Source organism: Streptomyces sp. NPDC058092 (assembly GCF_042884935.1).
GTDB lineage: Bacteria > Actinomycetota > Actinomycetes > Streptomycetales > Streptomycetaceae > Streptomyces.
This window is the reverse complement of record NZ_JBHVSY010000006.1, coordinates 228208-285878: the sequence shown is the minus strand read 5'-3', so window position 1 is coordinate 285878 and position 57671 is coordinate 228208. Positions and strand designations below refer to the sequence as shown.

The following is a 57671-nucleotide window of genomic DNA, read 5'->3' as shown; positions in this document are numbered from 1 at the left end:
AGCCCGGCGCCGATCAGCGGATCGGTGTCGAACAGGTCCAGCTCGCGGCCGAGCTTGCGGTGGTCGTGCATGGCGGTCTCCTCGCGGTCGTCGGGCGGGTGACCGCAAGGCGAAGCCCCGGGGCACTCGCCCCGGGGCTTCGGACTGAACAGCTGTCAGCGCGCCGGGACACTCTCCGGCGTCGTCGTCATGGCAGCGCGCTTCATGCGGGGGACGTTAGCAGCGACGTACCGATGTCCGCGCGGGATTTTTCGCCGGCGTCGCCCGGCCCCTCGGTTCGGCACCGGCCCCGGTTCGGCACCGGCCTCCGGTTCAGCGTCCGGCGCCGCCGATGCGTCCCTCCAGCTGCACCAGCAACTCGCTGAGCTGGGCGCTGAGTCGGCTACGGGTCTGCTCGTCGAGACCGGACAGCACCGTGCGTTCGTACGCCAGCTGGCGCGGCAGCAGCCGATCGACCAGCTCGCGTCCCTCCTCGGTGAGGCGGACATGGGCGACGCGCCGGTCGCGGGCGTCGCCGCGGCGCTCGACGAGGCCCCGTTCCTGAAGGACCCGCAGGCGCTTGGTGACGGCGGCGCCGGAGGAGAACGTCTCCCTGGCCAGCTCGCCGGGGGTGAGTTCGCGGTCGTTACGGCGTACCGCACCGAGCAGGTCGAACTCGGCGCGGGTCAGGCCGGCGGCGCGCAGCGGGGCGTCCTCCGCCTGCTGGAGCAGGGCCGCGCAGCGGTTGATGCGGCCGATGAGTTCCATCGGTCCGGTGTCCAGCTCCGGGTTGACGGCCTGCCACTGCCGTACCACCGAGGCGACGATGTCGTCGGTCACACCGCTCCGTTCTCCTGGGCGGGGGCGATCAGCCCCCGCCGCGTTGCTGTCGCCGCGAGCGTACGGTGTCCGGCCTGCTCGGCCGCGAGGACCTGCTCATGGGGCAGGGCGCGCTGCCACCATTCGCCCGCCGCGGTGTCATCGGCTTCGCGCAGCTCGACGAGCGAACCGGTCAGCCTGCGACGGGCGGCGTCGAGGGCGGCGGGCGTGGGCTGCGGGGCGGCGAGCGCGTGCACGGCGTGGGCGCGCGCCTGATCGGTGGCGGCGAGGGCCTTCTCCAGACGCCCGGTGGCCCGGCGGTTCGTCACCAGCATGGCGGCGAGCAGGCCCACCGCGGCGCCGATCACGGTGTCCAGGGCCCGGTCACCGATGAGTTCACCGGCCGGATGGGTGCCGCCGAATTCCAGGACCAGCAGGGCCATCGGGGTGACGGCGATGGAGCCGAGCCAGTAGTTGCGGGTGATCAGGGCCTCGGCCGCGAAGCCGAAGAACAGACAGAAGCCGATGAGGGCCAGGGGGCCGGTGCGGCTGACCGGGAGGACGGCGGCGAAGACGAGGACGCCGAGCAGATTGCCGAGGGTCCGTTGGAGGGCCCGGTTCCAGGTCAGGGTCACATTGGCCTGGTAGAGGGAGGCCGCGGTGACGATCGCCCAGTAGGGGTGGCCGACGCCGGCCGCCTGGGAGACGTATCCGGCGAGGGCGCAGCCGATGAGCGCGCGGGCGCCGATGGGCAGCAGCGGGGAGCCCGGGGAGAGGCTCCGCAGCAGTGCGCGGCGGGTGTCGCGGCGGCTTCCGGTGCGCCGGGCGACCCGCTCGGCGTCGATGCCGAACAGTTCCTCCGCCGTACCCGGAGCGGGCGGCGCGGTGGGAACGGGTCCGCGGGCACGGGTCTGCCTGGCCCAGGCGCGGAGCCGGTCCGGATCGGATGCCGAGGCGGGGGCGGCGGCCGAGAGGGGGTCGGCCGGGAAGTCACCGAGGGCGCCTCCGGCGACGACGGCTTCGGCGTGGACGACGAGGCGTTCGAGCGCCCGGCGTACGGGGGTGGGGCGTCCGGCGGCGAGCAGTGTCTGCCAGGCCGCGTGCACGGCGGCGACCGCGGCGTGCCGGGTGCGGTGGCCCGGTGCCGTGGCGTATGCCGCGGCCGCGTCGAGTGCGCGGGCGGTCGCCCGGCGCTCCGGGCCCTCCCTGCGGATCGCCGCGGGGCCGACCGCGACCAGCCAGGAGACCGCGCCCGCGGCCAGGGTCAGGACGAGGTGACCCGGCACCTGGCCGAGGTGCTGCGGGGCGAAGAGTGCGGCCGAGGTGATGAACGTGAAGATCAACGGTCCGGGCGGGCCGATGCGGGTGGCGTCGCAGAGCATCTTCTGTCCGGCCGCGAGAAGCGCGCCCACCGCGATCAGCACGGCGGTCGACCCGGTGAGCGAGGCCGCGACCAGGGAAATCGCCAGGCCGATGACCATGGAGACGACGACTCCGGCGACGGCGCGGGACCGTCGGGCATACGGCAGGTTGTGGCCGTACAGCGCACAGAGCGAACCGGCCATCGTGTACATCACGAGGTCGAGCCGGTCCATGGCGAACAGCACCAGATCCGGTACGGCGGTGGCGACGACCACGCTCAGCGCCGGTTTGAACCACATGTCCGAGGGCTGGGCGAGGCGCAGAGGGGCCGCCAGCGGGAGTCTGCGGACGGAGGGCTGACGGGACCGGATGGTTGTATCACTCACCCAAATACTTTAGCAGGTATTACACCTGTAAAACATCTCTCTCGTCCCGGTGCTCTGCCGCACGACACCGATGGCTGACCTCTCCGCGAAGCAATAGCGTTCAGGCACAAGGGCAGAGGGTCACGCATCGGTACGTCCACGTATCCGCCCGTCCACGTATCCGCCCGTCCACGGAGGAAACCGAATGAAGCTCACCGCACCGGTGCCCGGCGGTCCCTGCTGGGTCGAGCTGAGTACCCCCGACATCCCTGCCGCCAAGTCGTTCTACGCGGCACTGTTCGGGTGGCGCCCCGAGACCGACCCGCGCGAGGAGGCGGGCGGCTACACCATGGCGCACCTCGGAGACGCGCGCGTGGCCGCGCTCAGTCCGATCTATCAGCCGGGACAGCCACCCGCCTGGACGGTCTCGTTCGCGACCGAGGACACCGACGCCACGGTCGAGAAGGTGAGGTCGGCGGGCGGCTCGCTGCTGATCGGCCCGATGGACGTGTTCGACCAGGGCAGGTTCGCGGTGGTCGCGGATCCGTCCGGCGCGGTGTTCTCGCTGTGGCAGGGGCGTGCCTTCGCCGGTGCCGAGCTGCTGAACGCTCCGGGCGCACTCGGCTGGGTCGAACTCGTCACCCGTCAGGCCGACCGGGCGCTCGCTTTCTATCCCGCGGTCTTCGGGTGGACGGTGAACGCCGCTTCCGGGAGCTATCCGCAGTGGGGCGTGGCCGGCGAGGACTTCGGCGGCCTGCTGGTCATGGACGACAGGTTCCCGCCGGAGGCGCCGCCGAACTGGCTGCCGTACTTCGCCGTGCCGGACGTCGACGCGGCGGCGGCCACCGCGCAGGGGGCGGGCGGCGAGCTGCTGATGCCGCCGACGGACGTTCCGGACGGTCCGCGGATCGCGGTGGTACGGGACCCGCAGGGCGCGGCGTTCGGCATCCACAGGGCGGGTGACGAAGGCTAGTGCCCCACTGATCGCGACACGCACGGACCCCCGTATCCATCGGTTCGACATCCGCCTGCCGGCGGGAACGGCGAACGGTCTTCCTGGAGTTCAGCTGATGTACGAGAGCGATGCCGGACTGCTCGCCCCCGGGCGGGCCGGCTCCCCCGCCGAGGCGGCCACCGGCGACGGCGCCTTTCTGCAGGCGATGCTCGACGCCGAGGCCGCGCTCACCCGCGCCCAGTCCGACTGCGGGCTCGCGCCCGCCGAGGCCGGGCGGGCGGTGACCGCGGCGGCCGACGCAGGCCGGTTCGAGGTACGGAGTCTGGCGCTGCGCGCCCGTACGGACGGCAATCCGGTCATCCCGCTGGTCGTCGACCTGGCCGCCGCGGTGGAACCCGGCGTCCGGCCGTACGTGCACCGGGGCGCCACCAGCCAGGACATCCTCGACACGGCCGCCATGCTGGTCGCCGCCCGGACCCTGGCCCCGGTGCTCGACGATCTGGTGCGAGCCGCGGACGCGGTGGCACGGCTGGCCGTCGCCCACCGCAACACCCCGATGGCCGGCCGTACGCTCACCCAGCACGCCGTGCCGATCACCTTCGGACTGAAGGCGGCGGGGTGGCGTGCGCTGATCCTCGACGCACGGGACCGCCTCTCTGCCGTACGGGAGTCGCTTCCCGCACAACTCGGCGGTGCGGCAGGCACGTTGGCCGTCTTCGACGCCTTCACACCCGTCGACGCAGCCGATGCCGGCGTTTCCGGCACCGATGCGTCCGGCACCGTCGCCACCGAGGACGACGGCCCGGGGCTGCCCCTGCTCCAGGCATTCGCGAACGAACTCGGTCTGGCCGAACCGCTGTTGCCGTGGCACAGCCTGCGGACCCCGATCGCGGACCTGGCGGGCGCGCTCGCCTTCACGGCAGGTGCGCTCGGCAAGTTGGCGGCCGACGTACTCACCCTGTCCCGTACCGAGATCGGCGAGGTGACCGAGGGGCAGGGCGGCGGTTCGTCCACCATGCCGCAGAAGGCCAACCCGGTGCGCGCCACGCTGATCGTGGCGGCCGCCCGTCGCGCTCCGGGCCTGGCGGCGACGCTGTACGGCTCGCTCGTCGCCGAGGACGAACGGCCGGCCGGGGCGTGGCACGCGGAATGGGAGCCGCTGCGCGAGCTGCTGCGGCTCGTCGGCGGGGCCTCGTACGCGGCAGCCGAACTCACCGACGGGCTGCGGGTCGTCCCGTACGCCATGCGGGAGAATCTCCAGCTCACCGACGGGCTGATCGTCGCGGAGCGGCTGGCCGCCGTGTTCGCCGAACGGATCGGCCGCAAGCGTGCCAAGGAGGTCCTGGTGAACGCCGCCGCCCGGGCCCGCGCGGAGACCACGGATCTGGCCGACGTCCTCGCCGACGTGCTGGACGAGGAGCCCGAACTCGCCGGTCTCGATCTGTCCGAACTGGCCGATCCCGCCCGCTACACCGGCTGCGCGGGCTCCCTCACCGACCGCGCGCTCGACCGCGGCTGACCGGTCCGGTGGACCCTGGGGTCTTTCGTGCGGCATGGTCCGAACGAGAGGCCTTAGATCAGCCGGCCCCCCCGGGCGATGACCCGGCCGGCCCGTACGACCATGGACGGAATCGGGCGGTCCACGACTGCCTCGGGCAGCGAACCGGCGGCTACCAGGACGAAGTCGGCCGGGTCTCCGGTCTCCAGCCGGGAGGCGGGCAGACCGAGCAGGGAGGCGCCGCCCTGGGCCACCGCCTCGTAGCAGGCGGCGAGTTCGGCATCGGTGCGGGCATCCGTGCGGTAGGCGAGCAGATGAGCCCGGGCGAGCATGTCGCCGTCACCGAACGGCGTCCAGGCATCACGCACGCCGTCCGAGCCGACGGCCACCCGCACGCCGTGCGGGGTGAGCCGTGCGGGGTCCAGGACCGGGTCACCGCCCAGGGCACAGGTGACCAGGGAGACGCCGGCGCCGGCCAACCGCGCCGCCACGGCGTCGCGTTCGTCGCCCCCGAGCTCGGCCACCGCGAAGGCGTGGCCGAGGGTGACGCGTCCCTGCATCCCGGCGGCGACGGTACGCCGGGCGATCTCGGTGACCTGGCGCAGACCGACGGGCCCGCCGTCATGCAGGTGGATGTCGACCGGTACGCCCTTGCGAACGGCAAGCCCGAACACGAAGTCCAACTGGCCGTCCATGTCGTCGTCGATGCCGATCGGGTCGAGGCCGCCGACGACGTCGGCCCCCTCGGACAGGGCCTGCTCCATGAGGTCGGCGGTGCCGGGCTCGCTCAATAGGCCGAGCTGGGGGAAGGCGACGATCTGGACGTCGAGGAGGTCCTTGCGGGCATCGGCCGCCGCCCGCACCCCGTGCACCCCGGAGAGGCCGTGGACGGGAGCGACATCCACATGGGCCCGCATGGCGCGGGTGCCGCGGGCGATGGCCCGGTCCATGAGTGCCCCTGCCCGCTCCTTCACCGGAGTCGTGAAGGCTGTCCTGGCCCGGACATCGCCCTCGATCAGGTCACGGAGCGTCCCGGCGGGTTCGCGGCTCAGCCAGGGCCCGCCCCAGGTCGACTTGTCGGGGTGGATGTGCGCGTCGACGGGCGAGGGCAGGGCGAGGGCTCCCGCGGCGTCCACGGTCAGGCAGCCGTCGGGCAGCTCCGCCGGGTCGTACGCGGCGATCCGGCCGTCGGAGACCAGCAGGTCACAGCTGCGCCCGTCGAGGGAACGGACGGCGGTGAACAGGACATGGGGGCGGGCGGGGGCGGGCGTCGCCATGGGGCGGGGTCTCCTTATGTGGTGCGCGTTATGTGGTGCGCGTTATGTGGTGCGCGACGTCGTGCGCGGGATGGGCGCCTTGGTCAGGGCCGGCGCTGGGGACCGGGACCCGTGGGTTCATCGGTGGCGGCGGCGAGCATCTGCATCGCGGTCTCGCGCGTTCCGGCCACATGACGGCGGGCGATCCGCTCCGCCGCCTCCGCGTCGCCGCTCCTGATCGCCTCGTAGAGCAGTTCGTGCTCACCGCACATCACGGGAGCGTCGCCCGGCTCGGAGGTGAGGCTGAAGAGCCGGCGCAACCGGCCGTCGAGCGGCGCCATCAGGCCCTGGAGCAGCGGATTACCGGACATGACGACGATCTGCTGATGGAAGTCGGCATGGACCGAGCTCAGTTCGCGGGTCCGGCGGGAGGAGTCCGCGACGCGGCGGGCGCGGTCCAGGAGTCTTTCCAGGGTGCGCAGGCCGTCCCGGTCGGCGCGCCGGGCGGCCAGCGAGGCCGCCAGCGCCTCCAGGTGTTCCCGGATGTCGAAGAAGTCCGCGGCCTCGACCGGGCCGAGCGGGGCGACGAACGCGCCCTTTCGTGCCCGGGCGGCGATGAATCCCTCGGTCTCCAGTCGCTGGATGGCTTCCCGTACGGGGATGCGGGACACCCCCAGCTCGTCCGCGAGTTCCCGTTCGACGACCCGGTGCCCGGAGGGGTAGCGGCCGTCGATGATCCTCTCGCGCAGTTCCACATAGACCTGGTCGCGCAGCGACTCATGTGCCGCACCGATGGTGGCGGTGAGGCCGGCGGTTCGGCTGCTGCTCATGGACTCGCTCCCTGCCCGTCGGAGCCGGTCTCATCCGGCTCCCGTGCCGTGATCATCGCAGATTCCGGAAAGGTTCCGTAGACCCTTGTCTGGTATTCGGTATACCAGATAGCTTGAGCGCCGCGCCCGATCCGGCCGCCCTGAACTGGTCTTTTCCGCTGACCCATGCCTGGTACCGGCATCAACTTCGGCGTCCTGCCGCCCGTTCGCACCTGAGGAACCACCGATGACGCAACCCTCGACGGCCGTCCCGCCGCCCGCCTCCCCCTCCTCCGACCTCCCGGATGGCGCCCCGCCGTCCGGCGGTCCGGCGGGGCGCCTCGCACAGGGGCAGATCGGCACCTTCGATCTGGTCTTCTTCGTCGTGGCGGCGGCCGCGCCGCTCACCGTGCTGGCCGGTGTCGCGCCGTTCGCCATCGGCATCGGCGGTCCGGGCACCCCGCTCGGCTATCTGGTCTCCGGTGCACTGCTGGTGCTGTTCGCCGCCGGGTTCACCGCGATGAGCCGCTACGTACGCAACGCCGGAGCCTTCTACGCGTACGTCGCCCGGGGCCTCGGGCGGACGCTCGGCGTCGCCACCGCCTACCTGGCGACGCTCTCGTACAACCTCGTCGCCCCCGGTGTCGCCGCCGGGTTCGGCTACTTCGCCTCGACGACCCTGAGCGATCTCACCGGTGCGGAACTGCCCTGGTGGCCGCTGTCGACCCTCTGCGTACTGGGCACCGGGGTGCTGGGCTGGCTGCGGGTCACGCTGAGCGCGAAGGTGCTGGGGGTTGCGCTGGTCCTGGAGGTCCTGGTGCTGTTGGTGATGGATGTCGGGGTGCTGGCGGACCGGGGCACCGACGCCCTGGACATCACGTCCTTCGACCCGTCCGTGCTGGCCTCCTCCGGCGGGATGGCCGGGATGTTCGTCCTGGTCATCGGCGCGTTCACGGGCTTCGAGGCGACCGCGATCTACGCCGAGGAGGCCCGCGACCCGGAGCGCACGGTGCCTCGCGCCACCTTCGTCGCGATCGGATTTCTGGCGCTGTTCTACGCCGCCGGGGTGTGGATCCTGATGGGCAGCTTCGGCACGGACGAATCGGTCACGATGGCCCGGTCGTCGGACGGCCCGCAGTTGACGTTCCACGCGGCCGACCAGTTCGTCGGCCGGTGGCTCGCCGACTCCATGCATGTGCTGATCGTGGTCAGCGCGTTCGCCGCCACCCTCGCCTTCCACAATGCCGCGGCCCGCTACCTCTACGCCCTGGGCCGCGAGGGTCTGCTGCCGCGCCGGCTGGGCCGGGTGTCGCCCCGGCAGGGCTCACCGGTGACAGCGGTCGTCACACAGACCGTCTTCGGCCTGGTGATCGTGGTGGGCGGTGCGCTGATCGGCGCGGATCCGTACTCCGAGATCTTCCTGTGGACCAACAGCACCGGCGTCCTCGGCATCATGATCATGCAGGCGCTGGCAGCGCTCGCCGTCTGTTTCTTCTTCCGCCGTGACCGGTGCGGCATGTCGGTCTGGCGGGTCGCGGTCGCACCGTTGATCGCCTTCGTGGGTCTCGCGGTCCTGTCGGTGCTCGCGACGCTCCACTTCGATCTGCTCACCGGGCGCACGGGTGCGGTCAATGCGGCGCTGCTGGTACCGCTGCCTGTGGTGCTCGTGGCCGGGTTCGTGGTGGCCCTGCGCATCCGCCGCACCGACCCCGAGCGGTATGCGCGGCTCACCGAGGTGGACGTCGAACGGGACTGAACGGCGCCACTCCGCGGGGACGACGCGAACGGCCGGCAGCGCCTCCGTCGCGGTCAGCCGTTCGCGTCGTCCCCGCGGAGCCTGGCGTGCAGATGCATGTCGTGCCAGCCGTCGGCGTGCAGATGGGAGTGGCGCCGGGTGCCCTCCAGAGCGAAGCCCGTCTTGGTCGCCACCCGGCAGGACGCCTCGTTCCGCACGGAGTGCGCGAGTTCGAGCCGCTCGAACCCGATCTCGTCGAAGGCCCAGCGTGCGAGCGCCGACACGGCCCGGGGTGCCACGCCCCGTCCGCGGGCGGCCGACAGTACCCAATAGGAGCATTCCGCCAGGCCGATCGCCGGCACCAGGGAACGGAGCGAGACCCGGCCGAGCACCTCCCCGGCCCCGTCGCTCGCTCCCTCGGGACGTACGACGGCCCAATGGGCGCCGGTCTCGCTGTACCAGGCGTCCTGCCACTGCTCGATCCAGTCGCGCGCCTCGTCCTCGGTTTCGGCCCGGCGCAGATGCCAGTGCTGGATCGCCGGATCGGAGAAGGCGGCGACGATTGTCGGTGCGTCCTCGCACCGCCACGGCCGCAGAAGCAGGTCGTCGGTGACGGCAAGAGCCGGTTGGGCGGAGTCCGCGAGGCGCCCCGGTGGAATGAGGGGCGGCACCAGGTACGGCATGGGCGCATCATCGCACGGCGGCGGAACCGTTTCAGGTCCGTCTGCCGCCCCCGCCCGCCTCCCCTGCGCGGAAGTTCGCGCAGGGGAGCACACACGTGACGAGGTACGGCGCGCGCCCGCCCGTCAGCCGGGGCCGCGGGCGTCCTGTCCGCACATCCGCGGCTCCCACCCCTCATTGAAACTTCACACGCCACGTACGATGGCGGCGATGAACACGCTGAGCGAACGGACGCACCGACGACGGCAGGGCGCCCACGCCTCGGCCGTTCTCGGCCTGCTGTTCGTCCTGCTCGCCATGGTCTCGTGCTGCTCGATCGCGCTCCCGGGTTCGGCCGCGCACCACCGGAGCACCCACACCGCGGCCGTCGACCGGGCCCTGACACCCGCGCACCCCGTGGCCGTACGGACCGTGGTGGCCGACGCCCCGGAGGGCCGGGGCACGGGCAGTTCCTGCCACGTGACGTCCGAGCACGCGACACCTGTCGTGCTGCCCGGCCAGAGCGCGCCCGCGGCCCTTCCCGGCGTGACCGCCACGGCCCCGGTCGCCCCGCTCACCGGCGCCGCCGCGATCCGCGGCCCGTCCAACGACGCCGTGCGGGACGTCGACCATCTCCGTCTGCAGGTTCAACGGATCTAGAGGCAGGGCCCGTTCCTCGGGACACCGAGGACGTTCTCCCGCATGCCCTCAGCTCCATCAGCCGTGTTGAACCGAAGGACATTCCGTGACTTCCGACAAGAAGCAGAACACCGCTGCCGCCGCACGCCGCGCCAAGCTGGAGGAGGCCCGCCGCAAGGAGCGGGCCCGCGAGCGGCGCAGCCGGATCATCACCCTCACCGCCTCCGTCGCCGTGGTCGCCGCGCTCGTCGCGGGCGGCGGCTATCTGATGTCCGCCGCCGATGACAAGCAGCAGGCCGAGGTCGAGGCCAAGTCCTCGCCCGTACGGGGCGAGCGGACCTGGGACAAGCTCACGCAGGACCATGTCGAGAAGCCGGTCGACTACCCGATGAACCCGCCGGTCGGCGGCGATCACCACCCGGTGTGGATGAACTGCGACGCCGACGTCTACACCAAGGCGATACCGAAGGAGAACGCCGTCCACTCCCTCGAGCACGGCGCGGTCTGGGTGACGTACACGAGCAAGGCGAAGCCGGCCGACATCGAGAAGCTCGGCGAGCGGGTGGGGACCACGCCCTACTCACTGATGAGCCCGGTCGAGGACCAGGCCGCCCCGCTGATGCTCAGCGCGTGGGGCAAGCAGATGACGGTGACGAGTGCCACCGACGCACGCGTGGCGCAGTTCTTCACCAAGTACGTACAGGGGCCGCAGACGCCGGAGCCGGGCGCGGCCTGCACGGGCGGGGTCGCCCAGTGACGTCCGCCGTCCGCTCCTCGCGCCCGATGATGGTGGCGGGCGGGGTGGTGCTGCTGCTGGCGCTGGGTCTGGTCGCGCTGATGGTCCTGCGGCCGTCGTCCTCGGCGGGCTCCTCGGCTGCCGCCGTGCCGGCGGGCGCGCCCTCGGACACATCGGTCGATGCCGGGTTCGCCCGCGACATGTCGATCCACCATCAGCAGGCGGTCGAGATGTCGTTCATCGTGCGGGACCGTACGTCCGACGTGGCGGTGCGCCGGCTCGCGTACGACATCATCAACACCCAGGCCAATCAGCGCGGCATGATGCTCGGCTGGCTGGAGATGTGGGGCCTGGCGAAGTCGTCCGAGGCTCCGCCCATGACGTGGATGGGGCACACCTTCACGCCCCGGGGCGACGGTTCACTGATGCCGGGCATGGCGACCGACACCGAGCTGGACGCGCTGCGGGCGGCCAAGGGCAGGGAAGCCGAGGTGAGGTACCTGAAGCTGATGACGACGCACCACCGTGCGGGTGCGGAGATGGCGCAGGCGGCGGCCGACGCGGCCGGCACCGAGGAGATCAGGAACCTGGCGGCGGGCATGGTCCAGGGCCAGGAGTCGGAGATCGCGCTCATGGCGGACATGCTCGAGGAGCGCGGTTCGACGGGCTGAGCGCGGGGACGTTCCGGCAGCCGGTGCAGACCTGTGCGGATGCGCCGGCGGGCCGTTCGCGGCGGAATCCTCCCCCGCGAGCGGGCCGGCCCTGGTCATGACAGGGCGACCTCCACATGCGGGGGGGGACCAGCCCGGTCCCCTCTGTCACCACTCCTACTGCACCCGCTGCCGGGTCGCCGCCCGCACCTCCAACACCCCCGAGAGCACGACGGGCCATGGCGGATTCCGCTGCGCGCTCCGAGCGGGCCGGGGCATCGCACAGGGGATCGCATAGGCTCGGATCCAATATGAAGAGCAACCTCACACCGCTGGGGCCCAAGGCCGACAAGGACACCGTGCGCCGGAGCAACCTCAGCCTCGTGCTGCGGGCCGTCCATGACGAGGCCGAGGGCGAAGCGACCAGGGCCGGGGTTGCCGCGCGGGTGGGACTGACCCGGGCCGCGGTGTCCTCGCTCGTCGAGCAGCTCCTGGACATCGGGTTCCTCACCGAGTCCGGCAAGACCTTCAGCGGGCAGGCGGGCCGCCCCGGGACCGCGCTCAAGGTGGCGCGCACGGGGCCCGCCGGGCTCGGCGTGGAGGTCAACATCGACTATGTGTCGGTGTGCGTCGTCGATCTGGCGGGCACCGGCCGGGTACGGCTCACCGAGCACCTGGACAACCGCGGCGCACCGCCCGCGGAGGTGCTGGCGCGGGCGGCCGAGATCGCGGCGCGCACCCTGGAGTCGGCCCGCGAGCAGGATCTGTTCCCGGTCGGGGTGACGCTCGCGCTTCCCGGTCTGGTCTCCGGCGGCGCGGTGCGCCAGGCACCCAACCTGGGCTGGAACCAGGTTCCCGCCGGGGAGCTCTTCGCCGCTTCGCTCGCCGCCGAACGCCCCGGTCGCGAGGCGCTGCCGGTGAGTTCGGAGAACGAGGCCAATCTGGCGGCGCTGGCCGAGCTCTGGTTCGGCGGACTCGGCCCGATCCGCAGTTTCCTCTATCTGACGGGTGAGATCGGCGTCGGCGGCGCCCTGGTCATCGACGGTGAACTGCTGCGCGGGGCGCACGGGTTCGCCGGGGAGATCGGGCATGTGGTGGTCGACGCGGAGGGACCGGAGTGCCGGTGCGGCTCGCGTGGCTGCCTGGAGCAGTACGCAGGACAGGCGGCGCTCCTGCGGGCCGCCGGGATCGAGGAGCCCGGCAGCGGTGCCGGGGTGGCCGAGCTGGAGCGGCACGTCCGGGCCGGGGACGAGCGGGCGGTGGCCGCTGTCGCGGAGGCCGGCCGGATGCTGGGGCGGGTGCTGTCCGGGACGGTGAATCTGCTCGACCCGGACGCGGTGGTGCTCGGCGGGATCTACCGGAACCTGATGCCGTGGCTGTCACCGCCCGCCGACGAGGAGCTCACCGGCCGCGTGGTGTCCGGGCTCTGGTCCCCGGGGAGCGGCCGGCTGCGCGCCTCGTCCGTCGCGGGTGACGCTGCGCGGGGCGCTGCGGCGCTGGTGATGACGGCGGTACTGGCCGACCCGGTGGCGTACGCGGGCGGCCGGGCGGCCTGCTGATCCACGCGAACGAGTGCGGGCCGGGCACCCGGTCCGCTCCGGTGTCCGGCCCGCGCACCCGCTCCCGCGTCACCGCGGGAGGAGGTCAGCGGACCCCGAGCAGGTGGTCCATCGCCAGCTGGTCCAGGACCTCGAACGCCATCCCTCGTTCCGCCGCCGCGTTCACATCGAACTCCTCGAACGCCGACCGGTCGGCCAGCAGCCCGGCCACGCCGTCCTCGGCGGTCGGGCGGGCCAGCTCGTCGAGCCGGGACGTGCGCAGTGCCTCCTGTACTGCGGGGTCGGCGCGGAAGGCGGCGGCGCGCTCCTTGAGGATCAGGTAGTTGCGCATGCAGCCGGCGGCCGAGGCCCAGACACCGTCGTAGTCCTCGGTCCGCGGCGGCTTGAAGTCGAAGTGCCGCGGCCCCGCGTAACCGGCCGTCTCCAGCAGGTCGACGAGCCAGAACGCCTGGCGCAGGTCACCCGCACCGAAGCGCAGGTCCTGGTCGTACTTGATGCCGGACTGGCCGTTCAGGTCGATGTGGAAGAGCTTGCCCGCCCAGAGCGCCTGCGCGATGCCGTGCGGGAAGTTGAGCCCGGCCATCTGCTCGTGCCCGGTCTCGGGGTTGACGCCGACCAGTTCCGGGCGCTCGAGGCGCTCGATGAAGGCGAGCGCGTGACCGATGGTCGGCAGCAGGATGTCGCCGCGCGGCTCGTTCGGCTTGGGCTCGATGGCGAACTTCAGGTCGTACCCCTGCTCCGTGACGTAGTCGCCGAGCAGGTCGAAGGCTTCCTTCATGCGGTCGAGGGCGACCCGGATGTCCTTGGCGGCGCCGGACTCGGAGCCCTCGCGACCACCCCAGGCCACATAGGTGGTGGCGCCGAGCTCGACGGCGAGGTCGATGTTGCGCAGGGTCTTGCGCAGGGCGTACCGGCGTACGTCCCGGTCGTTGGCGGTGAACGCGCCGTCCTTGAACACCGGGTGGGTGAAGAGGTTCGTCGTCGCCATGGGGACGACGAGTCCGGCCGCGTCCAGCGCCTGCCGGAACCGCTTCACGATCCCTTCGCGCTCGGTGTCCGTCGAACCGAACGGGATCAGGTCGTCGTCGTGGAATGTCACACCGTACGCACCGAGCTCCGCGAGCCGCCGCACGGAGTCGACAGGGTCGATCGCGGTCCGGGTCGCATCGCCGAAGGGGTCGCGCCCCTGCCAGCCCACCGTCCACAGTCCGAAGGTGAACTTGTCCTCGGGGGTGGGCGTGAAGCGTTCCGTCATCGTCTGGCCGCCTTCAGTGCTCTCGGGTTCCATGACCGGTCGAGGTGGCCGAACCCTATTTGTTTACTGTCATGACTAATCATGCACGGGGGCACCCCGGGCAGGTAACCCCCCATCGGGGGAAATTGGAAGCGATCACTGTCCCCGGAGGCCACGATCGCGTAATTTGTTTACCGTACGATCAAATGGATGTGGCGGCGCCCCGTCCCGGAAGCCGCACCCCGAGGCGATGTACGCACCGCAGCCGGCCCCCGCAGCCCTTCCCCCGCGCTCTGCTCCCCGCTCCCCGCTCCCCGCAGCACAGGAATGAGGTCACCCATGCCGCCGCGTACCGTCGTCATCGGGGTGGACAGCTCCACCCAGTCCACCAAAGCCGCCTTCGTCGATACCGGAACGGGCCGGCTGCTGGCCGTCGGCCGTGCGCCGCACGTCGTCACCGGCGAGGCGGGCGCCCGCGAGAGCGACCCGGAGGTGTGGTGGCAGGCGCTGCGCGACGCCGTCGCCGCCGGGCTGAAGGAGTCCGGCGTCGCCGCCTCCGCGGTGGCCGGTATCGCGGTCGCCGGGCAGCAGCACGGGCTGGTCGTCCTCGACCGGGCGGGGCGTCCGCTGCGCCCGGCAATGCTGTGGAACGACACCCGCTCCGCGCCGCAGGCCGCCGCCCTCACCGCGGCACTGGGCGGGGCCGCGGCCTGGACCGCGCGGACCGGTTCGGTGCCGGTGGCCTCCATCACCGCGTCGAAGTGGCAGTGGCTGCGGGAGCACGAACCGGAGAACGCCGCCGCGGCCGCGGCCGTCCGCCTCCCCCACGACTTCCTGACCGAACGCCTCGCCGGCGCCGCCGTAACCGACCCCGGTGACGCCTCGGGCACCGGCTGGTACTCCACGGCGACCGGTGCGTACGATCCCGAGCTGCTCGAACTCATCGGCCTGGACGCCGCGTTGCTGCCCGAGGTGGCCGAGACCGGGGCGACGCGCATCGGCTCGCTCACCGAGGAGGCGGCCGACGCGCTCGGCCTGCCCGCCACAATCGCCGTGGCCGCGGGAACCGGGGACAACATGAGCGCGGCCGTCGGCCTCGGGCTGGGCGGCGCCGGACTGCTGGACCACCCCGTGCTCAGCCTCGGAACCTCGGGAACGGTCTTCGCCGCGTCCCGGACCCGGCCGGCGTCGACGGCGCTCTCCGGCTTCGCCGCGGCGGACGGTACGTACCTCCCGCTGGCCTGCACCCTCAACTGCACGCTCGCCGTGGACAAGGTCGCCGCACTGCTCGGCCTGGACCGCGACGACGCGGCCCCCGGTGGCGAGGTGGTGCTCCTCCCCTACCTCGACGGCGAACGCACCCCCGATCTCCCGCACGCCTCCGGCTTCCTCACCGGGCTTCGGCACGACACCACCCCGCAGCAACTCCTCGGCGCCGCCTACGAGGGCGCGGTCGTCACCGTGCTGCGCGCCCTCGACGAACTCCTGCTGGCCTGCGGCCTCGACCCGGCCGACCCCGAGGTGGCCGCCCGGCCGCTGCGCCTGATCGGCGGCGGCGCCCAGGGACGCACCTGGGTGCAGACGGTACGGCGGCTCTCCGGCCGGCCGGTGATCGTGCCCGGCGGCGGCGAACTGGTGGCCCTGGGCGCAGCCGCACTGGCCGCCGCGGCGGCAACGGGCGGGGACCCGGTCACGATCGCCACCGGCTGGAGGACCGAGGAGGATACCCAACTGCCCGTCGCCGAACGGGACTCGGGCACCTGGGGGCGGGTAGGCTCGGTGCTGGAGCGGGCCGCGGGCCCCTTGCTGGGCGGTGTCTGACAGCTGTGCGCCCGTACACCCGCACGCCGCGCGCACCATGCACACTGCGCACACCATGTACACCGTGCAAGCGTCACTGACCTGCTGTCACCTCCCCCTCAGCGCACACCCGGCGACGGCCCGGACCGGTTTGGGGAAGCGAAGCGATCTTCACTAGTATCCGGCGATGATCATAAGAAGAAGGCTGACGGTCGGGGTGGGCATTCTGCTCGCCACCCTGACCGCCGGGCTCGGTTCGGCACTCCCCGCCGCAGCCGGTGAAACCCCCACCAAAGCCTCCCCCAAGGTCGAGCTCGTGCTCGACGTCAGTGGTTCCATGCGGACGCGTGACATCGACGGCCAGTCCCGGATGACCGCGGCGAAGCAGGCGTTCAACGAGGTCCTGGACGCGGTGCCCGAGCAGGTGGAGCTCGGCATCCGGACGCTCGGCGCCGACTACCCGGGCGATGACCGGAAGGTCGGTTGCAAGGACACCAAGCAGCTCTACCCGGTCGGCCCGCTGGACCGCACCGAGGCGAAGACCGCCGTCGCCACCCTGGCCCCCACCGGCTGGACCCCGATCGGCCCGGCCCTGCTGGGCGCCGCCGACGACCTCGAAGGCGGCGACTCCACCCGCCGGATCGTGCTGATCAGCGACGGCGAGGACACCTGCGGCCCGCTGGATCCGTGCGAGGTGGCACGTGACATTGCAGCCCGCGGTATCCATCTCGTCATCGACACGCTGGGTCTGGTGCCGAACGCGAAGATCCGCGAGCAGCTGACCTGCATCGCCGAGGCCACCGGCGGCACCTACACCGCCGTCCAGCACGCCGATGAACTCTCCGGCCGCGTCAAGCAGTTGGTCGACCGGGCCGCCGAGCCCGTCGTCACACCCGTGGCAACCGAGGGCGCGGACCGCTGCTCCACGGCACCCCAGCTCAAGGCCGGCCTGTTCACCGACCGCGAGAAGTTCGGCGAGCACCGCTGGTACCGGGTGGACGTGCTTCCCGGCCAGGAACTACGCGCTTCCGTCAGCGTCTTTGCCGACCGTGCCGTGAACAACGACTACGGGGTGCTGCTGCGAGCGGTGACCGTACACGGCCGGGAAATCGTCCGGGGCTCGGAGTCGGGCACCGGCCGCACCGATGCGATCTCCTCCGGTCTGCGCTACCCGAAGCCCGAGCAGGACGACACGGACAACGGCGACAAGCCCGCCGCCGAGACCGTATGCCTCCAGGTCAGCAACTCCTTCTCGGCCCCCGCCTCGGTGAAGACCACGCCGGGCATGCCCGTCGAGCTGACTGTGGACCTGGTGGACGCCCCGGACGACGCGGCCGACGTCGCCGCGTTCGGTCTCGGCCGCGGCTGGTGGCTGCTCGGCGTACTGGTTCTCACCGGACTGGTCGCGGGACTGCTGACCGGCTGGATCTCGCGCTGGCGCATCGCCGTCTGGAGGACCAACTGATGACGCTTACGAAACGTGTACTCGCGGGTGCGCTGCTGACCGGCCTCGCCCTGCTGACCTCGGCGGGCGCCGCCTCGGCCGACGACCCGTCGGCGAGCCCGAGCCCGAGCGCCTCCGACGGCGCGTCCGGCCCCACCGAGGCCGGCACCACCTTCCGCACGGCGACGGCGATCCAGCAGAACCAGCGCGCCACCGCCGGGGCGTCCACGGGTGACTACCTGTATTGGGTGTTCCCCGCCGACGCGGGCCAACGCGCCACCGTCAAGGCGGAGATCACGTTGCCGGAGAGCGCCACCCGGCACGGCGCGTCGACCTGGCAGGTCGACGTGTACGACGGGCTGCGGCGCCGGCAGGCCTGCATGTACGGCCGCCAGACCGGGAAGGCGGCCGCCGACGCGTCGACGGTCGAGCTGACCTGCGTACTGCGGACCGTCCGCGCCTGGTCCGAGCCGTGGGCCAACGACCCGCTGCCGGGCAGCTATTACGTACGTCTCACGGTCGTCGACCTGCCCTCGGCGGACCTCGGTCTGCCGGTACGGACCGAGGTCGAGGTCACGTCGGTCGACAAGGGCGGCTCCGGGGACGTCGACGGCATGCTCGCCCAGCCGCTGGTCCCCGGCGTGTCCTCGGTCGAGCAGGCCTCGGACGCCTCGGCCACGAGTGACGACACCGCGCCTGCCAAGGTGGCGCTCGGCAGCGAGCCGGAGGACGGCTGGGCGTCGGGCTGGTGGACCGACCGCTGGCTGTGGACGGTCGGCGGCGGAGTCCTGGGGGCACTCGCGGCCGTCTTCGGCTACTCCCTCACGCGCGGCACCGGCCGCCCGTCCCGGGTCCCGTCCGGCCTCTGACCGGCACACCGCAGGACGGGCCCCGGACCACGAGCCCAGCGCACCGCCGGGCGGGTTCCGGACCCGTCCGGCGGTGCCGGGCGCCTCCCGGCGCGGCAGCCGCTACCCTCGACAACTCACGTACCGCACAAGGCCGATGACACCTTTCACGCCGTGCGATACAGCTGACGTCAGGTCGCTGCGCACCGGTTCGGTGCGCCACAAGGGAGCGGAGACTTTCATGTCCACGGAGACCGGCGCGGCCGTAGACGCCGAGCCGCGCGGCCACAGGATCGTGCCCGGCCCGAAGGGGCTGCCGTTTCTCGGGAACATGCGCCAGTTCGCGAAGAACCCCCTCGCCTTCTTCGAGCGGCTGCGCGCACACGGAGACATGGTCGGCTGGCGGTTCGGCCCCCACTCATGTGTGTACATAGCCGATCCGGAGTGCATAGGCGAGCTGCTCACCGAGATGGAACGCACCTTCGACCCGCCGGCCCTCGGCATCGCGTTCCGCACGGTGATGGGCAACGGCGTGGTGGTCGCCCGGGGCGCGGACTGGCGTCGGAAGCGGTCGCTGGTACAGCCTTCCGTACGCCCCAAGCAGGTGCGGTCGTACGCGGCAACGATGGCGGGCAGTGCGGTGGAGCTGGCGGACACCTGGTCCGGCGGCGAACGCATCGACATCAAGCGGGAGATGGCGGCGCTGACGCAGAAGATCGCGGTCCGTACGATCTTCGGTGTCGACACCCCCGCCGACGCGGATGCGATGGGCCGGGCCATGGATGTGGCGCAGCAGGAGATCGGCAAGGAGTTCGCCGGGATCGGCGCGCTGTTGCCGGACCGGGTGCCGACACCGGGCCGGGCCAGGATCAGGAAGGCCGCCGCGGTCATCGACGCCGAGGTGGGCCGGGTCGTCGCCCGTCACCGCGACGGCGGGGACGATCGTCCCGACCTGCTGAGCCGGCTGCTGACCGCGGTCGACGAGACGGGCGCGCATCTCACGGACCAGGAGATACGCGACGAGACGGTCACGTTGTACATCGGCGGGCACGAGACGACGAGCTCCACTCTGGTGTGGGCCTGGTATCTCCTGTCCCGCAATCCCCGGGTGCGCGCCACGCTGGCCGAGGAGCTGGACCGGGTACTCGGTGACCGGGAGCCGGAGTTCGAGGACTATGCCCGGCTGACGTACACCCAGTCGGTGGTCAAGGAGACCCTGCGTCTCTACCCGACGATCTGGCTGGTCACCGGCGTCGCCAAAGAGGGTGCGCGGATCGGCGGTGTCCCGATACCGGAGGGCACGAGGGTGTGGACCAGTCAGTGGGCGACGCACCGTGACGAACGGTGGTTTCCCGAGCCGGAGGAGTTCCGCCCCGAGCGCTGGGATCCGGAGGAGGGCGACGACATCGAGGAGTACGCCTGGTTCCCGTTCGGCGGCGGTCCCCGGGTCTGCCTCGGCACCCGGTTCGCGATGGTCGAGGCGGTGCTGATCCTGGCCGTGCTGGCGCGCCGGTTCGAACTGGACGTGGCCCCGGGCACCGTCGACCCCGTACCGACACTGACACTGCAACCGGACCGCGAGGTGATGGCGACGGTCCGGGTGCGGTAGCGGTGGCCGGGGCGGGGCCCCGGCCACCGCACTGGGCTGACGGGCGGGGCGGGCGACCGTCCGCCCCGGAGAGGCCTGGGGAGCCCGCGGTGCTCTCAGCCGGCGGCGACGAGCCGGATGTCCGTGCTGGAGGCTCCGGCCTGGATCTCGTACGTCCCGGGCTCGACGGCCCACCGGCCGTGCGCCACGTCCCAGTGGCCGAACTCGGCGACCGGGACCGTGGACTCGACGCACTGCCCGGCGCCCGGGGCGAGGTGCAGCCGACGGTGGGCGACCAGTTGGCGCAGGGGGCGTACGACGGACGGCGTCACGGCCCGTACTAGAGCTGGGCGACCTCGTCGGCGACGGCACCGGTGTTGATGACGGTCAGCCCGATGTGTGCAGCAGGTCGCCGTCGCGCTCGGCCGTGAGACCGCTGTGGGTGAAGTCGGTGTACGACAGTCCGTGGAAGGAGGCGAAGGGCCGGCCGCAGCCACCCCAGCGCCGGGCCACCGCCGTAGGGGTGGCGGCGGCCCGGTCGGCAGTCAGCCGTGCAGCAGAACCGGGAAGCACTCCAAGTCGTTCTGCGTCATCACCGGCAGCTTGCGGAGCTCCTCGTCCGGCACGGCGAGCCACAGCCGGGGAAAGCGCCCGAACAGTGCGGGAAGGGCGATGCCCGCCTCCACCCGCGATAGTGCGGCCCCGGGGCAGATGTGCGGGCCGTGCCCGAAGGTCATGTGCCGGATCGGGGCCGGCCGGGTGATGTCGAAGGCATCGGCGTCCGGTCCGTGCTCCTCGACGTCACGGCCGATGACCCGGTAGGAGATGACCACGCCCTCCCCCTTGGCGATCACCTCGTCGCCGACCTGGATGTCCTCGGTGGCGAACCGCATCAGAAGATGAGTGGTGGGAGTGTCCCAGCGCAGCGTCTCCTCGATCACTGTCTCCCACGAGATCTCGCCGTCGAGGACCTTGCGCAGCTGATCGGGGTGGGCGAGCAGGGCCCGTACCGCGTTGAGGATCAGCCCGATGGTGGTCTCGTGCCCGGCCGCAACCATCGCCTTGAGATTGCCGACCACCTCTTCTTCGGTGAGCGGGTCCCCGCCTTCCTCGGCGAGGATGAGCGCACTGGTGAGATCGTCCTTCGGCCGTGCCGTCCTCTCACGGACGAGCGCGGCGTAGAAGACGTCCAACTCGGCCAGCAGCGCCATCCGTTCGTCGTGCGGAGTGAGCATCGAGAAGAAGGCCTTGTACCTCTTCGTCAGCATGGCGTGCTCGGCTTCGTCCACGCCCATCAGCATGCCGACCACGCGCATCGGCAGCGGCTGCGCGAACACGGACTTGAGGTCGACCACACCGTCCTTGCCCTGCTCGGCCAGAGCGTCCAGCAGCTCCTCGGTGAACCTCTCGATGTCCGGCCGTATCGCTTCGAGCCGACGTGGAGTGAGGGCCTGGGAGGTCTTCGTGCGCAGCCGCCGGTGCTCCGCGCCGTCCACGGTGAACATCGAACGCCCGGCGTCGATCATGCCGATCAGCGGCCAGGCATGCGTCACCGCTCCGCTCTGCCAGAGCCCCCAGGCGTCGAGGTCCTTCACCAGACGGGTGTCGACGAGCAGCTGGCGGGCTTCGGCGTGCCGGGTGACGGTCCAGGCCGGTACACCGAGCAGCTCGATCCTGGCGAGCGGTCCGGCGTCGCGCAGCCGCGCCGTCTCACCGTCCAGGTCCTGCACCATGGGGTCGATGACGACGGTTCCGCCGGCCGAGGCGGAATCGGCCTGCTGGGCAGCGGCGTGAGGGCAGTTCAAGAGACATCTCCTGTCGTACGTACGGGGGTGAACAGGACGGGCAGTGATTCCATCCCCCGCAGGAAGGCGGACTGCCGCCGCACAAGCGTCTCCTCGGGTACCGCCAGGGCGAGATCGGGCAACCGGTCCAGGAGCACCTCGATTCCGGTACGGGCGGTGATCTCGGCGATTTCCTGGGCGGGGAACGGGCAGCGGTATTCCCCGTGGCTGAACGCAAGGTGCGCACTGTTGCCGCCCTGGCCGGAGGGGTGGCCGGTGGAGAGATGCTGCCTCACATGCGGATCGGAGTTGGCCGCTCCCAGGCCGAGAAGCAGCATGTCTCCGGCCTTGATGTCCCGGCCGGCGAGCCGGGTGTCCCTGGCCGCCCAGCGGCCGGCGAGGATCGGGGTCGGACTCTCCTCCCAGAGGACCTCGTTCATCGCCTCGCCGATGCTGTGCCGGCCGCCGAAGAGGGAGTCGGCGAACTGGTCGTCGGTGAGCATCAGCCGCAGGGAGTTACTGATCCAGTCGGCTGTGGGCAGATGCCCGGCAGCCGTGACGGCCATCAGGTCGAGGGCGTACTCCTCATCGGTGAACGGCTCGTGATGGGCCATCATCCGCGTGGTGACGTCGTTCCCGGGCACCGCCCGCTTGGCCGCCACCAGCCGCTGCATGTGCTCCCCGAACCGCGCATACGCGCTCTGCGCCCCGGGACCTCCGTCGGCCAGCTCCTTCAGCACCCGGGTGATGTCCGCGCCTTCCGCGTCCGGGAAGCCGATGAGCCTGGCGAGGACCAGCACGGGCAGCGGCTCGGCGAACTCGGCGACCAGTTCGGCGCTGCCGCGTGTGCAGACATCATCGATGAGCCGGTCGGCCAACTCCTCGCAGTGGCGACGGATTTCGAACGGATCCGCACCCTCCAGGGCCGGCCCCACCATCTCGGCGTGGCGGCGGTGCTCGGCGCCCGCGGTGAAGTAGATCGACGGCATGGGTCGCCCGACCATCGGGAGCAGCGGCCAGTCCTCGGGAATGTGCTCCCATTGGTTCCACAGCCCGACGTCCCGGGGGAACAACTGGCCGTCGCTGGTGACCTGGTGGAGTTCCCGGTAGCCGATGACCAGCCAGGCCGGGAACCCTCCGGGCAGCTCGACGGGCACCACGGGTCCGTGGTCGCGCCGCATGGTGCGGTAGAGGACCTGGGGGTCGGTGTGGAATTCGGGACCGCTGAGCGGCACTGCGGCCGGGCCGTGCCCCATGGCGCAGCCCCCGCCGGGAGTTGCGTCGGGCTCGGGCGGCGCGGGCACGGCGGAAGAGGGGCGCGTCATCGAACTGACTCCTGTGGCGGCGGTTTGGTGTTGCGGACCCACGATCAACGCGGGACCACTATAGGGATGTCCCGTGAAGCTTTAGCTGCCAATCGCGACCGTACCTGCCACTTTTACGACAACAAGAAGCGGATAGTGGCGCATGTTTGATCATAAAGGGGGGGTGAACTCCCCCGGGCGTTCCGTCCGTTGACATGCACCTGAGCGATGGAAGCCGCTGCACTTCGGCCCGCGGCTTCGTCTGGCTGCCCGTCTCCTGGGCGGGCGCGCAGCGCTGCGGCGTTCTGTGGAGCGGCGACCATGTCGTGGAACTTCGTCCGCTGGCTGCGCATGCCCGGGAGTCGCAACGTGGACAGCATCAGGTCCGCGCCCGGCAACGACACCGCCCGAAGGACAGGGTTGCCCTCGCGCCCCACACCGCCGGCCGACCGATTACCTGAACAGGGCAGTCCCGCGAGCGGGCGCGAGCCGTCACCTGCCCTTCCGCTGCCCGCCTCCGCGATACTTCTTCGAGACCGTCGGCCCGGTGCCAGGTGCATTGACACGCCCCTCGCACGATGTCCACCGGCACGTTCGGCGGCTTCGCCGAGGGCGCCGTCACCCGGACCGCTGCGGCCCTGACCGCGTGCGGCGTCACCGCCGCCGCTTGCCGCCCCTGCCCCTGCCGCCCGGCCGGCGCCGCTGATGGCTGCGGCCGAGACGCGCGGCCGGCTGCCGCCGGGCCTGCTCGGCGACCGTCCTCAGGTCTGCCAGGCCAGCCCGGTCGGGGTGACCGGATCCGAGAGCGGCCTCAAGAGCCTTATGGGCAGAGAGTTCCTGGCCTCCCAGGATTGTGAGGAAGCCTTCGGGGCCCGCCGTCTCCAGGAGCTGGAGCAGACTCTCGGCGACCATGAGGAGGCTCTCGGGCTCGGTGAGGTCCTCGGCGCCGAGGACCTCCCGGCGTACCAGGACACTCAGGGCGGTGGGGGCAAGGAGCGGGTCGCCGCGCAGGCCGCGCAGTATGGCCTCGCCATCCGGGTACGCCTCGACGAGAGCGTCGAGCATGGCTTCGGCGCGGGTGCGGAACGGGCAGGTGCGCACCGCGTCGGTCAGCTTCTCCAGCGCCTCGGCAGGGCCCTCCTGGGCGGCGGTCCAGGCAGCGAGTTCGGTGCGGGCGGCATCCGGGTCGTAGTGCTCGGCGATGACACCGAGGAGCCCGGCGGCGGGGGCGTGGGCGAGTTCACCGATGAGCGGGGCATCGCGCCCCTCGGCAAGCAGCCGACGGCGTACGGAGTCGTGACCGAGGGCGGTGAGACGGATCAACTCGACGGGTCCGCCGGCCAGTTCCGCCCGCTGTTCCTCACGCCTCTCTTCGGCCTCCTCGCTCTCCCCCTGTCCACCGGCGACGGCGCCGAAGAGCTCGGCGAGCTCCGGCGGCATCCCGGCGGGCGGCAGCGCGTGCTCCTCGAGCGGTATGTCGAGGAAGACCGGGTCGGCCATGCCCTCGTGCCGCTTGATCGCACCCAGGTCCTCCAGCACGTCCAGTACGGTGCGCAGATCACGGTCCGCGTGTCCGAGCTCCATCTGCCAGGCATAGCGCCCGGTCAGGTCGTACTCGGCGCGATAGCGCAGGTGCAGCGAGTCGCGCAGCCGGGGCCAGGGCATGGCGTGCGGCAGGCTGTAGAGGGCGTTGAGGACATCCTGCACGGCGTCCTCGAAGCTGTCGAAGAGCATCGACTCGACGTGTCGGCCGCTGCGGGCGCCCAGGAGCGGCCCGCGCAGCTCGGAGAAGGTCTCGAAGGCGTGCCGCCACAGCGCGAGCGGGTCTTTCATCAGGGGCTGCGCCTTGGCGACCGCGTACATGCGCCCCTTGGCCACCCGTACCAGCCGCGCCTTCTTCGCCCACTCGACCGCAAGCGCCAGGCGCGGCAGCTGCGTGGAGGAGCGCACCGTTTCCACCGCGTCGCCTGTCCCCAGCTCGGCGACGAGGGCTCGCGCGTCTGCCATGCGCAGGCTGCCCGTCGCGGTGAGCACGCGCCCCTCACGGCCCGCCCAGTCGGCGATCCTTCGCAGCCACCGCAGCGCGCGGGCCGTGTCGGCGCGTGCGCGCAGCTCCTTCTCCCCGGGCAGCAGGACCGGCAGCTGCGGTTCGGCGCGTGTCACGGCTGCCGGGCCGCGCGTCAGATGGTTCCGCACCACCTGGTCCAGTACGTCCCGGTCGTACGGCACCTCGTCTCGCTGAGCTTGCTCCACGAAGTGCTCGAGCGCCGCCGGATCCTGGATGTCGACGCCTTGCTCGGCTGCGGTGACCGCCCAGAACTTCGCCATTCCCCATCGGCCGCGGTCAGCCATGGCGGGGGCGTACCGCGGTGCGAGGGTCTCGATCGCAGCAAGGTTTTCGGCCTGCGAGGCCCCGCGCGGGTCGTTGAGGCCCATCGCGTCGAGGTAGCGCAGCAGGGCCGCGAGCGTGCCGGGCGCATCTGCCGGCTCTTCGCCGGGCAACACGGTGACCGTGCGCGGCAGCCAGTCCAGCAGATACTCCTCGATGTGCCGGGGTTCCCACAGGCCGAGCCGCCCGTCGCAGGTACCTCGATGGCGATAATCGAGCGCTGTCTCGACAACGAAGGGGTCCATGCTCTCGCCCCGCTCGCGGGCCCATTGCCCCATGCGGTGGATCAGCAGCGAACGCGCTGCCTCGTATTCCTCGGTCTCCTCGGGCGCGAAGAACATTCGCATCACACCGGCCCTGCCTGTCCTGTCGTACGGCCGCGGTCGCAGAGCATGCCGGCGGCCTTCGGGCCCGGTGGAGATCGCGGTTCCACGGGACCGGGCGATCACTATTGAACCGCAATCGGTCCACCGGCGACAGCAGCGGCGGACGAGGTCGGACGCGATGATTCGGTCGCTGTTGGCAACGGGTCCCCGTCGGGCTCGGGACGCTGCAAATTGTCGGGCGGCGGGGCGCGAGCCGGGCCGGCTCGACCCGGGCGCGGCCGATCACAGGCGGGCGTGTCGTCGCCGCGCAGCCGCCGCGTCAGCTCGCCGGGCGCCGGGGTGGTGGTGACGCCCAGCCCGCGGTCGGCAAGGAAGGCCATCAGCGTTTCGAAGGTCACCCCGGTCTGCGCCGGGACCGGGCCGGGAGCTCCGACGGGCAGGGTGCCGACTCCGCGAAGCTGCCTGCGTGACGGGTAATGCGACCGTTAACGGCCGGGTAACGGCCGCGTTCTAGCGTGCGGCCCGGAACCCATGCGATCACGAGGAGCACCATGCTCGACCCCACTTGTCCGAACCGAGGCTCCTCCGTCACGACGGTGATCGTTGACGCCGGCGGCGAACCGTGGGAGCGGGTGGAGCCGCTGCTCGCCCGCCGAATGAACGAGTTGGCTCCCGGGGCCGCGCTCGAACTCCTCTCCATCGAGCCGCGGGTGTGCGATCCGCTGTCTCAGTGGTGCGCAAAGCGCGGACACGCTCTCACTCGTGGTGCGACGGACGACGAAGCGTCAAGGTTCCACATCCGCAAGCACGGTCTCTCACCCTTGGAGCAGATATGAGGACACCGCCGCGTGTGTGGGAACGAGTGCGGACCGGGCGAAGTCGCCCGGTCCGCAGGTTCGTCAGCGGACTGGCCGCGGTGGCAATAGCCGCGTCCGCGCTCGCGCTGACCGGCACGGCGGCCAACGCCGCCGACCCGGAGGCCGGCACCGCTGCTGCGGCGACCAGCGCCGCAGCAGCGAAGGCCGACAAGCACGACAAGATCAAGCCTGCCCTGCACGACAAGCTCAGGTCCAAGGGCAAGGCGGACTATTGGGTCCACCTGAGCGACGCGGCGGACCTGACCGAGGCCGGCCGGATCAAGGACTGGACCAAGCGCGGCACGGCTGTGGCCAAGGCACTGCGGAAGACCGCAGCAGCCAGCCAGGCGGACGTCCTCAAGGAACTGCGCCGCGCCCATCTCGATTACGAGGCGTTCTGGGCCACCAACGCGATTCACGTGACCGGTGGTTCGCTGGAGATGGCCGAGCAACTTGCGTCGGAGCCGGAGGTCGAGGCGCTCTGGCCGGTGCTGAACTACACCGCACCCGAGCCCTCGGCGGGTCGGACGACGGCCGAGATCGACGCGGTCGAGTGGGGCATCGCCAACATCAACGCCGACGACGTGTGGGAGAAGTACGGAACCAAGGGCGAGGGCATCACCGTCGCCAACATCGACACGGGCGTCCAGTACGACCACCCGGCGCTGGTGAAACAGTACCGCGGCAACCTCGGTGACGGCACGTTCGACCACAACTACAACTGGTTCGACGCCGCCGGCACCTGCGACGGAGCGCCGTGCGACACCGCTGGGCACGGCACCCACACGATGGGCACCATGGCCGGGGACGAGGGCGGGGACAACCACATCGGGGTCGCCCCCGGAGTGAAGTGGATAGCCTCCAACGCGTGCTGCGCCACCGACACGGCTCTGATCGCGGCCGCCCAGTGGATGCTGGAGCCGACCGACCTCCAGGGCAAGAACCCGGACGCCGGCAAGCGCCCCAACGTGATCAACAACTCCTACGGGTCGAGTACGCCGTCGAACGACCCGTTCATGGAGGACATCAGCCTGGCGTGGACCGCGTCGGGGATCTTCGGGGTCTGGGCCAACGGCAACAACGGCAGTGGCTGCGCCACAAGCGGCTCACCGGGCAGCCGGACCGTCAACTACTCGGTCGGTGCGTACGACGGCGCGAACACCATCGCGTCGTTCTCGAGCCGGGGCGCCGGTCAGGACGGTGAGATCAAGCCCAACATCTCCGCCCCCGGCGTGAACGTGCGCTCCAGTATCCCGGGAAGCGGGTACGCCAGCTACAACGGCACGTCCATGGCCACCCCGCACGTGGCGGGCGCGATCGCGCTGCTGTGGTCCGCGGCACCGTCGATGGTGGGCGATGTCGAGGGGACCAAGGCCCTGCTCGACGACACCGGCATCGACACCCCGGACAGCCAGTGCGGCGGCACGGACGGCGACAACAACGTCTACGGCGAGGGCAGGCTCGACGCCCTGGCCATGGTGAGCCACGCGCCCGGCCAGGTCAGCGGCCGGATCACGGACGCCGTGACCGGCAAGCCTCTCGTCGGCGCCTCGGTCACCACCGGTGAGGTGACCGCCGTCTCCGACAGCGACGGCCACTACCGGCTGCCGGTGACGGATGGCCACTACACGCTGACCTTCAGCGCCTTCGGCTACCAGGACACCACGGCCGACGTCTCGGTCGGCGCGGGCGAACCCGTCACCCGGGACATCGCGCTGACCCCGCTGCCACGGGTCCACGTCACGGGCAAGGTCACCGACGGGTCCGGCCAGGGCTGGCCCCTCTACGCGAAGATCACGGTCTCCGGCGACCCGGCTCCCCACCACACCGACCCGTACACCGGTGCGTACGACCTGGTGCTCCCGGCCGACCGCAGCCACCGGCTGACAGTGGACCCGGACCTGGACGGCTACCCGACACTCACCAGGGAGACGGCCGTCGGTTCCGACGACTCCGAGCTGGACATCCCGGTGCCCGTCGACACCCTGGCCTGCAACGCCCCCGGCTACGCGGTCGCTTACGACGGACTGACCCAGACCTTCGACACCACCGGCACCCCGGACGGCTGGGCCGTGACGGACGCGGCCGGCAATGGCGAGGGGTGGCGGTTCGACAACCCACTCAACCGGGGCAACCGGACCCAGGGCAAGGGCTCCTTCGCCACGGTCAACAGTCTTGCCTACGACCAGTCCCACACCCAGGACACCACCCTCACCGCGCCGGTGGTCGACCTGAGCGGCGTCGAGACCGCGACACTGCAGTTCAACACGTACCTGATCGGGACCTATGGACCGTCGCACGTGTATGTCGACCTGTCCGTCGACAGCGGTGAGAACTGGAAGACGGTCTGGGAGCGGAACGCGGTCAGCGTCTCCGGCTCGCAGCAGAGCCTCGATGTGCCGCAGGCGGCCGGGAAGTCCCAGGTCCAGCTCCGGTTCCGGTACACCGGCGGCGGACGCAACGTCTGGCAGGTCGACGACGTCCACCTGGGCGGGCGCAGCTGCGCGCCTCAGGCCACCGGGCTGGTCGTCGGCCACGTCACGGACGGCAACACCGGTGCCGGGCTCAACAAGGTGAAGGTCGCCGACAGCAGCGGCACGCCCACGGCCACCAGCAAGTCCACTCCGGACGACGCCGCGCTGGAGGACGGCTTCTACACGCTGCCCGTGTCGGCCGGGGAACACTCGCTCTCCGCCGGCACCGGTCGGTACACCACCGTCACCAAGACCGTGAAGGTCACCGCGCACGCGCTCACCCGGACCGGCTTCCCGCTGCCCGCCGGGCAGCTCGAGGTCTCCGGTGCGGTCGACCGGAACGTCACTCTGGGCGGCGGGGCGACCGCATCGTTCACCGTGAAGAACACCGGCGGCGCGCCCGCCGACGTCACCCTCAACGAGGCACGCGGCCGGTACTCCCTGCTCTCCGCGCCCACCTCCACCCCACGCGGGGCCGCGGCGACGACGTCGAAGCACGCCCTTGCCGGGACCGCGTCCGCCCCGGACCCGGTCGAGCCGACCGCGGCCGGCAGCGACTGGGTGTACGGCCCGTCGACGCCCGTGGGGCTGGCGGACAATGTCGTCGGCGCCTACGACGGCAAGGTGTACACCGTGGGTGGCGTGCAGCAGGATGCGGTCGGCTACATGTCCCTCACCAAGGCGGGATACGTGCTCGATCCGCGCGGCGGTGGCTGGAAGCCGATCGCCGACCAGCCCACGGTCCGCGACAAGGCGAACGGCGCTTTCGTCGGTGGCAAGCTCTACGTCACCGGCGGTTGGTCGGCCGACCACTCCATCGACCGGAGCCTGGACGTCTACGACCCGGGCAGCAACACCTGGAGCTCGGGAGCGACCGCACCGACCGGCTACGCGGCGTCCGGCGTCGCCACCCTGGACGGCAGGCTCTACCTGGTCGGCGGCTGTACCACCACCACCTGCGGCACCACCGACGTCTGGGTCTACACGCCCGACACGGACCGGTGGCAGAAGGCCGCGAGCTACCCGCAGTCCACGTCGTGGCTGTCCTGCGGCAGCATCGCCGGCAAGATCTACTGTGCGGGCGGCACCACCGAGAAGCAGGGCAGCCGGAAGACGTACGTGTACGACCCGGCGACGGGCGCCTGGACCGCGGCGGCGGACATGCCGATCGACATCTGGGGCGCCTCCTACAGCGCGGCCGGCGGCCTGCTGATCGTCTCCGGCGGCGCCAGCGCCAACGGCAGCTGGATCGACATGGAGAACTACGCGTACGACCCGAGCGCCAACACCTGGTCGGCCCTGCCGGCGTTCACCGTGCAGCCCACCTACCGGGGAGGCGGCGCCTGCGGCTTCTACGCGGTCGGTGGCGGATACGGCGAGCCCGGGTGGCTCACCCGGATCCTGCCCGGATTCGACGTCTGCGACGAGGGCGACGCGTCGTGGCTGTCGCTGGACAAGCGGCGGCTCACCGTGCAGCCGGGCAAATCCGTCACCGTGGCGGTCGGTCTGAACGCCGCCGCGGCCTCGATCACGCAGCCCGGCGACCTCACCGCCGAGATCACGGTGGACTCCGACACGCCGTACCGGGTCGTCCCGGTGGACGTCGCGATGCACGTCTCGCCCCCCAAGTCGTGGGGCAAGGTGGGCGGTTCGGTGACGGGCGTCGACTGCGACGGTGTGTCGGCGCCGCTGGCCGGCGCGTCGGTGAACATCACCACCTCGGGCGGCGAGTACCCGCTGATCACCGACAAGTCAGGACACTACGGGCTGTGGATCGACAAGAAGTACGGACCCGTGACCGTGATCGCCGCCGACCGGGACTTCGTCTCGCAGGTCAAGTCGGCCAAGATCAAGGCGGGTGAGACCAGCACCGCCGACTTCGCGCTGAAGTCGTCGCTCTGCCTGGGCTGACCCACACCGACACGGAGGGGCGGCGGGTGTCACGAACCATGGCACCCGTCACCCGTCACCCGTCACCGCGGCCGGCGATCGGCGGCCTGGTCCGGCCGCGGATCGCCGGCCGCAGCTGGTCAGGCCGGCGAACCGCCCTCGTCCCGCCCGCGCCGCACCGCGGCTCTGGCACTCGCGAGCTCATCACCGATGCGCTCCACCGCCTCGCGCACGTGCGCGTCCCCGCTGTCCGCGGCGAGTTCGGCGCATTCGCGCAGCGCCGTCTCGGCGGCGGCCCAGTCGGCTCGCCCGACCGAAACCTCGGCCAGGTACGCGAGGGTGTAGGCCAGACTCCACGAGGGGCCGAACGGCCGGACGAGATCAACCGCGGCGTGGGCTCCCGCGTGGGCGGCCTCGATGTCTCCGGCAAGCAGGTCCAGCCGCGCCAGACTGCCCCGTTCGAACGCGATGACGGTCGGATCCCCGCCCCGCTCTGCCAGCTCCAGCGACTTGGTGCGGAAGCCACGCGCCTCCTCGTGCTTCCCGGCCTCGAGCGCGAGGTTGCTGAGCATCGAAAGCACCGTCGTCAGCAGCCTCATGTCCCCGGCCTGCTCGGCGTGGTCCAACGACTCCAGCGCCGCCCGCCGCGCCTGGGTGTCCTGGCCGAGCATGGTCAGTGCCAGCGCCTGGTTGCCGGTGGCGCGGCCCAGCAGCAGCGGCACGAGGCTCCTGTCGTCGTCGCCGGCGGTACGGGCCGCCTGTTCGGCCTCCAGGGCCGCCGCCAGGGACTGCTCGTACCTTCCGAGGTGGAAGTCGGTGACGGACGAGGCCAGCCGGTCCAGGGCCAGGGCCGCGGCCGACACGCTGTCACCGGGCACGGGGGAGGCGTCGAGCAGGGCCCGGGCGTCCCTGGGCCGGCCCGCGGAGCACATCGCCTCCGCGAGAGCTGCCAGTGAGCGCGCCGCCGCATCGAACGCTTCCGCGCGCAACCGGCAGTCCAGCGCTCTACGCAGCGCCTGCTCGGCCTCCGGGTAACGTGCCATCCGCCGCAGGACCAGTCCGTGGCCGTGCCGGACGTCCGCCGCCGTCGTGTCGTCGGCGGCCGTGCCGAGACGCGCCACCAGCTCGGTGTAGTAGCCGTCCGCGCTGTCGTTGGCGTACAGCGCCGAGGCACGGTCCGCCGCCCGGCGCAGCCAGGTCACGGCACGCGGGTCGTCGGCCTGGACGAAGTGGAAGGCGAGGGTGTCGACGGCGTCCGGGCGGTGCCGGAGCACCGCGTCGCCGTAGGCGCCGTGCATGACCCGGCGGCGGGCCGTGGTGAGCCTCTCGTAGCAGGCCAGCCGTACCAGCGGATGGCGGAAGGCGAAGCCCGGGGTGTTCCGGCCCGCCGAGGCGACCTCGCGCTCCTCGACCAGCCCCGCGGCCAGGACCCGGTCGGCGGCGGCGGCGAACTCCGCCTCCCCGAGCGGCGGATACAAGGCTGACCGGGCGACTTCCGCGGCCTCGCGCAGGGAAACGTCCCCGCCGGCCGCGGCAAGGACGTCGACGAGCGCCCGTGCCGCGTCGTCGAGGCGGTCCAGCCGGGCGTCCACGGCCGCGCGGACCGAGTCGGGGAGGCCGGCGGGCCCGGTGCCGACCGCAGCCGCGGAGGGCAGCCCGCTGTTGATCAGCCTGGCCAGTTCCCCGGCGAACAACGGATTGCCCGCGGAGAGCCGGAAGATGTCGGCGACCTGGTCCGGCGCGGGCGCCGTGCCGCCGCACAGCCCCACCACGAGTCGTCCGCAGTCCCGTTCGCCCAGCCGCATCAGGTCCAGCCGCCGGGCCAGTCCCTGACGTACCGCAGCTTCGAGTACACGCCGGCGCGCCGCGTCCTGGGCGAGGTCCTCCTCCCGCGACGTCGCGACGAACCGCCATGCGCGCGTCCCGGTACGGCGGATCAGATGGTAAAGGAGCTGGAGCGAGCCGAGGTCGGCGGCGTGCAGGTCGTCCAGCACCACCAGGACTCCGGGGCGGGAGGTGTGCGCCAGGCTCGCCAGCAGCCCGCCGACCGCGTGGAAGAGCCGTGCCCGCTCCTCCTCGGGGCCGAAGTCCGCGGTCGGCGCCGGCCCGAGCGCGGGCACCAGGCCGGCGAGGGCGGGGTACTCGGCGACGGCCGCCGCCTGCTGTTCGGCAGAGCGGTCGGCGAACCACGCATCGAGCGCCTCCGCCCACAGGCCGTAAGGGGTCTGCCCCTCCGCCTCGTGACTTGCCCCCCACAGCACCAGTGCGCCCCGGCGGTGGGCGGTCAGCGCCGCCTCGGCGGCCAGCCTCGTCTTGCCGATGCCCGCCTCGCCCGAGACCAGGGTGAGGGGAGGTATCCCCGCCTCCTCGGCCGTGACCGCGCGCAGCACCTGTTCCCGGCCGAAGAGCGGTGTCCGCACCGCGAGCCGGATCGCCGCAGGAAGCGGCGGCCGCGCCGACGGCGTGGCCGCGGTGCGGGAGGACGCGGCCGACGCCCGTCGGCGCAGTTCCTCCAGACGGCTTCCGGGACGGACACCGAGCTCGGTCTCCAGCGCCTCGGTGGCGAGCCGGTACTGCCGCAGTGCCTGCTCGGGCCGGCGCAGGGCGAGCTGTGCGCGCATCAAGCTCTCGTGGGCGCGTTCGTCGGCAGGATGGGAGGACAGGGACGCCTCCAGCAGTCCGACGGCCTCCTCCGGACTTCCCTCGGAGAGACGGGTATCGGCGAGGGCGTGCAGTACCCGGTCGCGGAGCAGGGAGAGCGTCGTCCGCCGAGCCGTCAGCCACTCGGCGTAGGGATCCTCGGGCAGCAGGTCCTCCCGCAGGGCCTTCAGCGCCGCATCGAGTCCCGCCACCCGCCGCCCGCCGTCCGTGAACCCGTCGGTTCCGTCGAGCGCGGCGAGAGCGAGCGCCTCCGTCTCATCCACGTCCACCGTCACCAGTGTCCGGGACAGTGCCAGCAACTCGCCTTCCAGCAGCAGGTACGCGGACTCCTCGCGTGGCCGCAACTCCGGCTGCAGCGCGTGCCGCGCCGTGTGCAGGGCCACGCGCAGGCTGCTCATGGCAGCCTGGCGAGAGGCACCGGGGCGGCAGATCTCCCTCACCAGTTCGCGGTGCATACGATGGCCGGGCGCGACCGCCAGCAGCTTGACGAGGGTCTGGGCCCCCGGCCTGCGCCAACGCTCCAGTACGGGAAGTCCGTCACGTTCGGCCCGGAAGCCACCCAGCAGTCTGATCCGCAGGGGTGGAGCCTGGTTGGAGATCACCAGGGCACTGTAACGCCGGCCTGCGGAGCGGCTGTGCGCGCTGTCCCGTTCCCTCTGTCCTGACTGCCCCCTCGTCGGCGCAGTGGATCGCGCTGGTTGACTGTCGTGGCCGGTCGCGCGGGCGGCCGGGGTGTATGAGGGGGCGTGGGTGGAGCACAAGTGGGTGCGGGTGCCGGTGGGGGATGATGCGGCGCGGTGGGCGACCCGGGGGAAATGTCTGCGTGTCCTCGTCGTCGTGCACAACGTGACCGCCGCGACGCGACTGCTCGATGTGCTACCTCTGTTGCATGCCGGTGGCCTCTCGCCGGGCTGCGGCCCGGGCCCGTACGTGCTCGGGAGCGCGATGTGTCGCCGGTCGGACACCGAGCGCCGGACCCCCGTTGACGCACCGTTGACACTCCGTCCGCCACAGCGAACCATGCGTAGTTGGGATCACTGCATCTGACTCGACCCGTGGGGGGCACATGTCAGAGGGGATGTACGACTGGCTTCTTGCTGCCGTGTCGGAGTTCGGCCGGACAACGAAAGTGAAGCTGTCCGGCGGCGGCAGCGCCGAGGCGTCGATCCGTGGTCCGCTCGAGGCCCTACTCAAGGCCGTGGGCGAGCGGCATCAACAGCACGAAGTCAGCTGGCACGACGAATACTCCCTTCCGGAACTGGGCGTCCGGCCCGACTATGCCGTGCGCGCCGGCGGCGAACTAACGGGCTACATCGAGCTCAAGAGACCCGGCCTCCCCGTGGACCCCGCCACGTTCGGCAAGAGCAACAGAGAACAGTGGGAGAAGCTGCGAAATCTGCCCAACCTGCTCTACTCCAACGGAACCGAGTGGCGACTGTTCCGCGACGGTCAGCAGCTCGGAGAGACGGTCTACTTCAGCGGAGCGCTGAAGAGCGCGGGCGAGGCATTGACCCCACCCGATCCGGCCGCCTTCGACGCGTTGCTCGAGGTGTTCCTGAACTGGAAGCCGCCCGAGATCTCCAACGTCTCCCGATTGGTGCAGCACATGGCCCCACTGTGCCGCCTGCTGCGGTCGACAGTGCTGGAGCAGCTGGAGGGCGAGGACAGATCCACAGCCCCCGACGACGACCTGCGCGCCAGGCCGTTCACCGGCCTCAAGAACGAATGGCGCAGACTGCTTTTCCCGTCCGCCGACGATGCAACGTTCGCGGACGGCTATGCCCAGGCAGTGACCTTCGCCCTTTTGCTCGCACGCTCTGAGGACATCCTCATCCAGGACGCCGGTCTCCACGACATCGGCCGCAGCCTGGACGCCGATCACGCCCTGATGGGCCGGGCGCTTCAATTGCTCACCGACAACGTCAACGACCGATTTCGCGTGACGCTCGAACTTTTGCAGCGCACGATCACCGGTGTGAACTGGCCCGCCATCCGGGCCGGCAACCGGGATGCGTACCTCCACCTGTACGAGCATTTCCTGACCGTGTACGACCCGGCGCTGCGCCAGAGGAGCGGCTCGTACTACACCCCGCACGAGGTGGTGGAGGAAATGGTCCGGCTCACCGAGGACGTGCTGCGCACCCGCTTGGGGCAGCAGGCCGGTTTCGGTGAGGACGAGGTACGCATCGTGGACCCTGCGATGGGGACCGGTACGTACCTGCACACGATCATCGAGCGAGTGGCGGAGCAGGCCGCCGACCGTTACGGTCCCGCGATGGCTTCCGATGCCATCTCCCGGCTCGCTTCCCGCCTCTACGGCTTCGAGATGCAGATGGGCCCCTTCGCCGTTGCCGAGTTGCGGACGTCCGATCTACTGAAGCGCCACCGAACGCCGCTGCCCGACGGCGGGCTCAACCTCTTCGTCACCGACACCCTCGACAATCCCTTCGTCGAAGACGAATACCTGTACGCGTACGACGCGTTGTCCGCTTCCCGGCGGCGGGCCAACACCATCAAGGCGAACACAGCGGTGAATGTCGTCATCGGAAACCCGCCGTACGACGACAAGGCGGAAAATCGCGGTGGGTGGGTCGAGAAGCGCAGCAGTAGCGGGGAGTTACCGCTGCTCGACGACTTCCGCCTGCCGGGCAACGGCCGTTACGAGCATGTCCTCAAGAACATGTATGTCTACTTTTGGCGTTGGGCCACCTGGAAGGTGTTCGACGCCCACGACGTCGACCGGCACGGCATCGTCTGCTTCATCAGTCCGTCCGGCTGGACCACCGGTCCTGGCGGCCGCGGTATGCGGGACTATCTGCGTCGGACGTGCGACGAGGGCTGGGTCATCAACCTCTCACCGGAGGGGCAGCGAGCCGATGTCGCCACTCGTGTATTTCCGGGGGTCGCTCAGCCACTCGCCATCTGTATCTTCGTTCGCAAGGCCGCGGCAGAACGTGGAGGGGCCACCACGGCCCGAGTGCACTATCGCTCTGTGTCGGGCAGACGCGACGAGAAGTTCCGGCAGTTGCGCAGTATCGAACTGGACGATGAGTGCTGGAAGGGCGCCCACCCCGAGGGAACACGGCCCTTGACTCCTGTCACACAGTCGGGATGGGAGGAGTTTCCGGCGTTGGGCAGTGTCTTCCCGTGGGGCAGTCCCGGCGTCAAGTCGAACCGGTCCTGGGTCAGCAGCCCCTCGGCGGAAACCCTGCGACGCCGGTGGGCAAGACTCGTACGTGAGATCGCCCCGGAGGCCAAGTCCGAGCTCTTCAAGGCGACCCGGGACCGTACATTGGACAGCAAGCAGGAGCCGCTCCCGGGCGGGGCCCAGCACTCTCACCCGATCGGGCGGGAAGCCCGCCTGCAACCGGAGTTGGCCCGCACAGCACTGCGCAGCTTCGACAGACAGTGGCTGATTGCCGACAATCGCGTCCTTGACCGCCCTCGTCCCGATCTCTGGGCCTCATTGCAACGCGAGCAGCTCTTCCTCAACCAGCAGTCGTCGCACGAGATCGGGTCGGGTCCGGCCGTCGTGGCCACCCATCTCATACCTGACACGCACCATTTCAACGGCCGCGGTGGTCGCGTCATCCCGGTCCTGCACGCCGATGGATCTCCCAACGTCGCAAAAGGCCTCCTGACCCACCTGACACGCATGGTCAGCAAAGAGCCGGTGACCACGTCCGACCTGGCCGCGTACACCGTCGCCGTCACCGGCCACACCGCGTTCACGGAACGCTACGCCGAGGAGCTGCTCACTCCGGGAGTACGCCTGCCTCTGACCCGCGACCCGGAACTGTGGCGCCGGGCCACGGCCCTCGGCAGCGAGATCCTCTGGGCCTAGACGTACGGCGAGCGTTACGTCTGCCCCGCCGCCGGCCGCTCCGCCGGAGCGGTCGAGTTCCCCTCGGGGGACGAGCGGCAGGTCCGCTACCTCACCCATATAGGCAGCGGCGTCCCGAACCGCATGAGCTACGAGGCCGCGACGCAGACTCTGCACGTGGGCGAAGGCACCCTCACTCCGGTTCCCGAAGCGGTCTGGGCCTACCACGTCGGCGGCATGAGGGTCGTGAACAAGTGGTTCGGCTACCGCAAGGCGAAGCCCACCAGCAAGAGGACGAGCCCGCTGGACGACATCCATGTCGAGAGCTGGCCGCCGGAGTGGACCAAGGAGCTGATCGAGCTGCTCTCGGTACTCCGTCGCATCACGGATCTCGGTCCCGCGCAGGCCGACCTTCTCGCGGACATCCTGGCCGGCCCCGTGGCCACGCATGCCGAGCTGGCTGCGGCCGGGGTTCTGCTCACTTCAGAGACCGGCCGCAAGGCCCGTCATCGCCCCGTGGACGCACTCTTCACTGCGGACGATGTCACATGACGACCATGCTCAAGCCGAGCGCCGTGCAGCGCCGCTCATGGCCTCTTCGAAGGAGATGGAACCCTGGGCGAGCTGCTGGACCGCTCGCGTGAACTGCGGCGCCTGAGCCTCGTGCGCCTCGGCGAACCGGACCACCTCACTCAGTCGCAGCTCCGACGACTCGTGCAGACGTCGGTAGTGCACTGCCGCTCCCAGAGCAGTGGCCACCAGCCGGTCGTCTCTTCGCTCGATCAGCTTGAGCCATGTCAGGAAGGAGACGTCACTGTGGATCTGCTCCGGATCGATCCCACGTGCGGCAGCGACTTCCGCGTCGTCCGTGGTGTTGCCCGGGTATCGCAGGGAAGCGGTGACCAGCTGGGCGATCAGTCGCCACTGTGCGTCAGCGAGGTCTACGGCAGGCAGAGGGGCGGAAAAATGCATGCCGTCATGCCTAGCACATGGCATGGACGGACCGGTTCGGGTTGACACATGGCGGGACACCGCGCGCCGACGGATTTCGGGCCGCGCAGCGAGGGCTGCCCAGCAACTCCACCGCCTCGATGAAGTTGCTTCTACCGGCCCCGTTGGGACCTACGAGCGCGGTGATCACGCCAAGGGTGAGATCGACCTCTTCGATCGACCTGTAGCCCCTGACGACGATGCGCTGAACCGCGCGTGACATGGACTTGATCCATCGCCGCGTAAAGCCTGGTGCGGTCGGCTCCCCCGGCGGTGGTCAGCCGACAGTGCCCGTCCTCCTAGGATGTGAATGAATCTTCGATCGTATGGCGCAGGCGGCCCTTCCGACGCGGACGGCCTCCGGGGAGGGCAGGACGTCATGACGGAGCGCGGCGCGGAACATCCGCCGGGATCGGTATTCACCACGGCGAGAAAGACGTGGTTGCGGACGCGCGTCACAGAGCTGAGCAACGCGCTGGCGAACCACAGCCCTGAGCTGCACACGCTGGTCCCCACCGGTCTCGGCGACCAGCGGCTGGTGAATGCGCTGGTGATATCGCGCATCGCCGCGGACGAGGCACGAGTCCAGCCGGTGGCCGAGACAGTCTCATGGCTGGAGCGGCTGGTGCCCAAAGGGCATAGTCACGATCTGAGTGGCGCCGTACGCACAGTCCGCTCCGAGCTCATGATGACCGGTGATCCCGCGCTCCGGTCGTGGAACGCGGAGGCCTGGGAGGAACTTCTCCTCGCACTGTGGCGGCACGACCGGACTCAGGCGGTCGAGGCAGGGCAGGCCGACGACGAACTGGTCTCCCGCTGGGGCGTACGCACGACTGATGCCGCGGACGTCCACCACCCCGAGAGAGCTCCCGAAGGGTACGGCCACTCGCTCACTTCGTTGACCGGATTCTTCGCATCGGAGGCGGACCCCCTCCGACTGCTCGCGGAGGGGGTTCTCTCCCAGGCACACGCGGTCGACTCCGTCGAGGACTCCCTGGTCGTGTACGAGGAGGCCTTGCAAGGTGCTGGCCATCTGGCGTTCCTCGCGGAGCAACGCCTTCGCGCCACCTACATGAGCGAATGGTGCGAGAAGCACTCCAGCAATGCCTCCGAGGTGACCGAAGCGTTTCTGTCGGAGCTCTCCGAGGCGGTCGAGACGTACGTCGGCCTGGTCATCGAGCCGGTGATCAGTTCGCTCTCGGAGTGTGAGCGTGCGCTGCTCGTCGCTGCCGAACAGCCCAGGCTGCGCGCCGTGGACGAATATCTGACCGAATTCCTCGACTGCATCGGAGCCCTGCCGGAAACGGTATGGACCGACGGGGCACTCGACGGGAGTCTCGCGCGGGAGGCCGCAGCCCGCACGGCGCGCGGCGAGTCGACGTGGCACACCATGCGTGGGTCCGTTCCGGTCTGGTACCACGTCGTCACCTCGCCCCAGGAGCGAGCAGCCGCACTGGCGTTCTCCGGCGCTCCGTCCTCGTCCGTGATCCGCGTGCACGCAGATATCCACGGCTCGTACCCATTCGATCTCTTCGAGGGCCTCGACGCAGTGGAAGGATCGCCCTCAGCAGAGGACTGGTACCCCGAACCGGGCATCGAGCTCCGCTACACGCGGCGTAGCGCGACCGACCTGTGCGAACTGCTGGCTCTCGCTCAACTTGGCCATGCACGCCTTGAGTTCCTCATCACGGACGCGATCGGCGGTATCAGCCCGCTCCGTTCGCTTCGCGCCCACGTCCGTCCTGGTGACGCCTCCTCCTGGGCGCTGGGCGCAGTGAACGCGCTACGCACGCTGGTGCCCAACCTCGACGATCTCACGGACGTGATCGCTCGCGAGTACGAAACCGAGGGCGGCCTGGACGATACCGATGACCGGGACAGCGATGACGATCGCGGTTTCCCGTCCGACAGCGAGGGGTCCGCCGACGGCGAGGCGCCTTCGGACCGACAGCAGGAATCGACCGGCAGCCCTCGGGCGAACGGCCCGGGCGAACCCGAATCCCCCTCGCCTTCGCTCAGCACTCCCCTGCCCGCTCAGCTGCTGGCCCGTGTGAAGGCCATTCTGCGCCAGGCCGAGGACCCGGCAGCCACCGAGGCCGAGGCCGAGGCCTTCCTCCAGAAGGCGACGGCACTGATGGCCAAGTACGGCATCGAGCAGGCCTTGCTCCAGGGCGGCGAGCCGGCCTCCGAACAACCCATCGACCGCGTGGTCGAGGTCACTGCTCCCTGGATGCGCGAGTGCAAAAAGCTCCTTTCCTGGATCGCGAGCCAGATGCGCTGCCAGTCCGTCTATCCCGGCGGGCAGGCCAACCGGCACCGGGTGCACCTGTTCGGCTTTGCCTCCGACCTTCACGCCGTGGAAGTTCTGTACGCGAGCCTGCGTCTCCAGATGCTGCGCGGTGCCGACCGGGCAGATGCGGAACACCGGCCGACCGGGGAGGACACACGCGCCTACAAGCGGTCCTGGATGCTCGGCTTCATCCGCGCGGTGACCTCCCGAATCGGAGAGGCCGAACGCGCGGCCCGCGAGGACACCGAGCGCGATCGGCAGGAATCCGCGGCGGACGCCACTGCGGGCCGCAGCGTCGCCCTCGTCCTCGCCGACCGGACGGCCGTTGTCGAAGCCGAAGTCGCGTCCCGGTACCCGAAGCTGGGTAAGGCACGGCCCACGCGCTACAAGGGAAGCGGCTACCGGCAGGGGCACGCGGATGGAGAGCAGGCGAACATCGGAGGCCTCTCCCTGGATGGTCTGGACGATGAGATGGACCTCGTAGGGTCGAAACTCACCGTCTGATCCCAGCCGCCGCGCCCAGCAGGGCCGGAGCCCGATTCCGCCCACACGGTCTTGCCACTCGGCAAGAACTCTTGGTGGCGGAATCGCGCTGGACGACCTCTACATCGGCACAGACCCGCACAGGTGGACAGCCCGCCGCTTCACCGGCCCGCGGTGAGGGTGTCGAGGAGGGCCGCGGTGAACTCCTTGGGTTTGTCGATGTGGACGGCGTGGCCGGCGTCCGGGATGGCGGTTTCGCGGACGGGGCCGCCCGTGGTGGCGTAGTGATCGAGTGCGTGACGGGTCTGGGCGACCATGGGCTGGGCGGGGCAGTGCTCGGCGCCGGGCCAGCCGGGGACGGCGCCGAGTGCACCGAGGTGGGCGAGGTCGAAGAGCGAGGTGTCGGAGACGATGACGTCGTCGGTGCCGCGGATCCAGCCGATGGGCGGTTTGGGGTCGATCCGGTGCAGGTCGTCGATGCGGAAGTGGGTGGGGGCCATGGCGTTGAGGACACCTCGGGGGCCGGGTGCGGTGCCGGGCCAGTGGTCACTGGGACGGGTGTCGCCGGGGTAGTGCTCTTCTCCCGTACGGGTGGAGAGCATGGCGTCGACGAAGGCGTCCTCAAGTGCGGGGCGGAGCGGCGGTTTGACGTAGCTGGAGGCAAGGACGGCGCGGGGGGAGAGTGGTGAGTCCTCGCTGCGGTCGCCTTCTTGGAGGCGCCGGACGAATTCGGGGTTGACGGTGCCTGCGCCGGAGCCGGCGCCGTCGGGGTGGTTGAGTCGGCCGTCCGGGCCGTGGGTGCCGCCGAAGCCGTATGGGGAGACGGGGTTGACGAGGGTGAGGCTGCGGACGGCAACGGGGTGATCGCGCAGGTGCTGGAGGGCGATGCCGCCGCCCATGCTCCAGCCGACGAGGTGGACGCGGTCGAGGGCGAGGGTCTCTCGGAGGGCGGTGAGGTCGTCGCTGTAGTCCCGGAGGCCGTGGGTGGCGTCGACGGGGAGCGGGTCGGTGCCGCCGAAGCCGCGGAGGTCGACGGCGAGGGGGCGGTAGGGGTGGGGCAGGTCGAGCATGGTCTGTTGCCAGAAGGTGGCGGCGGAGACGTTGCCGTGGACGAAGAGGACGGGTTCGCCGGTCCGTTCGGGGAGTTCGAGGAGGTTGAGGGTGAGCCGGGGGGTGGTGATCCGTCGAGCGCGGATGCCGGGGAGGAGTGCGGGCGAGGTCATGGTCCGTCCTTGGGAGTGGTGCGGTCAGCCGAGCCAGGCGGCGATCTGGGCGCTGGCGGAGGAGTGCCAGCCGAGTTGGAGGTGGTTGGCGGTGGAGATGAGGGCGGTGCCGGCAACGTTGGCGATACCGGCGCGGTCGAGGGCGCTGTTGACGAAGACCACGCCGTCGCTGGGGCCGCGGTTCTCGTTGTAGATGCCGAGGACGCTGGGGGAACCGCCGGCGAGGAGGTAGGTGGCGACGGTGCCGGGGATGCCTGCCTTGTGGAGGGGGGTGATCAGGGAGCCGGAGTCGATGGCGGTCTGGATGCCGCTGCCGGAGGTGTAGAAGCCCTGGCCACCGTGGTAGGTGGTGTACCAGTCCTGTTGGGTCGTGTCGATGCCGTACGTGGCGTCCCAGCGGGCGAGCATCTGACGCTGTCCGGGGTAGACGTCGTAGCCGTCGGTGGGGGCGAAAGCGAATTCGGGGTGGGCGGTGTAGGTGCCGTAGCAGGTCATGTAGAGGTGGGGCGAGGGCGCGTTGACGCTGCCGCCGCACTGGGGCCAGATACTGAAGTCGTGGGCCCAGCCGTGGGCGTAGGGGTAGTCGTAGCCGCCGTTGGGGCCGCCGAGGGTGATGAGGCGGCGTACGTCTCCGGCGTAGGGGCGTCCCCAGGTGGGGCGCAGTGAGGAGACGTAGGCCCGGGTGGACATCTCCCCCTTGCTCCAGCCGACGAGGTCCACCTGGCTGACGCCGAGCCGGTCCTTGATGACGGCGATGGCGTCGCCGACCTGCTGGGCCTGCATCAGGTTGTCGCCCTGCTTGTGGGCGAAGTTGACGGCGAAGACGCGGTAGCCGCGAGCGGTGAGGTACTGCATGAGTCCGGTGCTGGGGCAGGACATGGACCCGCAGCCGTAGCCACCGGATTCGCCGGGGTTGGCCCAGGCACGGTCGGCGTTGTCGTTGGCGCCGTGGACGAGGAGGACGGGGGTCCGGTGACTGCCGCTGTTCCAGCCGGGGGCGGAGTAGAGGAGGAAGCGGCCGGAGTAGGGCTGCTTGACGCCGCCGAAGTAGGTGCGTCGCTGGCCGTCCTGGTCGCCACGGCCGTCCGGGGGGTACTGCTCGGGATGAAAACCGCTCGTGGTGTCGAGGTAGCGGTCGACGCGGTCCCAGCCGTTGGCGACGGTGGTGTAGGTGGCTTCGAGGGTGAGGTAGCCGGGTGGGGCGGCATGGGCCGCTGTGGTGGCTGCTCCGAGGCTCAGCAGTGTGAGGAGCAGGCCGAGCAAAGTGCTCGTTGCTCTGCGCATCGCGGCTCTCCGTCCGGGGGGTGGGCAGGCTCGGTGGTTCGAGTCCGTCACGGTAGGGCGGTGCGGGGGACCTTCCCATGGGGTGGGCAGCCATAGATGCGGGGCGGAGGGGTGTGTCGTGTCGCCATGTGCCGGGTCTCGAAACCCGGGTTACGAGGCCCGAGTTACGGCACCGCCCTCGTCACTCTTTCGTGGGTGGGTAGCAGGGTCTTCGGCCGAGTCCTGAGCTTCGGGATCCGGGCGCCGGGACACGAGCGGCAAGACCCGGGCACCGGGATCCGAGCGCCTTCTTTGACCGGCGGGGTCATAGGGGGGTGGGAAACCTCCCTGACCTCCCCGACCCGTAACGGCGAGCAAGTACGACTAATCGTGACCGGCTTGCAACACGCCGTCGCGCCTGCTTACGGTGCCGACACAACAAAACGACCCCGACGCGGTGTTACGAGCACCATGCCGGGGTCTCACCCCAAGATCGAAAAGAGCGATCTCGTGGCTACCGAGAACCTTAGCGCCGCCCTGCCCGCGCCCGCATCCTCGCCTCCGTACCCGATGGCCAAGCCCGGCTACGGCAAGCGGTCCGTACCGGCCCAGCTCCCGCCCGGCGCCGATGACTTCGCGCTATTGCCCGCTCGCGAGGGCTGCATCGCCGGATTCATCGATCGCCTGCCCGAAGGCGCCGCGATGAGCGTGAAGACGCTCGCGAAGCAGCTCCCGCTCTACGGCCAGCAGGCAGTCGGCACCGCCCTGACCGCTCTGTCGGTGGCCGGTCATCTGCGTCGCGTACGGCGCCGGGTCGGCGAGGGCGAGCGGGTCCGCTGGGTCTACCGGACCTTCTGGACCCGCACCGCACACGACAACGAGTGGTGGGCCGCCTACCTCGCGACCGAAGCCGGCCAGGGCATCGTCCCGGCGGAGATCCAGGAGCTTGCGGCCGAGGCAGCGGCCACGGCCCCGTCGTCCCCCTGGGCCCCGGACGAGATCCCGCCTCCGGCACCTGCTTGGGAGCCCGTACGAAGCGACGCGACGCGGCCCGCGCCGCCGACCGCCGTCGATGCCCCGCCCCCGTCGCCCGTCCCGCCCGCACCCCTCCGGCCCGCCCGCGTCCCTGCCGTCGTACCGCAGCAACGGAGTACCACTCCCCCGCAGACACAGCCGACCTCCGCACCGTCTCCGGCCCCCTCCTCGGCCCCGTCCCCGGGCCCGGAGCGCCCCTCCCCCGCCTATCTGGCGCTGGCCCAACTCGGCCGCACAGAAGCGCGCCTGGCCCTCTCCGCAGCCGACTGCACGGTGCTGGAGGAGCTGGCCGCGGACTGGCTGGCGCGGGGCGTGACCCCGGACTACCTCATCCGGTCCCTGGTCGCCGGGCTGCCGGACCAGGTCAATTCACCGCTGGGCTTCGTCCGTCGCAGGCTCCGCGACAAGATGCCGCCTCGTCTGCCCGCCGCTGCCGACCCCACCGCCCAGGCTGCTCATACCCCCCGCGTGATGATGGAGTGCACCCAGTGCGGTGTCCCCGGCCGCCCGGAAGCACTCCCCGACGGCCTCTGCCGCGCCTGCCGCCGACCCGCTTCGGGGCCGGACACGCCCCCGGCCCCGACGACCGGCCACATCACCACACCCGTCGCCGAACGTGATGTACGCGGTCTCGTCGCCGGACTTCGCGGCATGCTCAAGTCCCCCTGACCCGGCCGGACGTGGGCAAGCACAGCCCCCTGCCTGCGCCCTCAGCAGAGCACTTCGGCCCACACGCACTTGATGCAGGCATCGAGAACCGTGCATCCTCAGCGGTTGGCGTACGCCTCGACGAGCAGCAGACCGCGCCCGGTTTCGTCCTCCGGATCGCAGGGCTTCGAAGCTGTACCCGGGAGGAGGCGTTCGGGGCGGGTGTCGGTGACCTCGATACGAGCGGCCTCGGGCAACAACCGCAGCGTCAGCCGGAAGTCTCGGCCCGGCAGGCATCCATGGGTGATCGCGTTGGACGCGAGCTCTGCCGTGACAAGTGCGACGGCCTGCGCGGCGGCCGAGTCGTGTGGGACTCCGCGCCACTCGGTCAGTTGCTGAACGGCAGGAGTACGAGCGAGTCGTGCACCGCGGCGGGTGCTGCTGAGCCGCAGCGTGAACTCGGTTGCCGAACGGGATGGGTGCGGCGACGGGCCCTCAAGGGCGGTGTCACGACATACACACCATCTCAAGGTACACACGTACCATGTTGCCCCGCGCCGTCTGCACATCCACATAGACGGTGCTGTCGCAGGTCGTGGTTGTGATGTTGTACCGTCCCGAATCGACCGTGACACCCTTGGGGATGGTCTGCCACCGCCCCTTGTGGCCGGAGGATTCGATCGGAACCAGTTCCACTTCGCCCCCGCTGGAGGACTCGAGGAACGGCGCCAGGTCGGCCCTGCCGATCTCGAACTGCATCTCTCCGGCAGAACCCGACCAGTCGTCCTGATCGCAGAACTTCACATTCTCGGCCCGCTCGGGAAGGACCAACCGGTAGGTGTTCAGGGTGTCCTTCAGGGACTTGCCCCGCGCACAGCTGGTGAACATCCTTGAGTCATCGGCGGCTTGTGCGCTCGTCACAGTCACTGTCTCGAACGTCGAGTACACGATGCCCGACATCGCGAGCAGGCCCAGCAGCAGTATCGCTGCTACGGTCATTCCTCGCGCTCTGCGACTACTCATGTCCGCCTCCGCAGCTGGAAGTAGTGCATGGTACTGGTTCCGACCATGTCATATTCCTGTGCCCATCCATGTTCATGCGGGTCGACGAGCTGCCCGAGGTCGATCTCCTTGCCCGTCGTGTGCGTCGGGAACGGGACAGGCGCGGTCTTCCCCCCGGTCGAAGTTCCAGTTCTTGAAGAGGTCCACCTGGTACCGCGTCCGCGCTTCGCCTCCGGCACCCATGGTGACGGAGCCGCTGACCCGGTACTTCACACTGAGCCTTTTCCATCTTGATCAGCTGGCGAGTTCGAGGGCGACGATGGCTCGGATGACGGCGGTGATCCGGGTGGTGCTGCAGCGGAGCTTTCGCAGGAGTCGCCAGCATTTGAGGGTGGCCATGGCACGTTCGCCGAGGCTGCGGATCTTCGCGTGGTCCCGGTTGTGACGACGACGCCAGCCGCGCAGGTGCTTGCCGCGGAGGGGGACTCGGATGCTCGGCCCGGCGCCCTGGTACGCCTTGTCGGCCCAGCACTTGACGCCGACGGTGGCCAGGGCAGCGGGGATGCCGTGGATCCGGGCCGCGGTCAGGTCGTGTGTTGCGCCCGGCAATGCGTCCGAAGCCCAGATCAGACGTCCGGCGGGATCAGTGATGACCTGCACGTTCATCCCGTGGTGCTTCTTCTTCCCCGAGTAGTACGGGCGGTCGGCGGCGATGCGGTCGATGGGCAGGGTTGTGCCGTCGAGGATCACGTACGCCTTCTTCCGTACGGTCGCCATGGCCTGCTCAAGCGTGGGGGTCGGACGCCGCCAACGCGAGCCGATTCGACGGCGGTGACCTGCGAGAAGTCCAGAGAGGTGCTGCAGGGTACTGCTAGACAGATCGATGGCGGAGGGGTAGACAAGCACGTGAGCTCCTGGCGGACTGGTGATCTTGGTCGTGAACCCGTCTACCAGGAGCTCTCTTCATGCCCACCGCCGGGGGCGCCGCTCCAACCGATACATCGCAGCGAGCGCATGGAGGGGGCGCTCCTGACGTGGCGACAAACGGCCTTCCATGCGGCGGATAAGGCACTTCCCGTAGAACTTTAGAACCGGTATCCGTAGTCCATGACTGCCGCAGACCGCAATCCACAGCCCGAGGTAGCCAGTAGCTCCGACAGCGAGAAGATCGACCGCATAGCCGCCTATGTGGATGATCAACGCCGGAGCGAAGACAGCTGGATCGCCCAGTGGGGGAAATTCTCTGCATACCTGGCAGTGGCGGCGTTTTTGTTTGGAGTGGGCACCTTCTCCGATATACGCAACCTCTTCCCATCAGCGGATCCCCTACCGACAAGCGAGGAAAGGTATGCCCAGCAGGTCAGCGCATCCTGCCTTGGCGTGATCAACGCGAATCCAATCAGAGAAAAGGTGATCACCGAATTACCCAAGGCCGCCGTATACGACCAGAACGTCTTGAAATTTCGCGAGAAAATGTCTCGCGCATTCTCCATCAGCGTTCCGGACGACATGTCCGAGAAGAGCCGAGCCACGCTAACCTCGGCCTTTCTCTTCTATCGATCTGCCGATTCATTCCTTCGCGCTGCGGTAGAGAGCGCGAAGGCTGGCGATGCTCACGCCTACACAGTAGAAATCGCTCACTACAAGCAGAGCAGCGCCGCCTTCGCTAAGGCGGCCGCAGACGGCAACATTTCTTCCTGTAGGTACTACTGGGGCACCGCCGTTACCAACTGGTACTAACGCAAAGCCAAGATTCTACCGTCGCCTCTAATCGCAGTCTTCGCCGCCCCCGAGCACCTCATCCAGACCGTTCGTCCGCACCTCGCCATTGGGCGGGACGGATGGGCGCGGTCCGTGAGCTCTGTAGCCCGCGGCTGGATCGGTCGAACCATGCCGCGGGGGTCGGGGGTGTCGACTCCGGGCCCCGGGCACGGCTCGTCGGAGCGACGAAGTACGGATCAGACGCGTGTCACCAGAAAGTCGCCGCTCACAAAGGCTCGGTGGCTGCGTACATCAGCGAGCCATCGGGCCTGGGCCGCATGCGCGGACGGCACCGGGCGGTCCAAGTGGTCCAGGACCCGGGCGTACAGAGGGTGGACACGATTCTCCCGGGCCGCGACAAGAGCCGAGAGAAGCGACCTGCTGTGCGGGGTCATGCGGTCTGTCTCGACCAGGACGGACACCTTGTCATCCGGGTGGAGACCGGGCAGACGGTCATCGAGCCGACTGCCGAGATCCATCCATGTGAGCGGCCGGGAAACGCGTGCTGCCATGCGCAAGGTGGGTCTGATCAGGTCGGCACACGCCTGGATCTCGCGGAAGCTCGGCCGCGCGATGAGCAGATCCGCATGGGCCCGCCACGCGGCCATGCGCGCCGTGAGGTCCGAGGCCGGTGGACTCCACATCGACGACACACAGGCCCCGGCCTCGCGAAGCACCGACTGGAGCTGATCCAGGTGGAGGTGGTCGCCCACGAGATCGAGGTGGTCAAGGAGTCGCACCAGCCGTCTGCCGGCCCGCTCGTCGTCCCGGGAAAGCAGCTGCGCCAGGGTGACGGCTGTGGTTTGCGGAGCGGCGAGGACCGGTGCCGTCTCCACGGCTGGGCGGGGGGCCGCAGCAGCCTCATCACCGAAGACCGTGCGAACGCGGTGCCGTCGGCTGGACGCCGAGAGCGATTCTCCGTCCCGGCTGCCATCCCGGGCGGTCTCAGGAAGCAAGTCGCTTCCCGGTCCTCTCCTGCCTGCGGATTTCGTGGGTGCTGCCTGCTGTGTCTCGACTGTCAGCGGAGCGGTTGGCACGCGGGCGTCGGCCTTCCCGCGCGGGGCAGCGGGACTTCGGGGTTCCTTGCCACGCTGTACGAGGCCACCGGGGGTGAGAGCGAGGCCCGGAGTCTGGATGCCGAACGAGGTCATGCGGCAGGCGGAAAGGGGAACCCATTCGACCGGGGTGTCGGGATACTGGGTTCCGATCTCCACGATGCGCGTGGCTCCGGACGGCCGGCATCGGATGCGAAGGGCGTGCCCCTGCCGGTCCACCTGCCAGTTGGCCAGCATGCTGTCCGGACCGAAGAGCCACTCGATGCCTGCCCATTCGCTCCGGAGGCGAGAGTCGTCCGCCTCCCACAACGCCTTGGACTTGACGGCGAGCTGAACGCGGAGCAGCCGTGGCTGCCGGCCAAGGGTGTACAACACATCGACCCGCTCGCGCAGCAACTGGCCCTTCTGCTTGTAGCGGGGCTGAACACCTTTGCACTTCTGCTGCTTCAGCCAAGTGACGAGAGCGCGCCCCATGTAGAGGTGATCCGCGCTGGCCTCGTTCGTCGCGCTTCGTCGGCAGTGCCCTGAGGCGATGTGGGCGAAGTGACATTTCTTGTCGCGGTACTTCCGCGCGGCCAGCTTCTTGCCGCAGCCGCCGAGAAGCCTTCCGCAGTAGAAGTCCTTCTGCGGATGGAGGCGGATGAATCTTTCGTACTCCACCACGTCCATCGGCAGATAGACCGGCGAGTCCGCCCCAGGAGAACCCGATACTGCCGTCTGGACTTTGCGGGTGTCCTCTTCATCGACAGACGGGGGCATGGCGTACTCCGGGCGGGTGCGGTGGGGCGGGGTGAGGTGAGGTGAGGTGAGAGTGAAGGTGTAGTTCTTGCCGTTGACCAGGGGGTATTCCAGGGTAAACCCGGCGGCCATACGGTCGTACTCGGCGAGGATGAGGTCCTTGAACCGCCGCCGAACAGAGATCCCCCTGAGCACCGGCAGCAATCTCCTGCGATTCTCCTTTCCATGTCCGCACGAAATCGAAGACTGCCCAGGCACCGTGCCTGGCCACTGACCACCACCGACATCAACGAGTGTCTCGGCACCTCCATGACCCGTGTCACGGACCTACGGTTTCTCACCGGCCATGACAGCGGGACCATCGTTCTGGGCGCTGAATGGATCGCTCCGCACCCCGTCAACTACGGCCGCGGCATGGACCCCGACATGGTGGGCGTCCGTATAGACGTCCACCCGGTTGATGCCACCGAACGTGCTGCCACCCGCGCTGCTCTACGGGCGCAGGCCCTCCCGCAACTCCACGAGTGGATCACGCAGGCGATTGCTGCCGACGAGACCTGGCAACTGACCCCTCACCAGCACTACTGGCGACTCACCGACGGCCGCCTCACCCACCGCGACGAAACGTGAACCGACAAACCCAAGGGGCCGCACCCGGGCATCAGGACCGCCGGCTCCGAATCGGCGTTCCGGGGTGCCGGGGTGTCAGGGCGTCGGACCCGGGGATCTCTCGGGGTTGTCACCCACGGGATGTCGGGGGTTAATCCAGTCGCCCGGACGACGCCGGCTCCGTAGGTTCTGCGGTGGAATCGACACACCGCTCCACGCCACAGCCCACGGAGGCCCGCCAGTGACCGCCCCATCGCGTCGGCAGACGCGCACCTCTCACCCGCTCGTCGCGGCCTTCGTGCGGTTCGTCGTGTGCGGTGGTGGTGTCGGGCTGATGTCGAGCGGGGCGCTCGTCCTGCTCAGCGAGCGGATACCGATGGTTGTTGCCAACGCGCTGGTCGCCGTCGTTTCCACGGTCATCGCGACCGAGCTGCACCGGCGGGTCTCCTTCCGGAGCGAGCGGAAGGGGTGGGGGGTCCATCTTCAGTCCGGGGCGACGGTCGCGGTGAGCTATGCGTTCACGACCGGCGCGCTGCTCTGCCTGCACACCGTACGACCCGAGCCCTCGGCCCTCGTCGAGCAGATGGTTTATCTGTCGGCATCCGCTCTGGCGGGTGTCGCACGGTTCGCGCTGCTGCAGGTTGTCGTCTTCGCCGACCGGAAGCCGCCCCGATCGCGCGACGACTCACCACTGAGCAAGGTTGCGGTTGCGATGGCTGCGTGAGGGAGTGCCGCATACAGGAGCCCGTCCTGGTCTGCCCCAATCGGGTATGCCCCATGGTCGGTCCGGTGGTCGCGCTGGTTGACTGTCGTGGCTGAGCTGGACTGGATGAAGGGGCGTGCGGACGGATGGCGTACGGGCGGACCGGACGGGTGCGGGTGCCGGTGGGGGACGATGCGACGCGGTGGACGACTCGGAGCAAGTGCCTGCGCGTGCTCGTCGTCGTACACAACGTGACCGCCGCGACCCGGCTGCTCGACGTGCTCCCCCTGTTCGACGACGACTGGCGCGTCCAGCTGCTGGTGACCTGTACGGGCTCCTCGGCGTTCGCGGCCGGCACGGCAGAGTTGCTTGCCGATACCGGGGTGCCGGTCGTGCCGTACGAGCAGGCGGCCGAGACGGAGGTGGATCTGGTCGTCTCCGCCAGCTTTGGCGGCCAACTGGACTTTTCTGCTGGGAAGTTGGCCATTCTCTCGCATGGTGTCGGCTACACTAAGAGGCTGGCGACACCGGACACCGGACACCGGACACCGGACACCGGGTCGGGGGCGGGGGCGGGGGCGGCGCCCGTCTTCGGGCTCGCGCCGGAGTGGCTTCTGTCGCAGGGCGTGCCCGTCGCGGACGCGCTCGTCCTCTCCCACCCCGAGCAGTACGAACGATTGCGCATCGCCTGCCCCGAGGCGGCGCCGACCGCCGTTCTCGCCGGGGACCCCTGCTTCGACCGGATGCTCGCCGCCCGGCCCTATCGCGAGCGCTTCCGCCGGGCGCTGGGGGTGCGGCCGGGGCAGCGGCTCGTACTGCTCAATTCGACCTGGAACTCCGATTCCCTGGTCGGTGACGGCGAAGTGGGCGGTGGTGACGTCATCGCTGCGCTGCTGGATCGGGTCGCCACGGAGTTTCCCGTGGACGAGTACCGGTTCGCGGCCGTACTGCACCCCAACGTCTGGCACGGCCACGGACCCGGTCAGATCCGTGCCTGGCTCGATCGCGCGCGGCGTGGCGGGCTGGCGCTGATCGATCCGCTGAAGGGGTGGCGGCAGGCTCTGCTGGCCGCCGATGCGGTGATCGGGGACCACGGTTCCGTCACGTATTACGCGGCCGCCCTCGGCACTCCTGTGCTGCTGGGCGCCGCGCCGCTCGACGCCCTCGATCCCGCTGCGCCGATCTCCGCGTTCATGCGGGAGGCGCCGCAACTCGATCCCGAAGCATCGCTGGCGGCGCAGATCGAGAGACTCATCGCCCGTCACCGGCCGTTGCCCGGGCCTGCTGGGTTCACCACCTCCGTGCCGGGCGAATCCGCGGAGCGCCTGCGCAGGCTCTTCTACTCGATGATGGGTGCGCCGGAGCCCGGTTGGCCGGCTTCGCTGAAGCCTCTCCCGCTGCCCGATTACGAGGCCGGTACGGCCACCGTCCCCTTTCACGTACTGTCGCAGGTCCTCGGGCCGGGAGAGGTTGCGGTCAGTCGGCGGGCGGGCCCGCGGCCGATGGTGAGCCCGGATCACGACGAAGAACTGCATGTGGCCGTGCACGAGGACACCCGTGACGTGGACCAGTTGGATCTGGCAGATGTCATCTTCCGGGACGGGGCACCTGACGACCCGCGCTACGGCTCCCCATCGGTCTGGACCGCCGAAGTGCTCCGGCGCCATCAGGGCTGTTCCCTCGCGGCCTATGTGACCGGGCTGTCCGCGTGTGTGGTCCGGGTACGTGGCGAAGAGCCGCTCCGGTTGGTGGCGGTGCCCTGCGCCGATGCGGGAGGCATGTCCGGTCTGGACCCCGCCGCGTACGCCTCTGCTCTGTACGCCTGGCTGGCCACCGGAAGCCCCGGCGCGGCCGCAGCCGACAAGCGCCTCATGCAAGCTATGGCCGACGGGCTCTCCGTGCGGGCAGGTACTCGGCTTCACCGCGTACGGGTTGTTCCTCTGACACCCCCCGGAATGACGGGGATGTCAGAGGCGGGAAGAGGGTTTACGGGGTGACACAGCGTTCTCTCATCCGCCGCAGATGCGACAGGTGGTACTCCGCACGCTGGCCGTCGAGCGTCGTGATCGCCTCGTTGATCAGCGGCAGTGCCGCTTCGGTGTCCTCCTCGTCCAACCAGGTCTCGGCCAGATCGGTGAGCGTCCGGGCCGTGTTGTACGTATCGCCGCTCGCCCGGAAGTGGCGCAGTGCGGTCTGCAGCCTCTCGCGGGCCTCCCCGCCCTGTCCGAGCCCGCGCAGGGCTCGGCCGCGATGGCGTTCCAACAGGGCCTGGGCACGCGGCAGGTCGGCGGTTCCCTCGTCGTGTGCGCCCATCGTGTTCAGGATGACGCCCGCTTCGTCGAAGCACTCGTAGGCCTCCTGGTAACGCCACTGACGCAGCCTGAGCAGCCCCAGGAACTCCACGGCCGAGGCGTGGCCTCGCTTGTGGGCGGCCGACTCCTCGGCCCGCGCAGCCGCCAGTGTCTCCGTCTCCGCTTCCTCCCAACGCCCCAACTCGGTCAGTGAGTGTGCCAGTTGGGCGTGCAGCGCTCCAGCGTCGAGGCTTCCCGGGAGATGAGCGTCGACGAGACGCGCTCCGATGCGCAGCGCCGGCAGCAGCATCTCGTGGTGGCCCGCCTTGAGCTGCAGCGGCCACAGGGAAAGACTCAGGCGTACGGCGGTGTCCGGGTCGCCGGACTCCTCGGCGCAGCGAACGGCTTCGACCAGGTTGCCCAGCTCCGCGAGCAACGCGTCGAGGGCGGCGCCCCGGTCCGCGTACCTCTGCCCGATCCGGTCCTCGGCGGGTGCCGGGACGCGCCAGCTCTCCGGGAGTGCCTGGTGGGCCGCCGATGTCGCCAGGTCCGCGTAGGCGAGCAGCGTGCGGGTGAGAGCTGCGGAGCAGGCCGCGATTCCGTCCTCGCGGATCGCTGTCGCCTCGGCGTGTGCACGGACCCCGGGGCGGTAGTGGTAGCGGCTGATGTCGGTTCCGCTCCGGCTGCGTTCCAGGAGCATCCTGTCGGCGAGATCCGCCAGGAGTTCCGCCGTGACCGCCGGGTCCTGGCCGGTGGCCAGTCCGGCCGTCGCGGCGTCGAAGGCGGGCCAGCTGCGCAGTGCCATCAGCCGGTACAGTTTGGCGGATTCCGGCGTCAGGAGCTGGTAGTTGTCCTCCGCCGCCCCGTGTACCGGGTCGCTGTCCGGTGCGGCCTGCCGCGGCGGAAGCGTGGGGGCGGAGAGCCGGTCCGCTGCGGCGCGCAGGGCGTACGGCGATCCGCCGCATCGTGCGAGCAGCGAAGGCAGCGTGGCGCGGGCTGCGGCGACGGTGGATTTGTCGGTGATATCGGTGAGCAGACGCACGGCATCCTTGTCCGTGAGCGGACCGACGGGAACCCGTACGGCGTCGAGGCCGGGGAACGGGGTCCGGGCGACGACGATCGTGAACACCCCGGGCGCCGACGTGAGAAATGGTCTGACCTGCGCCGCGGAGTGCGCGTGATCGAGCACGACCAGGAGTTTGCGGTCCGCTGCGCAATGACGGAAGAACTCACCGAGCCGGTCGGTGGCGGTCGGCATCTCTTCGTCCCGCACGCCCAGTTGACGAAGCAGCGCGCGCAGAACGGATCCGACGTCGCGTGCGCTCCCGGCGCCCCCGCCGCCGAGGTCGGCATAGATCTGGCCGTCCGGGAAGAGCCGGGTCGGCCGCGATCCGAAGTGCACGGCGAGCGTGCTGGAACCCATGCCGTCCGGGCCGTGCACCAAGGCGAGCCGGGGCCTTCCGTCCGCGCGGCGGGTTGCCTCTCGCTGGAGTTGCTTCATCGCTTCCTTGCGGTCCGTGAAGAACCTTATGGAGGCGGGGAGGTGAGACTGCACGGCTCGGGCCGGATTCGGTCCTCCGTGCACTCTTGACGCGAACGCGCTCCAGGAGGCCGCGAGTTGCGGGTTGGTACCAATCTGCTCGTAGACCATGCGGGCCACGTCGTCCCGTTCCTCAGGGGCGACGGGCGCGGGGACCTCCCGGCCGACGATTCTCCGTACGACACCGCCGGTCGACTCCCAGGCCCATTTGCCGGCCTCGTTGGCCATCCCCGAGCCGACCGCACCGAGTACCGCCGAAATCGCCGCCACCGAAGTGGGATCCAGCATGTCGCGCACTCCTCGTTCCCGGTGTTCCGCGCGATGCGCCCTCCCCGGCACCGCCGCTGCCACCGTGCGGATCAACGTTAGCGTCAGACGGGTCGATAGGTGGTCGGGTCCAGCCCTCACGGCGCCTTGAACAGCCCGGGGAAGCGAGGCGCGAGCCAGGGTTTGCGGCCCCGGGCGAAGACCCGGCCACGGGCGATGGCGCCACGTGGGTTGCAGCGACCGAGCGCCATCAGGAAGAAGGTGACCGGCTCGATGAGGATGGTGCAGTCCGGGCGGGCAGGCGGTCGAGGAGTGACGGTCACGGCGCCGTCGGTGAACGTGACGCCGAATCGGGCGCCACCCCACAGGCGGATCGTGTATCCGGCGGAGAGCCGGGCGGTGGTGGCGGCGTCGGTGACCCTGGGCATCGCCGTCATCAGGAAGGGCAGCGACAGTTCGACGCGAGTGCGGTCGATCATGTGCGGGCGGCGCAGCGCACGGGCGAGGTCGTAACCGTGGCCGAGCATGTGCGTCAGCAGGTACGAGCCCAATACCGCCCGGCTCACCGTTCCCAACGGAGTGACCACGATCCCGCTCCCGTCCGTGGGGCGCCGGCCCGCGGCCGTGAGGTAGGCCTCCGCGTGCGTCACGATCAACCCGGCCAGCGGCTCGGCGCCCCGCTCCTCGAAGTCGGCGAGCGCCCGCTCGTTGGCCGCGGCCAGACTCTGCGGCGTTCCGTCCCCGTAGCTGCGTTCCTGCCCGGCCGCGATGTCGGCCATCAGTTCGTTGGCCTGCGCGAGATGTGCTGCTGCCTGCCCGACGGTCCACTCCGAGCCGGGCACGGCAACGCTCGTGTCGGCAACCCCGCGCAGCAGCGCGGCGATCTCTTCAGCGGTGGCGCGTATCGCGTCGCCGAGCCCTTCGGGCAGCGTGCCTCGTACATCATGTCCGGTCACTGACTCCACACTTCTCCCCGCCTGGACCACGTCTGCGCGCCGGCTGCGCGCAGCCCACCCGCGGACGGCCCGCGGCCTCGTTACGGTCACCCCACGGCGCCTGCGGTACACAAGACCAGTCAGCGGGGCATCGGGCAAGCACGGGGCCACCGGGACGGGGGCTGTGGAACGTCCCGTACTGGTCGGGAAAGAGGCCGTCGTCGCCACACAGGTACGGGGTGATGACCGCTCCCTCTTCCGCACGCGCGACATCGACGGGCAGAGGCAGCCTGCTGTCGCCATTGCGTCCCCCCACCCCACCCCACAGTCACCCTCCGCTCGTACATGGCCATAGGAGACGATCCCGTCAGTTCATAGGCCAGAATGAGCGGTAATGACAGCGACACCACAAGCCCCCGATCAGAGCGGCACGCCACCGGGTCCCGGCCTTTACAGCGCCTTCGCTCACCTCACCGCCCCGAACTCGGCTCTCTACCGGCAGGTGATGGCGGCATTCCTCGCCGCCAAGGAGCGGTTTGCGGTGCATCTGCGTCCCGAAGACGTGTACGCCGCCCTGCCGTCCGAGCATCGGCCGCCGGAGGCCGAGACCGTGGTGAAGGCCCTGGACAAGCTGGTGGAATGGGGAAATCTGCGGGCCGATCCGGACACCGCGCGGGTGACCGCTGTCGAGGACTTCTACCGCAAGCGGTTCATCTACCAGCTCACCGCGTCCGGCGAGGCGGCCGAGACGGCGCTTGCCGCCTACGACGAATCGCTGGGACGGCCCGGGGCTCTGCAGGCGGTCGCCCTGCGTGACATCATCACGCAGCTGCGCGCTCTGCTCGTCCTCGCGGCGGACGACGCGCCGGACCCGGCCAAGACACATCTCGCACTGTTCACGTTGACCAGCCGTTTTGCGGCACTCGCGGACAACGCGCGGGCGTTCATGGGCTCCCTGCAGCGCACCATCGACCTGCACGACGTCGAAGTCGAGACGTTCCTCGCGTACAAGGACCAGTTGATCCAGTATCTGGAACGCTTCATCCAGGACCTGATCACGCTCGGCGCGCGCATCGCCCGGCTCGTCCTGGAGTTGGAGCACCGGGTCGAACCGCTGCTGCGGCTGGCCGCCGCCCGAGAGGCCGCCGATGCTTCGCCCGGAGAAACGGAACAGGCCGAAGCCCGAGCGTTCGGGCAGTGGGAGAGCCGCTGGTCCGGGCTCGCCTCCTGGTTCCTGTCCCGGGACGGCCGCGAGTCGCAGGCCCGGCTGCTGCGCGGCCGGGCACTCGGCGCGATTCCGCAACTGCTGGCCGTGGTCCGCTCGCTGACCGAACGCCGGGCCGGGCGCTCGGACCGGTCCGCGGACTTCCGGACGCTGGCCCGCTGGTTCGCCG

General features: G+C 70.3%; 43 protein-coding genes and 2 pseudogenes (2 of these 45 only partly in view). 21 read left to right on the top strand and 24 right to left on the bottom strand.

Annotated elements, in window-relative coordinates; translation table 11 throughout:
• The 3 genes from thrS to ACFVV1_RS13050 form a co-directional block, all read right to left on the bottom strand.
• Window positions 1–71, bottom strand: partial view of a threonine--tRNA ligase gene (gene thrS, locus ACFVV1_RS13060; RefSeq protein ID WP_389988906.1) — the beginning only. It extends 1144 nt beyond the left edge of the window; 71 of the gene's 1215 nt are visible here — the first part of the coding sequence; it begins with the start codon at window positions 69–71; the stop codon falls past the left edge of the window.
• Window positions 72–312: 241 nt separating this feature from the next.
• Window positions 313–819 carry a MarR family winged helix-turn-helix transcriptional regulator gene (locus tag ACFVV1_RS13055; protein WP_389988904.1) on the bottom strand — a complete coding sequence of 169 codons (507 nt, stop codon included), beginning with the start codon at window positions 817–819 and terminating at the stop codon, window positions 313–315.
• Window positions 816–2546 (bottom strand): FUSC family protein, encoded by a 1731-nt coding sequence (locus ACFVV1_RS13050; RefSeq protein WP_389988902.1) that lies wholly within the window; start codon window positions 2544–2546, stop codon window positions 816–818. The genes ACFVV1_RS13055 and ACFVV1_RS13050 overlap by 4 nt, the downstream gene beginning before the upstream one ends.
• Window positions 2547–2730: 184 nt before the next feature.
• Here ACFVV1_RS13050 and ACFVV1_RS13045 point away from each other — a divergent pair, with 184 nt between their 5' ends.
• Window positions 2731–3498: a VOC family protein gene (locus ACFVV1_RS13045; protein WP_389988900.1), complete on the top strand. Its 768-nt coding sequence runs from the start codon at window positions 2731–2733 to the stop codon at window positions 3496–3498.
• Window positions 3499–3595: 97 nt separating this feature from the next.
• The gene (gene pcaB, locus ACFVV1_RS13040) at window positions 3596–4999 is read left to right on the top strand and encodes a 3-carboxy-cis,cis-muconate cycloisomerase (protein WP_389988898.1); all 1404 of its coding nucleotides are present in this window, start codon (window positions 3596–3598) and stop codon (window positions 4997–4999) included.
• A 53-nt stretch (window positions 5000–5052) separates the two neighbouring features.
• On the opposite strand, the gene ACFVV1_RS13035 is transcribed toward pcaB, so the two are convergent.
• Both ACFVV1_RS13035 and ACFVV1_RS13030 read right to left on the bottom strand, forming a co-directional pair.
• Complete coding sequence (locus ACFVV1_RS13035) at window positions 5053–6255, bottom strand: amidohydrolase (RefSeq protein WP_389988896.1); 1203 nt, start codon at window positions 6253–6255, stop codon at window positions 5053–5055.
• Between the two features lie 83 nt (window positions 6256–6338).
• On the bottom strand, window positions 6339–7064 hold the full coding sequence (locus ACFVV1_RS13030; RefSeq protein WP_389988894.1) for a GntR family transcriptional regulator: 726 nt from the start codon (window positions 7062–7064) through the stop codon (window positions 6339–6341).
• 226 nt (window positions 7065–7290) lie between these two features.
• Here ACFVV1_RS13030 and ACFVV1_RS13025 point away from each other — a divergent pair, with 226 nt between their 5' ends.
• The gene (locus ACFVV1_RS13025; RefSeq protein ID WP_389988892.1) at window positions 7291–8799 is read left to right on the top strand and encodes an APC family permease; all 1509 of its coding nucleotides are present in this window, start codon (window positions 7291–7293) and stop codon (window positions 8797–8799) included.
• Between the two features lie 53 nt (window positions 8800–8852).
• Here the strand turns inward: ACFVV1_RS13025 and ACFVV1_RS13020 are convergent, their stop codons facing one another.
• Window positions 8853–9461: a GNAT family N-acetyltransferase gene (locus ACFVV1_RS13020; protein WP_389988890.1), complete on the bottom strand. Its 609-nt coding sequence runs from the start codon at window positions 9459–9461 to the stop codon at window positions 8853–8855.
• A 208-nt stretch (window positions 9462–9669) separates the two neighbouring features.
• On the opposite strand from ACFVV1_RS13020, the gene ACFVV1_RS13015 reads away from it, so the two are divergent.
• From ACFVV1_RS13015 to ACFVV1_RS13000, 4 genes are all read left to right on the top strand, one after another.
• Window positions 9670–10098, top strand: a complete 429-nt coding sequence (locus ACFVV1_RS13015) for a hypothetical protein (RefSeq protein ID WP_389988887.1) — start codon at window positions 9670–9672, stop codon at window positions 10096–10098.
• An 85-nt stretch (window positions 10099–10183) separates the two neighbouring features.
• Window positions 10184–10834 carry a DUF3105 domain-containing protein gene (locus ACFVV1_RS13010; protein WP_389988884.1) on the top strand — a complete coding sequence of 217 codons (651 nt, stop codon included), beginning with the start codon at window positions 10184–10186 and terminating at the stop codon, window positions 10832–10834.
• The gene (locus tag ACFVV1_RS13005; RefSeq protein ID WP_389988881.1) at window positions 10831–11484 is read left to right on the top strand and encodes a DUF305 domain-containing protein; all 654 of its coding nucleotides are present in this window, start codon (window positions 10831–10833) and stop codon (window positions 11482–11484) included. Before ACFVV1_RS13010 ends, ACFVV1_RS13005 begins: the two co-directional genes overlap by 4 nt.
• A 290-nt stretch (window positions 11485–11774) precedes the next feature.
• Window positions 11775–13022: an ROK family protein gene (locus tag ACFVV1_RS13000; RefSeq protein WP_389988878.1), complete on the top strand. Its 1248-nt coding sequence runs from the start codon at window positions 11775–11777 to the stop codon at window positions 13020–13022.
• An 85-nt stretch (window positions 13023–13107) separates the two neighbouring features.
• On the opposite strand, the gene xylA is transcribed toward ACFVV1_RS13000, so the two are convergent.
• The gene (gene xylA / locus ACFVV1_RS12995; protein ID WP_383759007.1) at window positions 13108–14277 is read right to left on the bottom strand and encodes a xylose isomerase; all 1170 of its coding nucleotides are present in this window, start codon (window positions 14275–14277) and stop codon (window positions 13108–13110) included.
• 318 nt (window positions 14278–14595) lie between these two features.
• Between xylA and xylB the strand changes: the two genes are divergently transcribed.
• From xylB to ACFVV1_RS12975, 4 genes are all read left to right on the top strand, one after another.
• Complete coding sequence (xylB, locus tag ACFVV1_RS12990) at window positions 14596–16077, top strand: xylulokinase (protein ID WP_389988875.1); 1482 nt, start codon at window positions 14596–14598, stop codon at window positions 16075–16077.
• Between the two features lie 166 nt (window positions 16078–16243).
• Window positions 16244–17521: a VWA domain-containing protein gene (locus tag ACFVV1_RS12985; protein WP_389988872.1), complete on the top strand. Its 1278-nt coding sequence runs from the start codon at window positions 16244–16246 to the stop codon at window positions 17519–17521.
• Window positions 17521–18369 carry a hypothetical protein gene (locus ACFVV1_RS12980; protein WP_389988869.1) on the top strand — a complete coding sequence of 283 codons (849 nt, stop codon included), beginning with the start codon at window positions 17521–17523 and terminating at the stop codon, window positions 18367–18369. The genes ACFVV1_RS12985 and ACFVV1_RS12980 overlap by 1 nt, the downstream gene beginning before the upstream one ends.
• A gap of 220 nt (window positions 18370–18589) precedes the next feature.
• Window positions 18590–19957 carry a cytochrome P450 gene (locus ACFVV1_RS12975; RefSeq protein ID WP_389988866.1) on the top strand — a complete coding sequence of 456 codons (1368 nt, stop codon included), beginning with the start codon at window positions 18590–18592 and terminating at the stop codon, window positions 19955–19957.
• A 95-nt stretch (window positions 19958–20052) separates the two neighbouring features.
• Here ACFVV1_RS12975 and ACFVV1_RS12970 read toward each other — a convergent pair whose 3' ends face one another.
• From ACFVV1_RS12970 to ACFVV1_RS12945, 6 genes and pseudogenes are all read right to left on the bottom strand, one after another.
• Window positions 20053–20268, bottom strand: coding sequence for a fibronectin type III-like domain-contianing protein (locus ACFVV1_RS12970; RefSeq protein WP_389988863.1), 216 nt, complete (start codon window positions 20266–20268; stop codon window positions 20053–20055).
• A gap of 55 nt (window positions 20269–20323) precedes the next feature.
• On the bottom strand, window positions 20324–20449 hold the full coding sequence (locus ACFVV1_RS12965) for a hypothetical protein (protein ID WP_389988860.1): 126 nt from the start codon (window positions 20447–20449) through the stop codon (window positions 20324–20326).
• Between the two features lie 32 nt (window positions 20450–20481).
• Window positions 20482–21741 carry a cytochrome P450 gene (locus ACFVV1_RS12960; RefSeq protein WP_389988857.1) on the bottom strand — a complete coding sequence of 420 codons (1260 nt, stop codon included), beginning with the start codon at window positions 21739–21741 and terminating at the stop codon, window positions 20482–20484.
• Window positions 21738–23045, bottom strand: a complete 1308-nt coding sequence (locus ACFVV1_RS12955; protein ID WP_389988854.1) for a cytochrome P450 — start codon at window positions 23043–23045, stop codon at window positions 21738–21740. The genes ACFVV1_RS12960 and ACFVV1_RS12955 overlap by 4 nt, the downstream gene beginning before the upstream one ends.
• A 320-nt stretch (window positions 23046–23365) precedes the next feature.
• A pseudogene (locus ACFVV1_RS12950) lies at window positions 23366–23473 on the bottom strand (alpha/beta hydrolase); the annotation flags it as partial.
• A 205-nt stretch (window positions 23474–23678) separates the two neighbouring features.
• Entirely contained in the window at window positions 23679–25760 is a 2082-nt protein-coding gene (locus ACFVV1_RS12945) for a hypothetical protein (RefSeq protein WP_389988851.1), read from the bottom strand.
• A gap of 530 nt (window positions 25761–26290) precedes the next feature.
• Here ACFVV1_RS12945 and ACFVV1_RS12940 point away from each other — a divergent pair.
• Window positions 26291–26575 carry a hypothetical protein gene (locus ACFVV1_RS12940; RefSeq protein ID WP_389988848.1) on the top strand — a complete coding sequence of 95 codons (285 nt, stop codon included), beginning with the start codon at window positions 26291–26293 and terminating at the stop codon, window positions 26573–26575.
• 80 nt (window positions 26576–26655) lie between these two features.
• Entirely contained in the window at window positions 26656–30981 is a 4326-nt protein-coding gene (locus tag ACFVV1_RS12935) for a S8 family serine peptidase (RefSeq protein WP_389988845.1), read from the top strand.
• Window positions 30982–31100: 119 nt separating this feature from the next.
• Here the strand turns inward: ACFVV1_RS12935 and ACFVV1_RS12930 are convergent, their stop codons facing one another.
• Window positions 31101–34223 (bottom strand): ATP-binding protein, encoded by a 3123-nt coding sequence (locus ACFVV1_RS12930; protein WP_389988842.1) that lies wholly within the window; start codon window positions 34221–34223, stop codon window positions 31101–31103.
• Between the two features lie 464 nt (window positions 34224–34687).
• Between ACFVV1_RS12930 and ACFVV1_RS12925 the strand changes: the two are divergent.
• Window positions 34688–37996 (top strand): annotated as a pseudogene (locus ACFVV1_RS12925) (type ISP restriction/modification enzyme).
• Window positions 37997–38005: 9 nt separating this feature from the next.
• Here ACFVV1_RS12925 and ACFVV1_RS12920 read toward each other — a convergent pair.
• Together ACFVV1_RS12920 and ACFVV1_RS12915 are read right to left on the bottom strand one after the other, a co-directional pair.
• Window positions 38006–38416, bottom strand: a complete 411-nt coding sequence (locus tag ACFVV1_RS12920; protein ID WP_389988839.1) for a hypothetical protein — start codon at window positions 38414–38416, stop codon at window positions 38006–38008.
• Between the two features lie 10 nt (window positions 38417–38426).
• Window positions 38427–38657: a hypothetical protein gene (locus ACFVV1_RS12915; RefSeq protein ID WP_389988836.1), complete on the bottom strand. Its 231-nt coding sequence runs from the start codon at window positions 38655–38657 to the stop codon at window positions 38427–38429.
• A 156-nt stretch (window positions 38658–38813) separates the two neighbouring features.
• Here ACFVV1_RS12915 and ACFVV1_RS12910 point away from each other — a divergent pair, with 156 nt between their 5' ends.
• The gene (locus ACFVV1_RS12910) at window positions 38814–41228 is read left to right on the top strand and encodes a DUF2786 domain-containing protein (protein ID WP_389988833.1); all 2415 of its coding nucleotides are present in this window, start codon (window positions 38814–38816) and stop codon (window positions 41226–41228) included.
• Window positions 41229–41368: 140 nt separating this feature from the next.
• Here ACFVV1_RS12910 and ACFVV1_RS12905 read toward each other — a convergent pair whose 3' ends face one another.
• Both ACFVV1_RS12905 and ACFVV1_RS12900 read right to left on the bottom strand, forming a co-directional pair.
• Window positions 41369–42430: an alpha/beta fold hydrolase gene (locus tag ACFVV1_RS12905; protein WP_389988831.1), complete on the bottom strand. Its 1062-nt coding sequence runs from the start codon at window positions 42428–42430 to the stop codon at window positions 41369–41371.
• Window positions 42431–42454: 24 nt separating this feature from the next.
• Window positions 42455–43714: an esterase/lipase family protein gene (locus tag ACFVV1_RS12900; protein WP_389988829.1), complete on the bottom strand. Its 1260-nt coding sequence runs from the start codon at window positions 43712–43714 to the stop codon at window positions 42455–42457.
• Between the two features lie 489 nt (window positions 43715–44203).
• Here ACFVV1_RS12900 and ACFVV1_RS12895 point away from each other — a divergent pair, with 489 nt between their 5' ends.
• Window positions 44204–45397: a MarR family transcriptional regulator gene (locus tag ACFVV1_RS12895; protein WP_389988827.1), complete on the top strand. Its 1194-nt coding sequence runs from the start codon at window positions 44204–44206 to the stop codon at window positions 45395–45397.
• Window positions 45398–45495: 98 nt separating this feature from the next.
• Here the strand turns inward: ACFVV1_RS12895 and ACFVV1_RS12890 are convergent, their stop codons facing one another.
• The 3 genes from ACFVV1_RS12890 to ACFVV1_RS12880 form a co-directional block, all read right to left on the bottom strand.
• Entirely contained in the window at window positions 45496–45945 is a 450-nt protein-coding gene (locus ACFVV1_RS12890) for an ATP-binding protein (protein WP_389988825.1), read from the bottom strand.
• Window positions 45884–46375 (bottom strand): hypothetical protein, encoded by a 492-nt coding sequence (locus ACFVV1_RS12885; RefSeq protein WP_389988823.1) that lies wholly within the window; start codon window positions 46373–46375, stop codon window positions 45884–45886. The genes ACFVV1_RS12890 and ACFVV1_RS12885 overlap by 62 nt, the downstream gene beginning before the upstream one ends.
• Window positions 46376–46672: 297 nt before the next feature.
• A complete protein-coding gene (locus tag ACFVV1_RS12880) occupies window positions 46673–47284 on the bottom strand; it encodes a transposase family protein (RefSeq protein WP_389988821.1) in 612 nt (203 codons plus the stop codon).
• Window positions 47285–47485: 201 nt separating this feature from the next.
• Between ACFVV1_RS12880 and ACFVV1_RS12875 the strand changes: the two genes are divergently transcribed.
• Complete coding sequence (locus ACFVV1_RS12875; RefSeq protein ID WP_389988819.1) at window positions 47486–48118, top strand: hypothetical protein; 633 nt, start codon at window positions 47486–47488, stop codon at window positions 48116–48118.
• 218 nt (window positions 48119–48336) lie between these two features.
• On the opposite strand, the gene ACFVV1_RS12870 is transcribed toward ACFVV1_RS12875, so the two are convergent.
• On the bottom strand, window positions 48337–50127 hold the full coding sequence (locus tag ACFVV1_RS12870) for a competence protein CoiA family protein (RefSeq protein ID WP_389988817.1): 1791 nt from the start codon (window positions 50125–50127) through the stop codon (window positions 48337–48339).
• A 30-nt stretch (window positions 50128–50157) separates the two neighbouring features.
• Here ACFVV1_RS12870 and ACFVV1_RS12865 point away from each other — a divergent pair, with 30 nt between their 5' ends.
• The 3 genes from ACFVV1_RS12865 (at window position 50158) to ACFVV1_RS12855 (ending at window position 53241) form a co-directional block, all read left to right on the top strand.
• Entirely contained in the window at window positions 50158–50562 is a 405-nt protein-coding gene (locus ACFVV1_RS12865) for a hypothetical protein (protein WP_389988815.1), read from the top strand.
• A gap of 220 nt (window positions 50563–50782) precedes the next feature.
• A complete protein-coding gene (locus tag ACFVV1_RS12860) occupies window positions 50783–51265 on the top strand; it encodes a hypothetical protein (RefSeq protein WP_389988812.1) in 483 nt (160 codons plus the stop codon).
• A gap of 125 nt (window positions 51266–51390) precedes the next feature.
• Window positions 51391–53241 carry a hypothetical protein gene (locus ACFVV1_RS12855; RefSeq protein ID WP_389988809.1) on the top strand — a complete coding sequence of 617 codons (1851 nt, stop codon included), beginning with the start codon at window positions 51391–51393 and terminating at the stop codon, window positions 53239–53241.
• Here the strand turns inward: ACFVV1_RS12855 and ACFVV1_RS12850 are convergent.
• Both ACFVV1_RS12850 and ACFVV1_RS12845 read right to left on the bottom strand, forming a co-directional pair.
• On the bottom strand, window positions 53231–55363 hold the full coding sequence (locus tag ACFVV1_RS12850) for a tetratricopeptide repeat protein (protein WP_389988806.1): 2133 nt from the start codon (window positions 55361–55363) through the stop codon (window positions 53231–53233). The genes ACFVV1_RS12855 and ACFVV1_RS12850 overlap by 11 nt on opposite strands.
• A 116-nt stretch (window positions 55364–55479) precedes the next feature.
• A complete protein-coding gene (locus tag ACFVV1_RS12845) occupies window positions 55480–56298 on the bottom strand; it encodes a maleylpyruvate isomerase family mycothiol-dependent enzyme (RefSeq protein WP_389988803.1) in 819 nt (272 codons plus the stop codon).
• A 373-nt stretch (window positions 56299–56671) separates the two neighbouring features.
• Here ACFVV1_RS12845 and ACFVV1_RS12840 point away from each other — a divergent pair, with 373 nt between their 5' ends.
• Window positions 56672–57671, top strand: the 5' portion of a protein-coding gene (locus ACFVV1_RS12840; protein ID WP_389988800.1) for a TIGR02677 family protein. 626 nt of this gene lie beyond the right edge of the window; the window shows 1000 of its 1626 coding nt (coding positions 1–1000); the start codon lies at window positions 56672–56674; its stop codon lies off the right edge, out of view.

Excerpts from the sequence above, each read along its gene's own strand:
- ACFVV1_RS13045 (WP_389988900.1), top strand. The coding sequence starts at position 2,731 with ATGAAGCTCACCGCACCGGTGCCCGGCGGTCCCTGCTGGGTCGAGCTG.
- pcaB (WP_389988898.1), top strand. The coding sequence starts at position 3,596 with ATGTACGAGAGCGATGCCGGACTGCTCGCCCCCGGGCGGGCCGGCTCC.
- ACFVV1_RS13035 (WP_389988896.1), bottom strand. The coding sequence starts at position 6,255 with ATGGCGACGCCCGCCCCCGCCCGCCCCCATGTCCTGTTCACCGCCGTC.
- ACFVV1_RS13030 (WP_389988894.1), bottom strand. The coding sequence starts at position 7,064 with ATGAGCAGCAGCCGAACCGCCGGCCTCACCGCCACCATCGGTGCGGCA.
- ACFVV1_RS13025 (WP_389988892.1), top strand. The coding sequence starts at position 7,291 with ATGACGCAACCCTCGACGGCCGTCCCGCCGCCCGCCTCCCCCTCCTCC.
- ACFVV1_RS13020 (WP_389988890.1), bottom strand. The coding sequence starts at position 9,461 with ATGCCGTACCTGGTGCCGCCCCTCATTCCACCGGGGCGCCTCGCGGAC.
- ACFVV1_RS13015 (WP_389988887.1), top strand. The coding sequence starts at position 9,670 with ATGAACACGCTGAGCGAACGGACGCACCGACGACGGCAGGGCGCCCAC.
- ACFVV1_RS13000 (WP_389988878.1), top strand. The coding sequence starts at position 11,775 with ATGAAGAGCAACCTCACACCGCTGGGGCCCAAGGCCGACAAGGACACC.
- xylA (WP_383759007.1), bottom strand. The coding sequence starts at position 14,277 with ATGACGGAACGCTTCACGCCCACCCCCGAGGACAAGTTCACCTTCGGA.
- xylB (WP_389988875.1), top strand. The coding sequence starts at position 14,596 with ATGCCGCCGCGTACCGTCGTCATCGGGGTGGACAGCTCCACCCAGTCC.
- ACFVV1_RS12985 (WP_389988872.1), top strand. The coding sequence starts at position 16,244 with ATGATCATAAGAAGAAGGCTGACGGTCGGGGTGGGCATTCTGCTCGCC.
- ACFVV1_RS12980 (WP_389988869.1), top strand. The coding sequence starts at position 17,521 with ATGACGCTTACGAAACGTGTACTCGCGGGTGCGCTGCTGACCGGCCTC.
- ACFVV1_RS12975 (WP_389988866.1), top strand. The coding sequence starts at position 18,590 with ATGTCCACGGAGACCGGCGCGGCCGTAGACGCCGAGCCGCGCGGCCAC.
- ACFVV1_RS12955 (WP_389988854.1), bottom strand. The coding sequence starts at position 23,045 with ATGACGCGCCCCTCTTCCGCCGTGCCCGCGCCGCCCGAGCCCGACGCA.
- ACFVV1_RS12945 (WP_389988851.1), bottom strand. The coding sequence starts at position 25,760 with ATGCGAATGTTCTTCGCGCCCGAGGAGACCGAGGAATACGAGGCAGCG.
- ACFVV1_RS12940 (WP_389988848.1), top strand. The coding sequence starts at position 26,291 with ATGCTCGACCCCACTTGTCCGAACCGAGGCTCCTCCGTCACGACGGTG.
- ACFVV1_RS12920 (WP_389988839.1), bottom strand. The coding sequence starts at position 38,416 with ATGCATTTTTCCGCCCCTCTGCCTGCCGTAGACCTCGCTGACGCACAG.
- ACFVV1_RS12915 (WP_389988836.1), bottom strand. The coding sequence starts at position 38,657 with ATGTCACGCGCGGTTCAGCGCATCGTCGTCAGGGGCTACAGGTCGATC.
- ACFVV1_RS12910 (WP_389988833.1), top strand. The coding sequence starts at position 38,814 with ATGACGGAGCGCGGCGCGGAACATCCGCCGGGATCGGTATTCACCACG.
- ACFVV1_RS12905 (WP_389988831.1), bottom strand. The coding sequence starts at position 42,430 with ATGACCTCGCCCGCACTCCTCCCCGGCATCCGCGCTCGACGGATCACC.
- ACFVV1_RS12900 (WP_389988829.1), bottom strand. The coding sequence starts at position 43,714 with ATGCGCAGAGCAACGAGCACTTTGCTCGGCCTGCTCCTCACACTGCTG.
- ACFVV1_RS12890 (WP_389988825.1), bottom strand. The coding sequence starts at position 45,945 with ATGTGCAGACGGCGCGGGGCAACATGGTACGTGTGTACCTTGAGATGG.
- ACFVV1_RS12885 (WP_389988823.1), bottom strand. The coding sequence starts at position 46,375 with ATGACCGTAGCAGCGATACTGCTGCTGGGCCTGCTCGCGATGTCGGGC.
- ACFVV1_RS12875 (WP_389988819.1), top strand. The coding sequence starts at position 47,486 with ATGACTGCCGCAGACCGCAATCCACAGCCCGAGGTAGCCAGTAGCTCC.
- ACFVV1_RS12865 (WP_389988815.1), top strand. The coding sequence starts at position 50,158 with ATGTCCGCACGAAATCGAAGACTGCCCAGGCACCGTGCCTGGCCACTG.
- ACFVV1_RS12855 (WP_389988809.1), top strand. The coding sequence starts at position 51,391 with ATGGCGTACGGGCGGACCGGACGGGTGCGGGTGCCGGTGGGGGACGAT.
- ACFVV1_RS12850 (WP_389988806.1), bottom strand. The coding sequence starts at position 55,363 with ATGCTGGATCCCACTTCGGTGGCGGCGATTTCGGCGGTACTCGGTGCG.